This is a genomic window from Streptomyces sp. NPDC046379, assembly GCF_055587785.1.
This window is the reverse complement of the sequence record NZ_JBVJFP010000005.1, coordinates 228,439-284,672: the sequence shown is the minus strand read 5'-3', so window position 1 is coordinate 284,672 and position 56,234 is coordinate 228,439. Positions and strand designations below refer to the sequence as shown.

Here is a 56,234-nt window from a genome sequence, read left to right as displayed (position 1 = left end):
GCTGGGGTGTGTTGTTGACCGGTCCCAGCCGGGTGTCCGGATCGAGGCCGGGACCGACGGCGACGGTCCTGGCCCGCTCGGCGAGGGCTTCGACGACCCGGGCGTGGAGCCGGGCCGGGGCGTAGACGCGCTTGACCGCCATGCAGACCTGCCCGCAGTTGCGGAAGGCGGCCCAGAACAGCCGGTCCGCGATCCGGTCCACCTCCACGTCGTCCAGCAGGACGGCGGCGTCGTTGCCGCCCAGTTCCAGGGTCACCCGGGCGAGCGAGGCCGCCGCCGCCTCGGCGACGGCCCGCCCGGTGGGCGCCGAGCCGGTGAAGGTGACGTGGCGGATGCCGGGGTGGGAGGCGAGGCGGGCGCCGAGCGGTTCGCGGCCGGTGACGACGGTCAGCACGTCCTCGGGCAGGACGGTGGCGAGGACGGAGCCGAGCAGCCGGGTGGCGAGCGGGGTGAAGGGGGACGGTTTGAGGACCACGGTGTTGCCCGCCGCGAGCGCGGGCACGAACTTCGCCGCCGCGAGCTGGAGGGGGAAGTTCCACGGCACGATCGCGGCGACGGGTCCGAGGGATCGCCAGCGGAGCTCGCTGTCCACGGGCCGGCCGTCGGTGATGCGCCGGGTCCTGGGGGCCAGGTCGGCGAAGTAGCGCAGGCGGGCCGCCGTACGGGCGATCTCCGCATGGGACTCGGCCAGTGGTTTGCCCTGTTCCCTGGTGAGCAGCCGGGCGAGGTCGTCGGCGGCCGCCTCCACGGCGCCGGCCGCCGCGTGCAGAGCGGTGGTGCGGGCGGCGGGATCGGCGCGCCAGCCGTGCCAGGCCCGGCGGGACCGGTCGACGACGGCGTCCAGTGCGTCCGGCTGCTGGTCGGGGACCTCGTCGAAGACCTCCCCGGTGGCCGGATCGACGACGGCGAGACGTGCGGCTCGGCGTCCGGGGACGCGGCCGGGCGCGAAGGTCGGCATGCCGGCGGTCAGCTCACGGCGGTGACGCCGGCCGCGTGCTCCCGGGCCTGCCGGTCCATTTCCGCCCGGAAGGCGGCCACCAGGTGCGGCCGGATCCGTCCCGCGTTGCGGTCGCCGCCCTCGCAGACCGCTCCGCGGACCCCGACGATGTCCGTTCCGATGCGGGTCAGCGGGCCGAGGTCGGCCTGCTCGACACTGCCCGCGAGGGCGGCGAGCAGGCCGGCGGCGTGGGCCAGCCGGACGAACTCGGCGCAGGCGTCCGGCGGCACGTGGTCGAACAGCCGCGTCCCGTCCTTGATCGCGGTGTCGAGCATGGCGGCGTCGGCACCGGAGCGGGCGGCGATGTCGGGCAGGGCCAGCGGGTTGACGCAGCCGATCCGGCGGGCGTCGGCGTAGCCGGAGGCGACGACGAGCGCTTCGGGGCGGTGGTCCTTCACCGCCCGGACGACCGCCCGCATGACGTCGATGCCCTGGTCGGGCGTCGTGCATCCGTAGAGGCCGACCTTGATGTACGTGGCGCCGGAGACGACCGCGCCGAGCGCGGCCTGTGCCACCGTACCCGGCTTGTACGGGACGTCCCCCACGGTCGCGGACACCGGCTTGTCCGCCGGTACCGCGTCGCGGATCTCCCGGATGACCCAGGGGAAGTTCGCGCCGAGAGAGCCCTCGTCAGGCTTCTTGACGTCGACGATGTCGAGATGCTCCGCCGACTTCGCACAGTCGAGAGCCTCCTCGACGCCGTCCGGGGAGATGAGAAGCAACATCGCGAACTCCTTCCACCGCCAGTCCGTCCGGCCGAGGGACAGGAGACCGCGGATCACCCGGCTCATGTGCGGTGCGCTCATCATTTCCCTCACCCTCGGAAACCGGGAGGGCGCACAGAGTGCCCATTGATGCTCGCGTCCACGCCTGCGCGCCGTGCATAGCGGATCAAACCGGCCGCACGCGCAGCACATGCCCTCCTAGGCGCCGGCGCAGGGACCGTGAAGCGCCCCTCCGGGAAGATTTCCCTGTGCAGGGGCACCGAGGATGCGGTGTGCCGAGGTCCGACGGTTTGAGCCAAGCCCTTCCGCTGGACGACGGCCCCCTCCAGTCCTCGCCGTCCGGTGCGCAAGGACAGGATGACGACGACCAGAGCGAGGTGGTGACAACTGGTCCTTCGCGCAGGTGCCATGTGCTCGTGACGGTTGGGACCGCGGCCCTCACCCACCAGCCCCGGCGAAGGGAACCTGGGCCGGGGAGGCGGCCGGCTGCCCGAACGGGTGCTGCCACAGCCCTTGCGCCTGGAGCTTCGGCAGGACGCCCTCGCCGAACCAGTACGCCTCCTCCAAGTGCGGATATCCGGAGAGCACGAACTCCTCGATGCCCAGGGCGGCGTACTCCTTGATCCGCTCGGCGACCTCCTCGTGGCTGCCGACCAGGGCGGTGCCCGCGCCGCCGCGTACCAGACCGATGCCCGCCCACAGGTTGGGGTGGATCTCCAGGCGGGTGCGGGTTCCCCCGCTCGAGCGGCGTCGGGAGTCAAGGAGGCTGCCGCCGCCGTGCAGGGCGAGCATGCGCTGCTGTCCCTCGGACTCGCTGCGGGCGAGCCCTGCCTGGACCGACTTCACCGTCTCCGGATCGAAGCCGTCGAGCAGCCGGTTCGCCTCGGCCCAGGCCTGCGCGGAGGTGTCCCGGGTGATGACGTGCAGACGGATGCCGAAGCGGAGGGTGCGGCCCTCCTTCGCTGCCAGCGACCGGATCCAGGCGATCTTCTCGGCGACGGCGGCGGGTGGTTCGCCCCAGGTGAGGTACACGTCGACGTACCGGGCGGCGACCTCTCCCGCCGCGGACGAGGAGCCGCCGAAGTACACCTCGGGCACCGGGTCGGGCAGCCGGGCCAGTCTGGCGTCCGCCACGCGCAGATGTTCACCGTCCAGGTCGACGCTCTCGCCTTTCCACAGTCCCCGTACGATCTGGAGGAATTCGCCGGTGCGGCGGTACCGGGCGTCCTTGTCGAGGAAGTCGCCGTAGGCGCGCTGCTCGTGGCTCTCCCCTCCTGTGACGACGTTGAGCAGGAGCCGTCCGCCGGTCTGCCGCTGGAAGGTGGACGCCATCTGCGCGGCGAGCGTCGGTGAGACGAATCCGGGGCGGAAGGCGACGAGGAACTTCAGCCGCTCGGTGTTCTGGCTGACCATCGCGGTGGTCAGCCACGCGTCCTCGCACCATGCGCCGGTGGGCGTGAGCGCGCCGACGAAGCCCAGGTCCTCGGCGGCGTGGGCGATCTGGCTGAGGTAGGCGACCGTGGGCGGCCGGTCCCGGCCGGTCTCGGTGGCGGGGGTGCCGTGGCCGCCGCCGACGACGTGGCGGCTGTCGCCGTTGGTCGGCAGGAACCAGTGGAAGGTGAGGGACACTCGGGGCTCCGATCCGGGGTGTGCGTCGGCGTTCGTCACAGGAGGCCGTGGCGGGGCGGCCTGGTGCCGCCCAGGACGTAACGGCCGATGTGCTGGACCTTCCAGCGGGCGGGGTCGTGCAGGGAGTGAGTGCGGGCGTCGCGCCAATACCGGTGGAGATTCAGAGAGCTGGCCGCGGAACGGGTTCCGGACACCTCGAACAGCGCGCTCGCCACCTCCACCGCCGTCTGGGCGGCATGCACCTTTGCCGCGGCGACCGCGATGGACGCCTCTGCAGCCGAGTCGTCCGTGAGGTGGGCCTGCGCCCCGTCCACCACTCGCGCGGCCTCGCGCAGAAGGGCCTCGGACGCCCGCACCTGAAGGGCGAGTTCACCGAACCGCTGGATCAGCAGCGGATCCTCCGCAGCCGTGTCGACATCGCTCTCGAACCAGGGACGGCTCTTGGTGCGCACGAACTCCGCGGCCTCGGCGAGCGCTCCCGCGGCGATTCCGGCGTCAATGGCGGCGTGCAGCAACTGCGCTACGGCACCGTGCAGCTGAGGCCCTCGAAAGGTCAGGTGGTGGGGCAGCACCCGGTTCGCGGGCACCGGGACGCCCGCCAGACGGACGGTGCCGCTGGCCGTCGTACGCTGCCCCAGGCCTTCCCAGTCGTCGATCACCGTGAGGCCTGGGGCGCCGGAGTGCACGTACGCCACATGCAGGTTGTCGTCCTCGGCGCGGGCCAGGACCGGGATCCAGTCGGCGAAGAGGGCTCCCGTGGAGTAGTGCTTGAGTCCGTTGAGGACGTACGAGCCGTCCGGCCGGGGTTCCAGACGGGTGCGAATGTCCTGGACGTGTTTCGTACCCGCCTCCGACTGGGCGTTGCCGAAGCGGCGGCCGGCGAGCAGCTCGGCGTAGAAGAACTTCTGCTGCTCCTCGGTTCCCTGGCGGCGAATCACGTTCACGTAGACGAAGTGGCTCTGCGGGATCTGAGCGAGACTGGCGTCGGCGCAGCCCAGAAGCCGGAAGATCTCCGCGAGCGTCTCTGCGCGGACGTCCGCACCACCGTGCTCCGCCGGCACGGTGACGGCGAGCAGCCCCGAGGCGGAGAGCCGGTCCAGCTCCTCACGGGGAAGCCGGCGTTCGGCGTCCCGGGCCGAGGCGCCCACCCGGAACTCGTCGGCCAGGGCGGACGCGACAGCGACGGCCTCGGCGTCGTCGGCGATGACGTGTGCGGTCATGGCTCAGCTCGCCGCGGCCAGGAGGGGCGTACGACCCAGCGCCAGCGAGAACTGGTCGACGACCTGGGTGAGGGCCTCGGCGGCGGCCGGTGCGACGGTGACCGAGCCGTCGTCGTGGGCGGTGATGTCCTTGTCGAGGGTGAACCAGCCCTGCACGATGTGCGCGGCGCCCATGGAGCTGAGGACCGGACGCAGCGCGTAGTCGATGGCGAGGACATGCGCGATGGAGCCGCCGGTGGCGAGAGGCAGGACCGTCTTTCCGGTGAGTGCGTACTGCGGGAGCAGGTCGAGGAGTGCTTTGAGGACTCCGGAGTACGACGCCTTGTAGACGGGTGTTCCTACGACGACGCCGTCGGCGCTCGCGAACAGCTCGGTGGCCTCGACGATCGCCGGGTGCCGGAAGTCCGCGCCGAGCAGGGCCTCGGCGGGGATGGTGCGAACGTCGAGCGGGACGATGTCGTGCCCCTGAGCGGTCAGTCGCTGGTCCAGGTGGCGCAGCAGGCGGTTGGTGCGGGAGGAGGCGGAAGGGCTGCCGGAGACGGACAGGACAGTGGCCATGGGTCCTCTTTCGGGGAGGAGGGAAGGGGGCGCCTCCGCCGGGGGGAGGCGCCCCCGGGGCGGTCAGGAGTACCAGGTGGGTTCGGGCAGTTCGCCCTCGAGGACCCAGCGGCCGACCTCGCGCCGCTTGTAGGCGACAGGGTCGTGGAGGGTGTGGGTGCGGACGTTGCGCCAGAAGCGGTCCAGGCCCTCGGCTGTGGCGGTGGCGCGGGCGCCGGTCACTTCGAAGATCCGATTGCCGATCTCCAGGGCGACGTCGGTGGCGCGGGCCTTCACGGCGGCCACGCGTACCTCGAAGTCGCCGCGGGTCTGCGCGGTGACCGCATCGGGGTCGTCGTGCAGCTTCTGCCCCTCGGCGGCGACGGCGTCGGCGAGGGCCTCCGCCGCCCAGAGCTTGGCGGTGAGGTCGCCGTAGACGTCGATGACGTACGGCTCGTCGACCGCCCGCTCATGACCGCCGTGCAGCCACGGACGGGATTTGGTGCGGGTGTAGGTGGCGGCCGTCTCCAGCGCGCCGCTCGCGATGCCGAGGTAGAAGCTGACGAAGACGAGCTGGATGGTGGGGACGTTGAGGGTGTTGTAGGTGCGCGGCTGGAATTCCTTGCCGACGTAGCCGAGCGCCGACGACCAGGGCGTGCGGACGCCGCCGATGGTGACGCTGCCGCTCTCGGTGAGCCGCTGGCCGATGTTGTCCCAGTCGTCGTGGAAGGTCAGGCCCTCGCTGTCGGACGGCACGATCGCGAAGACGTGCAGTTCGGTTCCCTCCAGGACGCCTTCGAGGACGGTGACGTCGGAGACCCTGCTGCCGGTGGAGAAGGTCTTGCGGCCGGTGAAGACCAGGTCGTCGCCGTCGTCGGTGACGACGACGTCGTTGTCGCGCGGGTTGACGGCCCCGCCGAAGAACCAGCGCTCCCGGGTGGCCTCGGCCTCTGTCCGCTCCCACTGTTCGCGGGTGCCGACCAGGCGGGCGGCCCAGAACCACAGGTAGTGGTAGCCGAGGAGCTGGCCGATGGAGCCGTCGGCCTTGGCGACCTCGCGGACGACCCGGTAGGCGGTGGTCCAGTCCTGGCCCGCGCCGCCGTGCTCGACGGGGCCGAGCAGGGTGACCAGGCCGGCGTCCTTCAGGAGCCGTACCTCGGCGTACGGGGTGGCGCCGGCGCGGTCGCGTTCGGCGGCGTCGGTGGCGAGGACGGCGGCGACCTCGGCCGCCCGGGCGATCCACTCCTCGACGGTGACGGGGGCGGGGCGGGTGGCCCAGTCGGCGGGCGTGACAGTGCTCATGCTGATGACCTCGTTCGGGATGCGGTGCGGTGGGAAGGAGGGGTTCAGGCGCGAGCCGGGACGGGGTCCGTCTCGCTGTCCGGCAGTTGGGCCTCCAGCTCGCGTACGAGCGGCAGCACGCGGCGGCCGAAGTACTCGACCTCCTCGTGGTAGTGGAGGAAGCCGAGGAGGAGGAGGTCGACGCCGAGCTTCTTGTAGGCGACGATCCGCTCGGCGATCTGCTCGGGCGTGCCGATGAGGCCCGTGCGGAAGCCGTCGTTGTACTGGACGAGGTCTTCGAAGGTCGAGTCCTGCCACATGCCCTTGCCATCGGCCGTGGACTGCCCCGCCTGCTTCACCGCGGCGCCGAAGCCCTGCACGGCCTCGCTGTCGGCACGGGCGACGATCTCGCGCAGCGTCTCGCGGGCCTCGGCCTCGGTGTCGCGAGCGATGAGGAAGCCGTTGAGTCCGAACTTCGGTGCCGTACGGCCGGCTTCGGCGGCGGACTTGCGTACGTCGGTGATCTGCTCGGTGACGCCGTCGAAGTCCTTGCCGTTGCTGAAGTACCAGTCGGAGACGCGACCGGCCATGGCGCGGGCGGCGCTGGAATTGCCCCCCTGGAAGATCTCCGGGTGCGGGCGCTCGGGGGTGTTGAGCGGCTTGGGCTTGAGGGAGAAGTCACGCAACCGGTAGAAGTCCCCGGCGAGTTCGGCGTGGTCCTCGGTCCAGATCTTCCGCAGGGCGCGGATGAACTCCTCCGAGCGTCGGTAGCGTTCGTCGTGCTCCAGCCAGGGCTCGCCGAGGGCGGTGAACTCGGCCTTGAACCAGCCGCTGACGACGTTGACGGCGAAGCGGCCGTTCGACAGGTGGTCGGCGGTGGCTCCGAGTTTGGCGAGCACACCCGGGTGCCACAGACCGGGATGGACGGCGGCGATGACCTTGAGCCGCTGCGTGGCGAGCAGCAGGGCGAGGCTGAAGCTGGTCGACTCGTGCTGGTACTCGGCGCCGTAGCTGGCCATGTAACGGACCTGGCTGAGGGCGTAGTCGAAGCCGTTGTTCTCGGCGAGGACGGCGAGTTCCCGGTTGTAGTCGTAGCCCCAGTCGGTGCGCTGCTCGATGGTGCTGGTGACCAGGCCGCCGCTGACGTTCGGCACCCAGTAGGCGAATCGGACGGGATCAGGTCCGGAAGATGCGGGCATGGAAACTCCAGGCGGGAGAATACTGCTGCGGGCAGGAAGAAGGAGCTCCTGGGGAATCAAGGGCACGCCGGAGCGTCGCTCCCGGAAGGTTCGTCACCGCTACGGATGGACGGAATCAGCCGGGATCAGAATGCGCAGCAGGAGATGGCGGACGGAGCCCGTGGGAGGGTTTCCCTCGGGTGCGCTCAGGCCCGACAGCGACAGCAGGAGCTGGAGACACGCGCGAGGTCGACGTGGCGTCGACGCGTGAGGTCCTGTCGCTTCATGTCTCCGATGGAACCAGCGGGAGTCCTGTCGGTCAAGAATTCCTCGCTGTGATTCCACATCCTGGGAGTCGTTGTTCACGAGGTTGTGACAGGGTTTCCCTTGAACGCCGCGCGGGACGGGCGGCAGTCTCCTGCCGTGCGTATCGAACAGCTGGAATACATCGCCGCCGTCACCCGGTTCGGTTCGCTGCGGCGCGCCGCCGAAGAACTCCATCTGTCCCAGCCGGCGCTCAGCGAGACCGTCCGCAATCTGGAGCGGGAGCTGGGCGTCGATCTGCTGGAGCGCAAGCGGTCCGGGGCGAAGATCAGCGACGAGGGCCGGGAGCTGCTGCCGCACATCATGACTGTGCTGGACGCAGTGGACCGGTTGCGCGGCGCGGCCGGCGACCAGCACCGCATCAGCCGCATGGTCCGGCTCGGCACGGTGAACACGGCCACTGTGCCGCTGGTCATCCCGACGGTGCGGGAGTTCCGGGCCGCGCACCCGGTCACCCAGGTCGAGATGGTCGGCGCGCAGCAGGCCGACATCCACCGCGGGCTGTTGGAGGGCGCCTTCGACCTGGGCCTGGTGAACTACCTGCGGGGCGACGACATGCCGCCCGGCTTCGAGACGACGGAGCTGCTGTGCGGCCGGCCCGTGGTGTGCGTGCGTCCGGACAGTCCACTGGCTGCCCTGGAGGCGGTGGACGCCGACAGCCTCCTGACCGAGCCGCTGGTCGTGATGCGGTCCGGCTATGTCATGCACCGTTTCGTGCACCGGCTGCTCCGCGGCCGTACACCGTCCTTCTCGTACTCCACCGACGGTGCGGAGATGGGCAAGCTGATGGTCGCCGAGGGCCTGGGGGCCACCGTGCTGCCGGACTTCAGCGTCGTCGGCGACCCGCTGGAGCGACGGGGCGTGATCACTGTGCGGCCCCTCGCGGGGGTGGCGACCGACGTACTGCTCGTCCTGCAGCGCCGCCATTCCGGCTCCGTTCCCCGGGCGGTCCGCGACCTGCACGAGCTGTTCGTGCGCAACGCCCGGGCGCACGGCGCCTCCGCACGACGGCTGACGCAGGGGTGATCCCCGGCTCATCGCCATGCGCGGTCTGCCCGGTGCCGGCGACACCACGCTCGCCCGTCTCCTGGCGGCCCGGATCGGTGCGGTCCGCACGGCCTCGAAGGGCTCACCCCCGACGGCGCCACTCCTCCGCGAGCAGCTCGTACGAACGCACCCGGTCGGCGTGGTCATGAGTGATCGTCGTGATGAGCAACTCGTCCGCACCGGTGGCCTCCTGCAGCTGCTCCAGCCGGTCGGCCACTTGGGCCGGTGAGCCGACGAACTGGGTGTCGATGCGGTCCTGCACGAGGGCCCGGTCCGCGTCGCTCCACGTGTGAGCACGCGCCTCCTGCGGCGTCGGGAACTCGATGGCGCCTTCGGCGGTGCGGATGCTGCGGACCCACGGGCCGTATCCGGTGGCGAGTTCCCGGGCGGTCGCGTCGTCGTCGGCGACGACGACGTCGGCGGAGACGCTGACGTACGGCTTGTCGAGGAACTCGGAGGGCTGGAAGAAGGAGCGGTAGCCTTCCACCGCCTCCAGCACCGTGGCGGGACTGACGTGGTAGTTCGCGGCGAAACGCAGACCGCGCGCCCCTGCCACCTCGGCGCTCCGGCCGCCGCTGCTGCCCAGGATCCACACCTGCACGTCGGCGCCCTCGCCCGGCACGACGTGCACCTCGATGCCCTCCGGGGAACGGTAGGTGCCGGCCAGCAGCGCGAGGATGTCGTGGATCTGCTCGGCGTAGTCCTGCGACTCGGCGCCCGGGAGCAGGAGCAGCTTGCGCTGCAACGCGACGCGGGGTGAGCCGAGCAGGTGCTCGAAGGAGAAGCGGGGCGGGATGAGCAGGCCGTTCGGGGCGCGGCCGTCGACGACCGGGGTGGCCGTCGGCACGGTCGCCTTCTCCCCGGGCGGGCGGCCGCCCGAGCGGCCCAGGCCCAGGTCGAGGCGGCCGGGGTGAAGGGCGTCGACCAGGCCGAACTCCTCGACCGTGGACAGGGCGGTGCGGTGTCCGAGCTGTACGGCCCCTGAGCCGAGCCGGATCGTGGAGGTCGCGGCGGCGGTCAGGGCGAGCACGACCGCCGGGGACGTACCCGCCACGCCCGGGTTGAGGTGGTGCTCGGCGAACCAGTACCGGGCGTAGCCGAGCCGCTCGGCCTGCTGGGCGAGGTCGATGGAGTTGCGCAGGGCGTCCGCGGCCGTCGACCCCGACGGGATCGGGACGAGGTCGAGGACGCCGAGGGGGATGTCAGACACGGGCGGACTCCTGGGTGAGCGGTGGTGCCGGAAACACGGGTCCCCATGCGAACGGCGGGTCCGGTATCTCGCGGCGCAGCACCGGTGCGACGTGGGACTGGAACAACTCGAGGGAGGCGCGGTGCCGGGCGTCCGTCAGCCCGCCGGCGTCGGCGTTCACATGCAGTACGGTGTGGCCGAACTGCTCGTGGTAGCGGTGCACCTTGTCGATGACCTGCTGCGGGCTGCCGATCAGGGCGGAGCTGCGGGCGACGAAGTCTTCCAGGGTCTCGAAGACGACGGGCAGTCCCGCCTGCTTGGAGAAGGCCAGATTGGCTTCGAAGACCGGCCGGTAGGCGGCCAGCGCCTCCTGAGAGGTCGGCGCCACGAGGATGCCCGCCGTGCCGGCGCCGATCGCGATGCCGGCCGGGTCGTGGCCGTAGTGCTCCCAGCGTTCGCGGTAGTGGCGGATCAACTCGGCATACGGCTCTATGGGGTGGGTGACGTTCGCGGAGAACAGCGGGTCGCCGTGGCGGGCGGCCAGGTCGACCGACTCCTTGCTGGTGGCGCTGCCGTGCCAGACACGGACGGGCTGCTGGAAGGGCCGGGGCCACACCTCGGCGTCCGTCAGCGGCGGGCGGAAGCGGGTCTGCGCGGTGACCTTGTCCTGGCGCCAGATCCGCCGGAACACCTCGTAGCTCTCGGCGTTGCGGTCCCACTGGTCCTCGGCCGTGACGTGGAACAGCTCGCGCTGGGCGGTGCCGTTGCCCTTGCCGATGATCAGGTCCAGTCGCCCCTCGGAAAGGTGGTCGAGGGTGGCGTAGTCCTCGTAGGCGCGCACCGGGTCGAGCAGACTCAGGGTCGTCACGGCGGTGAAGAGACGGATGTGTTTCGTCAGCGCGGCCACATGGCTCAGTACCACGGTCGGCGAGGAGGAGATGAACGGCCGCTCGTGCCGCTCTCCCACCCCGAAGCCGTCGAAGCCCAGCTCCTCGGCCAGCACCGCGTTGTCGAGGACCTCGCGGAAACGCTCATGGGTCGATCTCTGTACGCCGGTGACCGGGTCCGGGCGGTGCACGATCAGAGTGATGGCGAGGAACTTCACGACGCCACCCGCTCGCCGCGGACGCCGTCCGGGTGTGCCAGGCCCAGGTGGTCGCGCAAGGTCGTGCCCTCGTACTCCGTGCGGAACACGCCCCGCTCCTGCAGCAGCGGGACCACCTTGTCGGCGAATTCGTCCAGGCCGCCCGGGGTGATGTGCGGGACGAGGATGAAACCGTCGCTCGCGTCGGCCTGCACGAGGTCGTTGATGGTTTTCGCGATGGTGGCCGGGGAGCCGACGAAGTTCTGCCGGTTGCCGGTGTTGATGACCAGGTCGCGGATGGACCAGTTGTTGGACGCGGCGAGTTCGCGCCACTCGCGGGCGACGGCCAGCGGGTCCCGGTACATGCGGACCTGGGCGCGCCCCTTGGAGATGTGGTCGTCGCCGACGTCCGGGTCGATGTCGGGCAGCGGCCCTTCCGGGTCGTACGCCGACAGGTCCCGGTTCCAGACGAACTCCAGGTGCTTGAGTGCGGTGGCCCCGCTGACTTGCCGCCGGCGCACCTCGCGGGCCAGTTCCTCTGCCTCGGTGTCGGTGTCGGCGAGGGCGAACGTCGCGGCGGGCAGGATGAGCAGCTGGTCGCGGCGGCGGCCGTACTTGGCCAGGCGGGACTTCACGTCCGTGTAGAAGGCCTGGCCCGCCTCGAGGGTGCCGTGCCGGCTGAAGATGGCGTCCGCCTCGGCGGCGGCGAACTCGCGGCCCTCGTCGGAGTCGCCGGCCTGGAAGATGACCGGGCGGCCCTGCGGGGAGCGCGGCACGTTGAACTGCCCGTGGATGTCGAAGTGCCGTCCGGTGTGGACGAAGGCGCCGGCCTTGGCGTCCCGCAGGAAGACGCCGGTGGCCTGGTCGGCGAGGATCTCGTCGCCGTGCCAGGAGTCGAAGAGTTCGTTCGCCGTGGCCAGGAACTCCTTGGCGCGGGAGTAGCGCTCCTCCTGCGGCAGGAAGCCGCCGCGGCGGAAGTTCTCGCCGGTGAAGGCGTCCCAGGAGGTGACGACGTTCCAGGCGCAGCGGCCTCCGGAGAGGTGGTCGAGGCTTGCGAACTGGCGGGCGACCTCGTAGGGCTCGTTGAACGTGGAGTTGATGGTGCCGGTCAGGCCGAGGTGCTCGGTGACGGCGGCGAGCGCGGCGAGGACGGTGAAGGTGTCGGGGCGGCCGACGACGTCCAGGTCGTAGATCCTCCCGCCCTGTTCGCGCAGCCGCAGCCCTTCGGCGAGGAAGAGGAAGTCGAACTTGGCGCGTTCGGCGGTCCGCGCGAAGTGCGCGAAGGAACTGAACTCGATGTGGCTGCCGGCCCGTGGGTCGCTCCACACGGTGGTGTTGTTGACGCCGGGGAAGTGGGCGGCCAGGTGGATCTGCTTCAAGGGCTTGGTCACGGCTGTGCGGTTTCCTTCCGACGGCTCAGGCTGCCGCGTAACGGTTGGCGGGGCGGGCGAGACCCAGCAGGCCGCGCAGGGTGCCGGCCTCGTAGGCGCGGCGGAACACGCCCCGCCGCTGGAGTTCGGGGACCAGCGCCCGGGTGATCGCCGGGAGGTCGTGCCCGGCGACGGCGGGGCGCAGCCGGAAACCGGACAGGCCGGCACCGTGCCACTCCTGCAGGAGGTCGGCCAGTTGGACCGGTGTTCCGGTGAAGACCGGGGCGTCGCTCGTGTACGGCCGTCCCGCGAGCGCGTCGAGCCGATCCCGGCGTGCCCGCGCGGCGCCCGGGTCGTCGTCGAGGAGGACCACCAGGTCGCCGAAGACGTGCAGCGGGTCGGCAGCCCTCCCGGACGCGTTCTGCTCGGCATGGATCCGAGCCACGATCGCGCGGGCCTCGTCGGCGTCGTACGGCGTGACGTAGCCGATGTCGGCGGCGCGGGCCACGAGCCGGTACGGAACGGTGTCGTGGGCGAGCGCGCTGACGATCGGCTGGCCCTGCGGCGGGCGGGGTGTGATGGAGGGGCCCTTGACGCTGAAGTGCCCGCCCTCGAAGTCGATGTAGTGCAGCTTGTCGGCGTCGATGAAGCGGCCGGTGGCGGCGTCCCGGATCTCGGCGTCGTCCTCCCAGCTGTCCCACAGGCGGCGCACCACCTCCACGTAGTCGGCGGCCTCGTCGAAGAGATCGGCGACCAACTCCCGTGTGTCCGGGTGGTCGTAGGCCTCGATACGCGGGATCGTACGGCGGCCGAAGTGCGCGGCCTCGTTCGGGCGGGCGGTGATCTGCACCCGCACGCCGGCGCGGCCGGTGCTGACGTGGTCGAGGGTGGCGATCGCCTTGGAGATGTGGAACGGCTCCGTGTGGGTGGCGACCACCGTCGGCACCAAACCTATGTGCCGGGTCAGCGGTGCCACGCGGGAGGCGATGAGGACGGCGTCCAGACGACCGCGCACCTGGTCGGTGCGGTCGTCCGGGTCCAGGAAGTGGGACGACTGGAGGCCGAGGCCGTCCTCGATGGTCACGAAGTCGAGCAGCCCGCGCTCGGCCTCCGCGACCAGGTCCGCCCAGTACGCGGCGGTGAACAGGTCCCGGGGGCGGGCCACCGGCTCGCGCCAGGAGGCGGGATGCCAGCCGGTGCCGTCCAGGGCGACCGCAAGGTGCAGCAGTGAAGTAGGTCTTGAGGACACGGCGGAGGTGCCTTCCTGGAAGTTGGTGACGAGAACACCGGCCCTCGCGCGGAGCTGGGCCAGTCTGCGGCCTTCTTGAGGTCGAAGGCGGCCCGGGGCAGTCGTGTTGCGCACGAGGACGGTTGAGTTCGCGGAGCCCGTGCGTCTTCGCGCCCTGGACCGGCTACTTGCTGGTCCTGGGCAGGCCGGGCGGGTTGATCTCCGACTTGGTCACGGCCTCGTCGGACAGACCCCAGCGCTCCAGCACCTTCGCGTAGGTCCCGTTGTCGATGATGTGGTCGAGTGCGTCGGCGAGCGGCTCGACCAGGCCGCTGTCCTTCTTGGTGGTTGCGGCGATGAGGCCCTGGAGGGTGGCGCCGGCGCCGGAGTAGGTGCCGACGACCTCGGTCCTGCCGGTGGTGGCCGCGTGGTGGGCGGCGGTCGGGTTGGGGCCGAGGTACAGGTCGATGCGGCCGGACTGGAGGGCGAGGTAGGTGTCGCTGTCGTTCTGGTAGTACTTGATGTCCACCGGCTTCCGGCCGGCCTTCTCGTTCTCCTTGCTCCACTCGATGAGCAGCTTCTCCTGGTTGGTGCCGCTGCTCACGGCGACCGTCCTGCCCGCCACGTCCTCGGGGCCGGTGACCTTCAGGCCGCTGCCCTTCTTCGCCTCGAAGGCGAGGTTGTCCTCGCGGTAGGTGGCGAAGTCGTACTTCTCCTTGCGTTCCTCGGTGACGGTGATGTTGGTGAAGCCGACGTCGTACTTGGCGCTGTCGAGGCCGACGAAGATGTTCTCCCAGGAGACGGAGTTGATGTGCGGCTCGAGGCCGAGGACGTCGGCGACCAGGTGGGCGATGTCCGGCTCGACGCCGATGACGGTCTTGTTGTCGGTGGCGTAGAAGGTCAGCGGCGCGGCGGAGCCGGACGAGGCGACCAGTTCCAGGGTGCCTCTCTTGCGGATCCTTTCCGGGACCTCGGCGGCTATGGAGTCGACCTTGGCGGTGGTGATGCGGTTCTGGTCGGCGCTGAGGTTGATCTTCGTCTTGGCGCCCGACGTGTCCGCGACCTCGGTGGTGCCGCCGTCGGTGGGGTTGCTGCAGGCGGCGAGGACGAGGACGGTGGTGAGTCCGAGCGCGGCTGCGGTGGTGCGGCGGCGGGCGAGGGTGGTGGACACGGTCGTTCTCCTTGCGTGCGGAATGGGTGAGGGGCGGTCAGAGGACCTTGGAGAGGAAGGCGCGGGTGCGCTCGTGGTGCGGGTTGTCCAGGACCGCCGCGGGCGGCCCCTGTTCCACGACGACTCCGCCGTCCATGAACACCACGGTGTCGGCGACCTCGCGGGCGAAGCCGATCTCATGGGTCACGACGATCATGGTGGTGCCGGTCCCGGCCAAGTCCTTGATGACGTCGAGGACTTCACCGACGAGTTCCGGGTCCAGCGCCGAGGTGGGCTCGTCGAAGAGCAGCACCTTCGGTTCGAGGGCGAGCGCGCGGGCGATGGCGACGCGCTGCTGCTGGCCGCCGGAGAGCTGGCGCGGGTAGGCGTCGGCCTTGTCGGTGAGCCCGACCCGGTCGAGGAGCCGGCGGGCCGTCTCCTCCGCCTCCTTGCGCGGGCGGCGCAACGCCGAGACCGGGGCCTCGACGAGGTTCTCCAGCACGGTCAGATGCGGGAAGAGATTGAAGTTCTGGAAGACGAACCCGATGTGGGTGCGCTGTTTCAGAACATGCTTCTCCTTCAGCTCGTGCAGCCTGCTCCCGGCGCGGCGGTAGCCGATGAGCTCGCCGTCGATGCTGATCCAGCCGCTGTCGACCTTCTCCAGGTGGTTGATGGTGCGCAGCAGTGTGGACTTGCCGGAGCCGGACGGGCCGAGGATCACGGTGACCTCGCCGGTGCGGACCTTGAGGTCCACGCCGCGCAGCACCTCCAGCGGGCCGAAGCTCTTGTGGACGCCGTGGACGTCCACCATCACCTGACTCATCGGCTGTCTCCCAGGGGTCCAGGGGTCGTCAGAGGTACGACAGGCCGGCTGCGCTGGGCCGCCGCCGCGCGCAGGGTGAGCAGAAGGCGCCGGGCGCGCTGGAGCGGGGTGGGCGGCGGGGTGCGGTTGGCGCCTCGGGCGTAGCGGCGCTCCACGTAGTACTGGGCGACCGACAGCAAGGAGGTGAGGACGACGTACCAGGCGGTGGCGACCAGCAGCAGCGGGACCACGCGGCCGTTGCGGCCGTAGATGACCTGCACCTGGTAGAACAGCTCGCCGATGGACATGACGTAGACCACCGAGGTGCCCTTGAGCAGGCCGATGATCTCGTTGCCGGCCGTGGGCAGGATGGCGCGCATGGCCTGCGGCAGCACGATCCGGCGGATCTGCCGCAGCCGGGGTATGCCCAGGGCGGCGGCTGCCTCCAGCTGCCCGTTGTCGACCGAGATGACGCCGCCGCGGACGATCTCGGCGGCGTAGGCGGCCTGATGCAGCGTCAGCCCGATGATCGCGGCGCCGATGGTGCCGATGAGGCTGTTGCTGTCGACGGACCAGAACACCGGGCCGAAGGGGATGCCGACCCCCAGTTCCTCGTAGAGCGCGCTGAGGTTGAACCAGAACACCAGCTGGACGATCATCGGGATCGACCGGAAGACCCAGACGTATGTCCAGGCGACGGTCTGCAGCACCGGGCTGCGCGACAGCCGCATGAAGGCCAGCACGGTGCCGAGGAGGAAGCCCAGAACGGTGGCGTAGGCGGTGAGCTGGAGGGTGACCCACACTGCCTGGACGATCGTCTCGGACAGGACGTAGTCGCGGAAGACGTTCCACTCCCAGACGGGGTTGGTGGCCAGTCCGTGCACGAACTGGGCGACCAGCACGACCACGGCGACGGCCGCCGCCCACCGGCCGTAGTGGCGGGCGGGTACGACCTTGAGGGAGGCGGGGTCGTCCGAAGCGGGTGGGGCTTGGGGGCGGGTGCCCGGGGAGGCCGCGCCGGGCGGCGCGGCGTCGGTGGTGGATGCCATCGTGATGTTCCTGCTCAGCTCTTACGTGTGCTCGGGCGGGTTGATTCGCGATCTCTCGATCGCGGAGGCGGAGGTGCCCCACTTCTTGAGGATCCGGGCGTATGTGCCGTCCTTGATGAGCTCGTTGACGGCCGCCTGGAACGCCTTGGTGAGCGGGGAGCCCTTCTTGAAGGCGAAACCGACGTCGAGGCGGTGGTACTCGCCGAGGAAACTCGTCTGCGAGGCGGGTTGTGCCGCCTGGTGGCGCAGGCCGTTGATCGTCGACATGATCACGTCGATACGGCCCTGCTGCAGCGCGGTGAGCGTCGCCGCGTTCTCCGAGTAGACCTTCACGTCGTACGGCTTCTTGCCCGCCTCGGCGCACACCCCCTTCTGTGCGGTGAGGGTCGCCTCGAAGGTGGTGCCGGCACCGGTGCCGATGGTCAGCCCGCACAGCCGGGTGAGGTCGGTGACCTTCGACGTGAGCTCGGTGTTGCCCTTCTTCACCGCGAAGCCCTGGCCGTCGTTGATGTAGGTGACGAAGTCGATGGTCTTCAGGCGCTCGCTGGTGACGCCGAAGTTGCCGGTGCCGAAGTCGTACTTGCCACTGCCGAGGGCGGGCAGGATCGTCTCGAAGGACGCGTCCTGCCGCTCCAGCTTGACGCCGAGGACCTTGGCCACCGCGTCGGCGAGGTCGATGTCCTGCCCCGCGGGCGCCTTGTCCGTGCCGTTCGGGTAGTACGCGCCCGGCGGGAACCCGATCGAGCTTCCGACCCTCAGCGTGCCCGACGTGCGGACGTCGGCCGGCAGCAGGGCGGCGACGGAGTCCACCTTGCGTACGGCGGCTACCGGGTCGTCGGTCGGCGCGGGAGAGGCCTGAGCGCCCACCGTCGCCGTGCCGCCGGTGTCACCCGAGCCGCAGGCGATCAGCGCCAGCAGGGGAAGCAGGGCGAGGACGGCGGCGCTGTGCAGACGAGTCGTCAGGGTGCGGATGTTCACTGGTCGGGGGCCTTTCCCGTGCGTTCCCGGAGGGCGAGGTGCTTCTCGAAGGGCAGCGGGCCGATGGATTCCGGGTCGGCCTCGGTGTCGAAGAGCGGCGTGTAGCCGGTGGCCAGGTACAGGCCGCGGGCCTCCGGTTGGCGTGGGCCGGTGGTCAGGTAGATCCGCCGGTAGCCGCGGGCACTCGCCTCGCGCTCCAGCTCGGCGATCACGCGGCGGGCGAGGCCGCGGCGGCGGTGGGCGGAATGGGTCCAGATCCGCTTCAGTTCGGCGGTGGTCGCGTCGTAACGGCGGAAGGCGCCGCCCGCGACGGGCTCCCCGCCCTCCAGCAGCAGGAGGAGAACGCCTCCGTGGGGCGGGGTGAATTCCTCGTCGGGGTAGCGGGAGATCTCGGCGTGGGCGTCCTTGCCGTAGCGCGTGGAGTACTCGTGGCCGAGTTCGCGCAGCAGGGGCCTCACGCGCGGGTCGCCCACCGAGACCGGAACGACCGTCGCTTCCACGGCGGAGGTCATGCGTTCACCACCGCCGGAGTCCGTGCCTCGCGTGCGGTCCGCTCGGCGTCGCGTTCGGGGATCTCCTCGCGGACGAGAGGAACGATGTGCCGGCCGAAGTCGACGTCGCCCAGCAGGTCGAAGGTGGTGCCGGAGCGCGACATGGTTGCGCAGCCGTCGTTGGTCGCGGCGATACCGAGGAACGGCACGGGCATGGGCATGGCCTTTCTGGAGACGCGACGGCACGCGGGCACGACTGAGCTGCCGGGCGCGGAAGTCGCGGACGGTGACCGTCAGAAAGATGGGTCGATACGGGTGTGACGACGCCGGGCGTCGAAAGAGGCGGAGCTTCGGCAGCGTGCGCGAGGGCGGAACCAGGCCCGCGACGGAATCACCGAGGGAGGGAAGGGCCGGTCAGGCGGCCCGCTGCCGAGTCAGACGCAACACGCTGCGGACCACACCCGACCGAAGTCGATGTGGTGGCGCGAGACCAAGCGCTGCTGGGCAGTCATGCGGCCAATTGAGCAGCACATCCTGCTGTTCGTCAAGCAGCGCCCGGATGCCGGACATCGTCTCGCCCTGTCTGTGCCACGCGTTGTTGACACCTCTGTGCTGTGGGCGCATACGATCGACGACAGATCGGCTCCGCCCCGCGCGGCAGCCCTTCCGGCCGCGTTGAGGGACGCGGCGAATGTGACGACGCCCCAGGCCCCGGCCGCACCGTACCGCGTGGCGCCCATGCCGTCGCGCTCCCCTGCGAGTGCCACCGGGTGGTCACCCACGCCAGCCATTCCCTCCCCCCGGAGCGCCTCCCGATGGTCACGCCTTCCGATGTCACACCAGCCCCTGCCACGAAGCCCTCACAGCGAGCCGGCGGCCCGCGCCCCGACCTGCCGCGCATCGTGCCGCGCCGGCACGTCGGACGCTGGGCGACCGCCGCCGCGGCACTGCTCGTCTTCGTGCTGGTGCTCAATTCCGTCGCCCGCAACGACGCCTTCCAATGGGGCGTGGTGGGCCGGTACTTCACCACCGCCGCCGTGCTCGACGGGCTGCTGCTCACGCTATGGCTGACCGGTGCGGTGATGGTGCTGGGCTTTCTGTTCGGCACGGTGCTTGCTGTGATGCGGCTGTCGGCCAACCCGGTGCTGCGCACGCTGGGCTGGGGCTACGTTTGGATCTTCCGCTCCACACCACTGCTGGTGCAGCTGCTGTTCTGGTTCAACATCGGCGCTCTGTACCCGACACTCGGCCTCGGCATCCCGTTCGGCCCGGAGTTCGTCACCGTCAAAACGGTCAACCTGCTCGGCCCCACCCTCACCGCCGTCATCGGGCTGACCCTGCACGAGACCGCCTACGCCGCCGAGGTGGTGCGCGGCGGCATCCTGTCCGTCGACTCCGGCCAGAACGAAGCCGCCCAGGCGCTCGGCCTGAGCAGACGCCGCACCCTGCACCGGATCGTCATCCCGCAAGCGATGCGCTCCATCGTGCCGACCGCCGGGAACATGCTGATCGGCACCCTCAAGGGCACCAGCATCGTCAGCGTGCTGGCCGTGCACGACCTGCTGTACTCGGTGCAGCTGATCTACAACCAGACCTACCAGGTCATCCCGCTGCTGATGGTCGCCACGCTCTGGTACATCGCGGTCACCAGCGTACTCAGCGCAGGTCAGTACTACGTCGAGCGGTACTACGCGCGCGGCGACTCCCGCGCGCTGCCGCCCACGCCACTGCAACGGCTGCGCGGTCAGCTCTCCGCCGTGCGCACCCGGCTGAGTGCGGCGACGGCCGCCGATGCCCGCCCCGCGGTCGGCGGTGATCGATGAGCGGCCTCCTCCACGGCCGTCCCGGTGACTTCAGCGCGGGGCCGTCCCGGTGTTCGCCGGTTCCCCCTCCGGGAGGTCGCACCGGGCAGGGGCATGTGTGCCGTCCGTGCCCCGCAGCGTCACCGGCACACTGCCGGCGGCGCTCTCCGCGTACGCCACCGTGCAGACGAGCTGCCCTTCGGCGCGTTCGGTGAGCCCGTCGAGAGGCGCTGCCAGGTCGAGTTGCACCCTGCCGCCGGATGCCGTGATGCCCACCCGGGTGCTCGGGTCGGGCAGCGACGGCTCGTTGCCCATCCCCGCGCGCCTCTCCGGCGGGGTCGGCCCGCTCAGCAGCGCGGCGACCGTCTCTTCGGTGGAGGGCGGGGCGATCTCCTCCGCGCTGTCGGGCCCTTGCCGTCCACCTTCGAATCCGCCGCCGGCGACGATGCGGGACGACGGCATCAGCAGACCGTCCGGGGAGAGGAAGAACAAGAGCATCCTGACCTCACGGGCGGGAAGCACGTCGACCGTAGCGCCACCGCCCGCCCCGATGACGTCCGTCTCCTGGATGCCGCACGCGGTGAGCGGGAGCAGCGCCGTGAGCGCGGCGGCCGCACGCAGGCGTGCCCTCATGCCGTGGCCCCCTTCGTGGCGCCGGACGCGTGACCCGTTCGCGCCGTCGCCGCCTCCGTGCCGGATCCCTGTGCACCGTCGTCCGTGCCGGACCGTTCGGTGCCGCTGGGCCCGCCGAGCGGGATCTCGACCGTGAAGACGGCGCCGCCTCCCGGTCCGTTCCCGGCGCGCACGGTGCCGCCGTGCAGCCGGACGTTCTCCTGTGTGATCGCGAGGCCGAGACCGCTGCCCGCCGACCGGGTACGGGCCGCGTCGGCCTTGTAGAAGCGGTCGAAGACATGGGGCAGCACGTCCGGCCGTATGCCCGGCCCGCTGTCGGCGATCTCGACGACCAGCAGGCCGGTCCCGTCGGCGGCCGTCTTGCTGCCCAGGCGCACGGTGACCGGTTCGCTCCCGTGCCGCAGGGCGTTGCCGACGAGGTTGGCGATGACGACGTCGAACCGGCGCGGGTCCAGACGGGCCCGGATTCCATCGGGCAGCTCGGTGCGCACGCGGTCCTTCCAGTGCCGGTGCAGGAGGGTCTTGCGGATCGTCTCCGCGGCGTCGACCTCGTCGGTGTTCAGCTCGGCCGCGCGGGCGTCGAAGCGCGAGATCTCCATCAGGTCCTCCACCAGCACCGCCAGCTTGCCGGTTTCCGCGCTGATCAGCCGTACGGCCCGCGCAGTGTCCGGGTCGAGGCCGTCCGCGTCCTCGTCGAGGACCTCGGTGACGGCGAGCATCCCGGCGAGCGGGGTGCGCAGTTCGTGCGAGACGTCGGAGGCGAACCGGCGGGCACGGGCCTCGGCATGCTGCAGTTCGTCGACCGACCTCTCCAGCTCCGCCGCCGACTCGTTGAACGTGCGGGCCAGATCGGCCAGTTCATCCCTACCGGAAACCTTGATCCGGGCGTCGAGGCGGCCGCTGCCCATGGAGCGGGCGGCCTTGCGCAGTTCGCGGACCGGACGCAGCACGCTGCGCGCGGCGATCAGCGCGGGCACGAGGGCGATGGCGAGACCGGGCAGGGCGCCGTCGCGGGCGGCGGTGACCAGGGCGCCGACACTGGCCTGCTCGTTGCTCATCCGCATCACGGCGAAGAGGACCAGCCCGGTGGGCATACTGCCGCTCGCGCCGGTCCTCGTCAGGACGGGTACCGCGATCGTGAGGTAAGGGACACCGTCCTTCACCACCCTTTCGAAGCTGCTGTGCGACGTCGTCAGGGCGGTGCGGCGCAGTTCGGGCGTGATGACGGAGGAGGTGGGGCTGGTGCCCGAGGAGACCCTCAGCGAGCCGTACTCGGCGAAGACGATCCACGGTTGCGGCTTCGCCTTGCTCGCGATGACGTACAGCAGTTCGCGCAGCACCTCCGGATCGACGGGCAACGAGGGCGCGAGCGTCCCCACCTGTTCGCGGAAGGAGGCGACCGCGGTGTCCTGGGCGCTGACGAGGACGGCGCTGCGCGCCTCGCGGTAGGTCAGGGCCGCGGTCGTCCCCGCGCTGACGGCGGCGACCAGCAGGAACGCCAGGACGAGTCGCGTGCGCAGCCCGAAGGGGGCGATCCGGCGCAGGCGGGTGCGGGCGGCGGTCACAGGGGTCCGAAACGGTAGCCGAAGCCCCGCAGGGTCTGTATGTAGCGAGGGCTGCCGGGGATGTCCTCGATCTTGTTACGCAGCCTGCGGACACAGGCGTCGACGAGGCGGGCGTCGCCGTGGTAGCTGTGCTCCCAGACGTGCTCGAGCAGTTGCTGCCGGCTGAACACCTGCTCCGGCGCCGCGGTCAGGTGGAGCAGCAGCTTCATCTCGGAAGGGGCCAGGGCGAGGCGTTCACCGGACTTGGCGACGGTGAGGCCGGCGCGGTCCACGGCGAGGTCTCCGTGGAACTCGACGGCGGGCCGGCCACTGCCCGGGACCTCCATCCTGCGCAGCACGGCCCGGATGCGGGCATCGATCACCTCGGTGCGGGCCGGCTTGACGATGTAGTCGTCGGCGCCGGCCTCGAGACCGATGACGACGTCGAAGTCGTCGCCGCGGGCAGTGAGCATGATGATGGGCAGCTGGCTGTCCTCCCGTACCCGTCGGCAGACCTGGACCCCGTTCATGCCGGGCAGCATCAGGTCCAGCAGGAGCAGGTCGGGCTGGAACTCACGGAGTGCGGCCAGGCCGGCCTCTCCGGTGGCGGCCGTGCGGACCTCGTGGCCGCGGCGGCGCAGTCCCAGCTCGACGCCCTCGCGCACGGAGGGGTCGTCTTCGATCAGGAGCACGCGGGGCATGTGCGGGGTATCCCTGGGGTCGGAAACGGGCGTTCGGGAAGGATCACGGTGTCGGAGGCCCTCACGGTTCCGGGAATCTCACGACCTGCGGCGGAGCCTGGCGGTCGCGCCGGTGACGAGGGCGTCGACCTCGGCGAGGCGCAGGGGACGGGCGAGCACGGCGAAGACGGCAACGATCACCAGTACGCCTGCTCCGGCGGCGACGGCCGGCCCGGCGGAAAGCGACCAGCGGGCGGCGCCGAGGCCGAGCAGGGTGGCGGGCGCGGCCGCGGCAAGCAGTCTGGCCTGGGAGGCGACGGTGGCGGAACGCCACGGCCGAGGACTGTGCCGACGGGCGGTCGGCGGGCCCGCGTCGGCGTTGCGGGGCGTCAGCCGGCGATGCAGCACCAGGGCGGTGACGGCCCAGCCGGCGAACAGCGCCAGTGAGTAGGCCCCCGCCATGCCGGTCACGGCCCAGCGCGCCGGCAGCAGTTGGTACGCCGTCCACGACAGGCCCGCGTTGAGGCCGGCGATCACCAGGTTCAGCAGGAAGGGGGTGCGCGTGTCGGACAGCGCGTAGAAGGAGCGGGACAGCACGTACTGGCCGGAAAAGGCGATCAGTCCGGGGGCGAAGGCCATCAGGACGCCCGCGAGCACGGCGACGTCCTCCGGGCCGGTCCTGCCGTGCTGGAAGACCAGCGCCGTCGCCGGGTGCGCCAGGGCGAACAGCGCGCACGAGGCGGGCACGATGACGGCTCCGCTCGTGCGCAGCGCGTACCCCGTGTCCCGGCGGACCGCCGCCGTGTCGCCGTCGGCCGCCGACCGGCTCATCCGCGGCATCAGAGCCGTCACCAGGGAGACCGTGACGATGCCGTGCGGCACCATCCACAGTGTGTAGGCGTTGTTGTAGGCGCTGAAGCCCGCTCCCTCGATGTGCTCGGCGGCGGCGCGGGCGCCGGCGGAGGTCGCGAGCCTGGTGGTGACCCAGTAGACGGCCTGGTTGCTGAGCACCAGCAGCACCAGCCAGCCCGCGGAGCGCAGCGGACGGGTCAGACCGCTGCCGCGCCAGTCGAACCGGGGCCGGTAGCGGAAACCGGCGGCCCGCAGCGACGGCAGCAGCGCGAGCGCCTGGGCGACGATGCCGGCCGTGGTGCCCCACCCGAGCAGTGCCCGCTCCCCCGCGGTGAGCGTCCCGCCCGCGCCGGTCGCCAGATAGAGGCCGAACACCGCTATGACCACGACGTTGTTCAGGGCCGGCGTCCACATCATCGCGCCGAAGCGGCCCCGCGCGTTGAGCACCTGCCCCAGCAGCGTGAACAGGCCGAGGAAGAAGATCTGGGGCAGGCAGTACCGGGCGAACGCGACCGTCGTCGCGTGCTGGTGCGGCGGGTAGTCCGAATAGAACCCGACGATCGCCGGCGCCGCCCACACCGCTGCCCCCGTCAGCACGAGCAGTGCCGGCACGCACACCGTCAGCAGCCGGTCGGTGTAGGCCGCACCCCCGTCCGCGTGGTCTTTGGCGGCCCTGACCAGTTCCGGCACGAAGACGGCGTTGAGCGCCCCGCCGAGCAGCAGGATGTAGACGATGGTCGGAACCGAGTTGCCCACCGCGTAGCCGTCGGCGACGATCCCGACGCCGAGCGCCGCGGCGACGACCGCGGACCGCAGGAACCCGGTGGCGCGGGAGACGACCGACCCGGCGGCCATGATGGCGCCGCTGCGCAGCGTGGACGCCGGCTCCCCTTTCGGCCCGGCCGCGGCGATCACGCTCATCGGCGCGCCATATAGGTCTGGAACGCGCGGTACAGCGCGTGGTTGGCCGTGCCGTCCATCGGTCTCTCCCACTCCCCCAGGGTCTCGACGACCTCGCCCCCGGTGCCGAGCTTCCAGCGCAGCAGCCCGTACGGACGGTCGCCGGGGTCGAGGGTGGAGGGTACCCCGCGCATGTCGTAGACGTCGGCGCCCAGGGCGTGGGCGTCGAGCAGCATGCGCCACTGCAGCAGGTTGGAGGGCCGGACCTCGCGGCGGTGGTCGGCGGAGGCGCCGGTCTGGTACCAGATCCGGCGGCCGACGCGGATCATGGTGTGGGCGGCGAGGATCTCACCGTCGTGGCGGGCCAGGTAGAGCTGCATGCGGCCCGGCTCCTCGGCGTTGAGGGCCGCGTACTGCCGCTCGTAGTACTGCAGGGACCGTCCGAGGCGGAACCCGTCGCGCTCCTCGGTGATGCGCAGCAGCCGGTAGAACTCCGGCAGGTCGGCCGCGCTGCCGACGACCACCTCGACGCCCGACCTCTGCGCCCGGCGGACGTTGCGCCGCCATTCCTGGTTGAGTCCGGACCACAGGTCGTCCTGCGTGCGTCCGGTGAGCGGTATGCGGAAGACGTGGCGCGGCTGCGCGTCTCCGTCGTCCTCGCCGCCGCACCGGTTCCAGCCGCGGGCCCGCAGCCGCTCGGCGACGGTGGTGCCCAGCGGGTCCACTTCGGTCGCGAGCACGTCGGCGAGCCTGCGGCCCGGTCCGGTCGCCGCCTTGAGGCGCGCCGCGCTCCAGCGGCGGTACACGGGCGAAGGGCCGATCCGTACGGCGAACACCCCCGAGGCGCGCAGATGTCTCAGCAGCGGGCCGAGCCAGCCGTCGATGCCCGGGTCGGCCCAGTCGGCGACCGGTCCCTCCGGCAGGTAGGCGAAGTACTTGCGGGTGCCCGGCAGTTGCCGCAGCAGGACGAGAGCGACCCCGGACAGCCGGCCGGCCTGCGGATCGGGCCCCCAGCCGACCGTCCGGGCCTGCCAGCCGTCCTTGACCTGCGCCCATGACGGGCACTGCAGGAACCCGGCGCCCAGGTGCGAGCCCGCGTCGGAGGAGAGAAACGAACGGTAGGTCTCGGCGGTGATGGGCCCCAGCGGCGTTTCCTGGCCGGGGGCGGCCGTCACGAGCATCGCTGACACGGTGTGAGCCTCTCTGTGGGAATGCAGAGGATGCTCACAGCGGTCCGTGACCGCTGTGAGCGGCCTGTGTGACCGGACCATGACCGTTGCTCTGCAGTCGCCGTCACATGGCCCGCATCACCGCTCACCTGCGTGTTCTCGGCCCTAGAGTCGCCGTATTCCACCCCGACCACCATGGACGGAGGCTCCGTTGAGCCAGATACGTGTGCACATCGCGGCGGTGGCGGTGCTGCTGGCGCCGCTCGCCGCCTGCTCCGCCGGCGCGGGACCGAGTGATGCGGCGGAGGACGCCGAGGGCGGCGGCGCCCGGGCCGCGAAGGACCGTCCCGCGACGGTGGCGGTGGCGCCGAAGGGCGACGGTGTACGGGCCGGCGGCACGGTGCGGGTCACCGCGGCCGGCGGCACGCTCACGTCGGTCAGGGTGACCGACGACGAGGGCCGTGAACTCGTCGGCAGGATGGCCGCCGACGGCACGAGGTGGGTCTCGAAGCGCAAGGCGGTCCCCGGCGCCTCGTACACGGTCACCGCCGTGACCACGACGAAGGCCGGCACGAAGAGCACCACCACGTCCGCGTTCACCACGGCCGAGGCCGACAAGGTCAACAAGGTGGACTGGCGCCCCGGCGCGAACACGACCGTCGGCATCGCCCAGCCGGTCTCCCTCGTCTTCGACAATCCGGTCACCGACAAGGCGGCTGTCGAACGGCAGTTGAAGCTCACCACCTCGAACGGCACCGAAGGCTCCTGGGCCTGGCTGGAGGACCACTCCGGCCGCGACCGGATCGATTGGCGCCCCAGGCAGTACTGGAAGCCCGGCACGAAGGTCACCCTCGAAGCCGAACTGAACGGCACCGACTCCGGCGACGGCGGCTGGTTCGTCCGTGACTACACCACCCGCTTCACCGTGGGGACGGGTCAGATCGTCAAGGTCGACCTCGACGGCAAGCAGCTCACCCTGGAGCGGGACGGAAAGGCGGTCCGCACGATCCCGGTCTCCGGCGGGACCCCCGGCGGCGACAAGCGCTCCTGGCGGGGCACGGCGGTGCTGATGTCCAAGGAGGGCACGATCAACATGAACTCCGAGACGGTCGGGCTCGGCGACGCCTACGACAAGATGGTCGACAAGTCGATGCGGCTGACCTGGTCCGGTATGTACGCGCACGCCGCGCCGTGGAACGACAGGTGGTTCGGCAAGGCCAACATGAGCTCCGGATGCATCGGCATGAGCGACGCGAACGCCGCCTGGTTCTACGACCAGGTCCGCCCGGGCGACCCGTTCGAGATCAAGGGCAAGGACACCAAGGGCGTCGTCGCACCGGGCAACGGCTTCGGCGCCTGGAACGTTCCGTGGGCCGAGTGGCGGGCGAAGAGCGCGCTCAGCTGACGGCCGCCCGGCCGGACGATTCGCCCGGCCGTCACCTCCCGGTCGGCACCCCGGCAGGGGCGCCGGCGGCCGTTCCCGGCCCTGGCCCGTCCGCAGCCGGTTCACCGTCGGCGCCGGCTGAACTCCTGCACCGTCCGCTTCCTGCTCGGCGTCCCCGCCTCCGAACATCGTGGCCGGCCGCCGCCCGTTCCCGGCTCGACCCCCTACGTCTGCCCTGACAGCCGACGCGGCGGCGTTTCCCGGAGGCGGACGCCGGCGTGGACGACCCCCGTCGCCGGCGCTCGACGCCCCGAGGACGCTGGGACCACCGATGGTGGACAGGCATTCCCGGCCCGGCCTGCCGAGCCCGCACCGCCTTTTGAATCCATGATGGAAATGATTACCATATGCGTCAACTCGGGGAGGTGGGCAGCCTTGCGCGAAACGTCGACCACACAGCTGCCGGCGCCGTTGCGCACGACACGCCAGCGGAAGGCCGTCATGAGCGCCCTGCATCAGCAGGCCGGCTTCACCTCCGCCCAGGAGTTGCACGAGGCGATGGAGGCCGACGGCATCACCATCGGTCTGACCACGGTGTACCGGACCCTGCATGCCCTGGACCGCTCCGGACAGGTCGACGTCGTACGCGAGAGGAGCGGAGAACGGCTCTACCGGCCGCGACCCGCCGACGGGCACCGCCACTACCTCGTCTGCCGCGACTGCGGCCTGAGCACGGAGGTGGAGGCGGACCCGGTCGAGCGATGGGCCGAGAAGGTGGCCGAGGTCATGGGTTTCGCCGAAGTCGAGCACACGCTCGAACTCAGTGGCGTGTGCGACCGGTGCCACTCGACCAGGAACACCGCACCGGCCCCCGGAGACCGGCGCGCCTGAGCCAACCCCGCCCCGACGGGCAGGCCGGTTCCCAGCCCGGCCGTCACCCGCCGCGGCGGCCGCCCGGAGCGCCGTACCTGTGCCTCTGCTCAGCGTGGTCTTCGCGGTCGTCCCGGCCGAGGGCGCGAGCGCGGTCGCCCTCGGCGGCTCCCTTCCCGTCGGCCCGCACGTCACGACGGTCTCGTTGACCGTCTCCGGATCGCCAGTCCGTCGGTGGCTACCGGGACCGGCGCCGCGCGGCACGCCGGACCTCCATGACGCTCGCGTGCCCCCTCCGCCAAGGCAGCACTGATCGCCCGCCGACGGAAGGGCCGGCCTACCCCTGCCCGAGGGCCCTTGTCGGCGTCCCGTGCTCAGGAGGGGGCGGTGAGCACGCGGTTGAGCGCGCTGTCGGGGCGGCCCGTCAGGTCCTCCCAGGTTCCCTCTTCCGTGACGCGGCCCTGCTCCAGGACGGCGATGCGGTCGGCACGGCGGATGGTGGCCGGCCGGTGGGCGATGACGATCGTGGTGCGGCCCTCCTCGCGCAGCGCGGCGGCGAGCTGGGCGTCGCCGGTGTTGTCCAGGTGGGCGGTGGACTCGTCGAGGACGAGGACACGCGGGCGGACCAGCAGCGCGCGCGCGAGGGCGATGCGGGCCCGCTGCCCTCCCGAGAGGGTTGCGCCGCGTTCCCCTACGAGGGTGTCCATCGCGGCGATCCGGTCGACGCCGCACCGGCGCGCTGTCGTGGCGAGCAGGTCGTCGTCCGCTTCGGGCGCGGCGAGCCGCAGGTTCTCGGCGAGCGTGCCGTGGAAGAGGGGGGTCTCCTGCCCCACGAGGACCACCGCCCGCCGCAGTTCGGGGTCGCTCACCTCCCGGATGTCCACGGGGTCGCCGTGGGCGGGCACCAGCTGGACCGCTCCCTGGGAGGGGTCCCAGAACCGGGCCAGCAGGTGGGCGCAGGTCGACTTGCCGGCTCCCGAGACACCGACCAGGGCGAGTGTCCGCCCCGCAGGGACGGTCAGGTCGACGCCGTCCAGCACGGGCTGTCCGCCGTAGTCGAACCGCACGCCGTGCAGCCGGACGCCCAACGGACCGGGTGGCAGGGAACGGGGCGCCGCGGGCGGCGGGGCGAGGGCGGGAGCCTTGACGGCCGCGCCGACGCGGGCCGCCGCGGCGCGCAGTGCCACCGCCTGGCTCAGGGCGCGGGCCGACTCCGCGACCGGACCGAGGACGGACAGGGCCAGGGCCATCGCCGCCGGGGCCCATGCACCGGGCAGCCGTCCGGAGGTCACGGACTGCGCCGCCGCGGTGACCACCCCGAGGACGGCGGCCACGATGAGCAGGTCGCGGACCGATGCGGCGATCGCCTCCCAGGTGGCCTCGGCGCGCTGGGCGTCGCCCACCTGCCGGCCCCGCTCCGCCAGCGTGCGGCGGCGTTCCGCGAGCCGGCCGAAGGCGAGCAGTTCGCGCAGTCCGTCGACGGTCTCCACCGTGTCGGCCGACAGCCTCGCCGCGGCCGTCCTGGTGCGGCCGCCGAGGGCCGCGCGCCCGCGCGCGTCGGCGAAGGGCGCCGCGACGAGCAGGGCCGCGACCGGGAGTACGGCCACCAGCAGCCACGGTTCCACCGCTGCGAGGACCAGGGAGCCGCCGGTGAAGATCGTCGCCGACGCCAGCAATTGGGCGGTGGTGTGGGCGTAGAAGAATTCCAGCGCTTCCACGTCGGCCATGGCGGTGGCGGCGAGGTCGCCGCTGCGCCGGCCCGCGATGCGGGCGGGCGCGCTGCGGGCGAGTCCGTCGAAGACGCGTACCCGCAGTACCGCCAGCACCCGGTAGGCCAGGTCGTGCGAGAGGTCCATCTCCCGCCAGGTCGTCACGGCGCGGGCGACGACCAGGGCGACGAGTGCGGTGACGGTGGCGGCCGAAGGGGCTCGCCCTCCGATGACGGCGGTACCCACGGTGTGCGCGGCCAGGGTCACCAGCGCGACGAGGGACCCCTGTTCGAGGAGGGCGGCGGCGCAGGTGCGTGCCGTCATGGCCCGGTGTGCGGCGAGGGCGGGGACGAGGGCCCGCAGTGCGCCTCGTGCGGGCACGTCCGCTTCGGCAGGGGCAGTGGTGGTGGCGGTGCTCATGCGGCGAGTTCTCCTCGGTGGGCGCGGCCGGCGTCGACGAGCCGCGCGTAGACGCCGCCGGCCGCGACCAGGCCGGCGTGCTCGCCGACGGCGTCCACCCGTCCTTCGTCGAGGACGACGATGCGGTCGGCGTGCCGGACGGCGGCCAGCCGGTGGGCGACCACCAGGACGGTCCGGCCGCTCGCGGCGTTCATCAGTTCCCGGAGGATGTCCGCTTCGCGGCGCTCGTCGACCGCGCTGGTGGCCTCGTCGAGGACCAGCACCGGCGCATCCGCGAGCAGGGCGCGCGCGAGGGCGAGACGCTGGCGCTGACCGCCCGAGAGGGTGGCGCCGCGCTCACCGAGGACGGTGGCGTAGCCGTCCGGGAGGGCGGCTATCTCGTCATGGACTCCGGCGACGCGCGCCGCCCGGGTCAGGTCGTCGTCCGTGGCGCCGGGCCGGGCCAGACGCAGGTTGTCGGCGATGCTGGCATGGAAGAGGTACGTCTCCTGCGAGACGACGGCGATGTTCTGCCGCAGCGAGTCGAGGGTGTACTCGGCCGTGGGGCGCCCGTCGAGCGTGATCCTGCCCTCCTGCGGGTCGTGGTGGCGCAGGAGCAGGGCCAGCAGTGTGGATTTGCCCGCGCCGGAAGGGCCGACGATCGCCGTCGTCCGTCCCGCCTGCGCGCTGAAGGAGACGCCGTCGAGGGCCGGCGCCCGTGTGCCGTCGTAGGTGAACCGGACGTTGTCGAAGCGCACTTCCGGCGGGTTGGTCCAATGGGCGGGGGCTTCGCCCGTGTCGGGGACGGCCGGCTCGGCGGTGCGCAGGGCCGCGAGGCCGTCCGCGGCCGACGCGCCCAGATATCCGGCGTGCCATTCGCGGGCCAGGTCGCGCACCGGCCGGAAGCACTCGGAGGCCAGCAGCAGCACCAGATAGGTGCCGGTCGCCGTGGTGGATCCGGTGACGGCCGACCAGCACGCCACGAGCGCGGCGGCGACGGTGCCGCCCTGGATGGCGAGGTCGGTGATGGCGGTGTCGACCAGGGACACCCTCAGTTTGGCGACGGTCGCCCGGTGCAGCGCGGCGGACCGTTCCTCCAGGCGTGCGCGGGTGCGCCCGACGGCGCCGGCGGCACGCAGGGCGGGCATGCCCTGGAGCGCCTCCAGGTAATCGGCGCCGAGCCCTTCGTAGGTGTCCCAGTGCTCCTTGCCGCGGGCGGCCAGGAGCCGGTCCCAGGCCCGCGGGCCGGCCAGGGCCAGCAGCAGGGCGGGGACGAGGCCGAGAAGTGCCCACGGTTCGACCACGGCCAGGGCGGCCAGTACCAGGGGCGGCACGGTGAGGGTGATCAGCAGCTGGGGCAGGTAGCGGGAGACGTAGGCGTCGACGCCCTCCACCCCGTCGACGAGGGTGGTGCGGACGGCTCCGGCCCTCGCGGTGGTCAGGTGGGCGGGCCCCAGCCGGCCCAGGTGGGCGAGGAGTTCGTCCCGCAGGGCCACCCTGACCCGGGCCCCGGCACGGGTGGCGGTGCGCCGCTGCCACAGGGCGAGCCCGGCGCGGACGACGACGACGGCGAGCACCGCGGCCAGCAGCCACGGAAGCCGGCCGGTGTCCCCGCGGGCCAGGTGGGCGAGCGCGAGGGCCAGCAGTGCGGCCTGCGCCAGGTGGGTCAGGGTCACGGCGCCCTGCAGGAAGGTGGACGCGAGCAGGGGGCGCCGGGCGGCCCTGGCGGCGCGGCGCAGCTCGGGGTGGACGATCATGTGGTGTTCTCCTCGTCGGCGTGGCGGGCGCCGAGGGCCAGTCCGTGGACGATCCAGTCCCGGCCCGGGGCGGCGCCGAGGGCGGCGCCGAGGTCCGCCTGCTGCCACGAGCCGACGGGTCGGGCAGCCAGCCCGTGGCGCAGGGCGGTGACATGGGCCAGGTGGACGGCGAAGCCGGCCCGCAGGTGGGCGCGGCGGATGTGCGCGGCGTCGGCGTCCGCGGGGCAGCCGTGGGCGAGCAGGACGGCGCCCGCGTCCGCGATCCACGCCTGGCCGGCGGCCCAGGCCGCGAGGGTCGGGCGGGCCTCCCCCGCCGCGTGCCGCCGCAGGGTCGTGCCGTCGGCGGACAGCGCCATCAAGGCGGGTCGCGGCGGGCCCACCGCGGCGCACCAGCGCAGGTCGCCGTCGCCCGGCCGTGCGGTGGTCGCGAGGACCTTCCGCGGCGCGCCGGCGACCGCCCGTTCCGCAGCGGTGAGGACCGCCAGCAGCGCGTCCTGGGAGGGCGTGCCCGGCAGAGGCGGTGGGGTACTGCGGCGTGCCAGCAGTTCGGCGGGGGTGGCCGGGCCGCCCGGCGGGTCCGGGACGCGGGCGCCGCCGTCCGGGTGCGCCCGGCCCCGCCCGCCCTCCTGGTGCGCCGGGCCGCCGCGCCCGCCGGGCGGCGGGACGTGCACGGCGGCCAGTGGGCTCTCGGCGAGACCGTCCAGCCGTACCTCGGGCGCGTCGGTGCCCAGCGCGCGGGCCGCGAGGAACAGGGCCGCGGCGGCGTGCCCGGTGTCCAGCAGCAGCAGTGGCCAGGCTCGGTGGCCGTAGTGGGAGACCGTGCGCCGTGCGGTGACGGAGAGTTCGGCGGTCACGCCGGGCGGTGTGCCCTCGGGTTGCCGGCCGAGGCGGTGGACGCGGTGGCGCAGCGGGTCGTAGCCGTAGTGGCCGGGCGGCAGGGAGCAGCCCGGGCCCACGTGCAGTTCGGCGTCCACCGGGTGCAGTGCACCGGCGGAGGACACGGGCCTGAGGCGTCCGGAGTCGTCCGCCGCGGACAGCGAGTAGCGCAGCAGGGCCCCCACGTCGAGGCCGGCCGGGCCGGCCGGCGGGAGGGGGCGGGGCGGTCCGGGCCAGGCCCTGACCGCTCCTCCGGCGGGTGTGTCGGGTCCGGGTGGCTCGGCAGAGCGTGCGCGAGCGAGGGCGGCGACGAGGTCCACCGGGCGGTCCTTGCGGAGGTCTTCCACGGGTGCGGCCCTCACATGTGCGGCGGAGGCGCCAGCGTGAAGTCCTCCGGCGCGCTCGGCGGGCTCGTGCGCCACCCCCGGGCGACGGCGGCGTCGGCGAGGCGCGGGCAGCCGAAGTAGCCGAAGGCGGCGGGGGCGTTGGGCAGCAGTCCGGAGACGAGCACCCGGGCGACGCGCAGGGGCGTCTCGGCCACGTCCTCCGTGGTGAGGTCGAAGGTCATGACCCGGTGGCCGCCCGCGTGCAGCGTGCTGTCCAGCCGCTGCCGGCTGCCGCGTTCGACCTCGTCGAGGGACACGGTCCCGAGCGCCGGCTCGGTGAACCGCCTGGCCTCGGCTGCCATCCTCTCGTCCAGCCACACCTGCACATGGGCGCCCAGGTCCCTCACGTGCTCGAACTGCTCGCCGCACGCGTCGAGATAGCGGCCGTCGGCCCGGTGGTCCAGGTACAGCCCGCGGGCGAGCAGCCCGGCCTCCACGGCCCGGAACACCCAGCCGTCAGGGTCGGTCAGGCCCTGGGTGAAGACCCAGGTGTGGACGGCTTCCAGGACGGCCTTGCGGGCGGCCTCGGCCGGGTCGTACTTGCAGGCGAACCCGGCCGCGTACAGACCGAGGCGCGGGTCGTGCACGAGCGCGGCCATGCAGGGGGCGAATTCCGAGTGCATCTCGACGATGTGGACGTCGAACGCGGAACCGGCGAGGTCGTCGGCGAGGCCGGGCACGCTCGCCGGGTCGATGCCGCGGGCCGGGCCGTCCAGATGCCACCACAGTTCCAGGGCGTCGCGTTCGACGATCTCCAGCAGGCCGCGTTCGACGGCGTCGTCGAAGCCCTGTCCGGTGGCGATCCCGGCGTAGTTGAGGTGGTGGGTGCGGGGCAGCTCGCGCAGTTCGCCCTGGCGCCAGTTGAGGTGGGTGAGCGCGACGGGCGCCCAGACGTCCGCCGTCCGTCCGCCGGGCAGCAGTTCGGTGCCGCGCGTCCACAGGGCCGGGGTGTCGGGGGTGAGGGGGCGGTAGGGGAACTTCTCCCGGGCGTACTGCCAGTCGGCGTACGCGGGCAGGTCCCTGGGGCCGTAGAGTCGCAGGCCCTTGTCGGCCAGTTCGGCGGCGGTGGCCCGCACGGGGGCGTCGGGGTGGCCGGGCGGCGGGACGCGGTTGCCGCAGTACCGTTCCACCCCCTCGGCTATCGCGGCGACACGGGCTTGGCCGGGGTCGCCGAAGGTGGTGCCGAGGGAGACCCGGTCGGCGGGCCACAGGCCGTGTCTGCGGGCGTCGGATATCTCGGCCGTGAGCGCGGTGTAGCGGGGCGGGGCGCCCGCGGGGTGCCCGACGGGCTCGACCTTGCGGACGATGCCGCAGACGGGGTCGACGAGTGCTTCCAGTGGCAGCGTCGTCATCTCAGGATCTCCTGCGCGGGGTCGACTGGGGTGGGGCGGGACGGGAGCACGGGCAGGCTCAGCACCACGCTGTCGGGATCGATCTCGCGCCGGGAGGCGTGCAGTCGGTCGGCCGTCACCGGGTCCTGTCCGGTGTGCGGGTTGCGGGCGTGGGCCGGGAAGTGGTGCCCGGCGATCTCCAGGCGCAGCCGGGTGCCGGCGCCCAGCCGACGTGCGATCCGGCCGAGGGCGACGGTGAACGCAACCTGGCGGCCTGCCGGTTCGTCGCGCCGGACGATTCCGACGGCGAGTCCGTCGGCGGCCCCTTCCGGTGTGAGGGCGACGAGCCGGGCGGCCCAGTCCGCGGACGGCGTGTGGGCCGTGGCCCGCAGGTGCACGCTCACAGGGCCGACCACGTCGAGCGGACGCGGGAGCGGCGGGGTGACGAGCAGGCAGCGGTCGGGCGGGCCGTCGGCGGGGACGGTCAGATCGTCGGAGCGGACGGGCCGGCCGGGATCGGCGGTGAACGCGGCCCCGAGCAGCAGCCGCGGCCGTCGGGTGCGCGGCTCGCCCTCCGTGCCGGCGGGCAGCCACAGATCGGCCCCGCCCAGCGCTTGTGCGCCACGGTGGCCGGGGGCCAGTTCGCCGGCCAGGGCGCGGCGGGTCCAGCGCACGTACAGCTCGCCCAGGTTCACCCGGTGGGCCGGGCCGGCGTCGGGGCCGGGTGTGGAAACGAGGCCGTGGCCCCAGGGGCCCAGCAGCAGCCGTGCCGAGGGTCCGCCCCAGGCGTGCCACAGTGCGACAGTGTCCTCGGTGAAGTGGTCGCGGTGGCCGCCCACCGCGAGCAGGGGCACGACGGCGTGCGCCGCCCGCGCGATCAGGCGTCCGCGGTCGCGGTGCCGCCACAGGCCCGCCCAGGAGGGCAGCGCGCGGCCCAGCCGTTCGGGGAGGCCGGTGAGCGGCAGGCAGGTGAGGAGGCCCGGGTCGGCCGTGAGGGCCTTGTCCAGCGCGCTCTCGTCCGAGTCCGGCCGGTCGCCGTGGGCGGCCCACCATCCGGCGCGGGACAGCAGCCGCTCCACGCCGGACGCCTCGCGCGCCGTCTCCGCGGGCCCCAGGGCGGGTACGGCCGCGAGAACGGCGTCGGGCCGGGCGTCCTCGGACGCGTCGAGGGCGAGGACGAGGGCGCAGTGCGCCGCGTAGGAGGCGCCGACGGCCACCAGCCGGCCGTCGCTCCACGGCTGCCGGCGGATCCAGCGGACGGCCGCCGAGCCGTCGGCGGCTTCGTTGGCGTAGGGGCGCCACTGCCCCGGTGACGCGAACCGGCCGCGCACGTCCTGGACGACGGCGGCGAATCCGCGGCGGGCCCAGGCGTGCGCCTCGGCCCGGTGCCGGGTCCTGTCGTAGGGGGTGCGCACCAGGACGGCCGGGAAGGGGCCGTCGCCGGCCGGAAGGAACACGTCGGTGGCGAGTTCCTCCACGGTCGTGTCGAACGCTGTCATCCGTCCTTCTCCGGCATCGCTGCGACGTCGGGCACCGGGAGGACGGGGTGCTCGGTGACCGTCAGCGTGCGCAGGTCCACGCGGCGGAGCCGGCGGCGGGCCGGGAGGCCGGCCGGGTCCGGGGCGCCGGTGGCCCACCGGCCGAGATCGTCGGCGAGCAGCGCCGCGAGCAGCGTGGCGGCGGGCAGGGCGAGCCGGACCGGCGCGCCGGAGGTACGAGGTCCGCGCCAGTACGCGGCCAGTTCGCGGTGGGCGGGCGTGGCGGCGAGCCGGCGGGACCGGATGTGTGCCGAGGTGACGTCTCCGGGAGCGGCGGCCACCGGCTCGACGTACGCCTGCCAGCCCTCGCGGTGGCAGCGCAGCCACGCGACGCCGTGGTCGGGCAGGGTGTCGGCGGCGTCCCACAACCGGTACGGCACGGGGCCGTCGAGGCACCACACGACCGCGCAGGGGTTTCCGTCGAGCAGGTCCTCGACGGGAACCGGTGCTCGGCCCGGGGCGGTGACGGCCTCGGTGGTGAGAGGCCGGGCGCCCAGGGCGGTCAGCTGCGCGGCGAGCGGTTCGGTCAGTACCGGGTCGCCGAGGACGCGGATGGTGCGGCGGGCGGCGGGCCACCGCGAGTCCTGCGGTTCTCGCGCCAGATAGCCCGCCTCCTCGAACGCCCGCACCACACGGTCGAGTTCCTCGTCCGACGAGCCCGTTGTCGCGCCGGTGAGCCGGGAGAGCAGGGCGTCCTCGTCGACGCCTGCTGTCCTGACGCTGAGGAACTCTCCTTCCTGGGTCCGGACGGCGAGCCCCCGCCCGGGCGCGGCGACGACCTCGACACCGGGGACGAGTCGGCTGCGGGACACGGTGATCTCCTGACGAAAGGTGGGTGGATGGGCGTGGGCCCGCCCGGAAGGCAACGGGCGGGCCCACGGTCGAGGGTGCCGGTCCTCGCTTACTCCTCGTTGTCGTCGAAGGGGTTCTCGACGAGGGCGTTGGAGTGGGAGGCCGAGGCGTGGGCCAGCTGGCCCTGGTCGGCGATCGGCGTGAAGATCTGCTCGTTGTCCATGAACTCTCCTCGTGTACCTGGGCGTTGCGGCGTTCGGGTGAGCGCCGCGGACGCCACATTAATGAATGCGATTTTCATATTCAAGATCTGGAAGAGGGTGATCCGGGTAACACACCGGCCAGCCCCCCTCGGGGTCCCGGCCGACTCGTCCCGCCACCTTCAGCACGTCCGCCAGCAACCCGGGGGTCACCACCTCGCCCGGTGCTCCGTCGGCCACCACACGGCCGTCGCGCAGGGCGACGACGCGTTCGGCGAACCGGGCCGCGTGGGCCAGGTCGTGCAGCACCATCACCACGGTGAGCCCGCGTTCCCGGCGCAGTCGGACCACCGTCTGCAGCACGTCGAGCTGGTGGTGCAGATCCAGGTAGGTGGTCGGCTCGTCGAGCAGCAGGACGCGCGTGTCCTGGGCGAGCGCCATCGCGAGCCGGACCCGCTGCCGCTCGCCTCCGGACAGCGCGTCGACGTCACGGTCGGCCCACTCCTCCACCCCGACGTCCCGTAGCGCCCGGTGCACGACGGGGTCGTCGCCCTCGCGCAGCATGCCCAGCGGTCCGCGCGCCGCGTACCGCCCCTGGCGGACGAGATGACGCACCGTCATCCCCGGAACGGCCGGAGCGGACTGGTGCAGCAGGGCCACCCTCCGGGCCGTGGCCCGCCGGGACAGCCGGGCGAGGTCGTCCCCTCCGAGGCGAACGCGCCCTTCGTCAGGTTGCAGCAGCCCGGCGGCCAGCCGCAGCAGGGTCGACTTGCCGCAGCCGTTCAGCCCGATGAGGGCGGTCAGTTCGCCCGGTTGGACGGTCAGGTCGACGCCCCGCAGCACAGGTCGCCCGGGATAGCCGAAGTGGACCCCCTCGACGTGGATCCCCACGGACTCGGTCATGCTCTGTCCTCGATTCGACGTCAGAACGAACGGCTCGGCGTGCGGCGCACGACGACCAGCAGCAACGCGGCGCCGAGACAGGCGGTGAGCGCCCCGACCGGCAGCGTGAGCCGTCCGGCGTCCAGCGCCCCCGCCAGCAGCCGCGAGGACAGCTGCGCCGCCGCGTCCGCCCCGCACACCACCACCGCGCCCACCAGGGCGGTGCCGGGCAGGCTCACCCGCAGGTCCGCACCGAAGACGGCCACGGCCAGATGCGGAACGAGCAGTCCCACGAAGCCCAGCGCCCCGACGGCGGCCACCGCGCCCGCCGTCAGCGCCACCGCGCACAGCAGGGCCAGGCTCCGGGCAGGGCGGGCCGAGAGGCCGGCGGCCAGGGCGATGTCGTCCCCGCAGCGCAGCAGGGTCAACGGCCCGGCCAGCAGCCAGGCCGCGACCCCCCACACGAGGGCCCACGGCCACAGCAGGTGCCAGTGCTGCCACACCCGGCCCTCCGTGGTGCCCACCAGCCACTGGACGACGCTGCCGAGTTCACCCGGCTCCACGAGGAGCACCATGGCGGTGAGTCCGCCGAGCACCGCCGACACCAGCACCCCGTGCACGGCGGTCTGCGCGGGGTCACCGCGCCCGCGGCCGGCGAGCAGCCACAGCAGCGCGGCTCCGGCGCACCCGCCCGCGCACGCGGCGAGGACCACGGACAGGGGCGAGTCCCACCCGGCCAGTCCCAGGGCGGTCGCGGTGACGGCTCCGAGCACCGCCCCCGGGGTCACGCCCGTCACCTCCGGCCCGGCGAGGGGATTGCGCAGGGCGGACTGCAGGACCAGCCCCGCGACGGCGAGACAGGCGCCGGCGACGAGAGCCACCAGCAGCCTGGGCAGGCGCAGTTGGAACAGGATGTGGCGCTCCGTCGCGTCACCGCCGCCGTTCATGACGTCCCAGGCCGCGCCCGGGGACATGCCGCGCCCGGCCACCAGTTCCACACCGGCGCACACGAGGGCCAGTGCCGCGAGTGCCGTGAATCGCCGGGTCACCGTACGTCCTCCGATCCGGTCGCCCTGGAAGGGGGCGGGCAGGCATCCCCGGTGCCGACGCGCCCGGGCGCGTCCGCGCCGACGTCGCCCTGCGCCCCGGCACGAGGGATGTCGTCCGCGGCGCCGGAAGCCGTCCTCCTCGGTCCGGGCAACGGCTCGCGCACCGCGGCCGAGGCGGCCGGCCGGCGCCGGACCGCTCGGCCGCGACCGCCCGACCGCATCAGCGCGACCCCGGCCGGCACCCCCAGCAGGGCCGTCCACGCACCGGCCGGTGTCTCCACCGGCGCCAGCGCCAGCCGGGCCGGGAGGTCGGCGACGACCACGGCGACCGCGCCCCAGGCGGCGGACCACGGAAGCCAGCGCGCCGCCCCGGCCGCGGGGTCGAACGACCGCGCCAGGTGCGGGGCGAGGAAGCCCACCCACGCGACCGGCCCGCACACGGCCGTCACCGGGGCGATCAGCACCACCGCGATGGCCAGCGCCGCCAACCGGGCGCGCTGCGCGCGCACGCCCAGCGCCTCGGCGTCCTCGTCGCCCAGCCGCATCACCGACAGCACCGGCACGCACAGCAGGAGTGCGGGGGCCGCGACGAGCAGCCACGGCCACAGACCCGCGACGTCGTCCCACGTCCGGGCGGACAGGGAGCCGAGCAGGTAGCGGTAGATGAGCTGGAGGTCCAACTGGTCGGCCATGACCATCATCACCAGCAGCGCAGCCTGCAGGGCGGCCGCCACCGCGGCGCCGGTCAGCAGTACGGCGGACGGACTGCGGCCGAGCCCGGCGGCCAGGAGCGTGAGCCCGCCGCCGAGCGCGGCCCCGCCGATGGCCAGCATCGGATGGACGACGGCGGGCAGTGACAGGCTCAGTACCAGCGGCGCGGCCACCCCCAGAGCGGCGCCCGACGACACGCCCAGCATCTCCGGCACCGCCAGGGGATTGCGCAGCGCCTCCTGGAGTACCAGCCCGGCCGCACCCAGACAGGCTCCGGCGAGGAGCGCGAGCACCAGTCGCGGCACGCGCAGTTCGGTGACGACGATCCCGGCGAGCGTGGTGTCCCCCTCCAGCACCGCGGCGACCAGCCGGTGCGGTGGGACGTAGGGGGTGCCGAGGCTGAGCGCGCAGACCGAGCAGACGGCCAGCAGGACGACCACCAGGAGCGGCTGCCACCTCCGCGCGACGCGCGACGCCCGCTGTCCGCCCGCCGCGACGGGCTGCGTGTGGGGCGTCCTCACCGCAGGGCGGCCGTGGCCTCGTCGAGGACGATGCCGAGTGAGCGGGTGCCGCGGCCCTTGGCCCACACCTCCGAGTTCACCTCGTGGACGTCGCCGTTCTTCACCGCCGGGATCTTGCCCCAGAGGGGGTTCTCGGCGAGCTTCTCCGACAGCTTGCCGTCCGCGTCGCCGAAGCTCAGCGTCTCGACGAACAGCACGTCGACGTCCTGGGCAAGGATCTCTTCGAGGCTGTAAGTGCCCTGCACGCCACGGGACTTCCACGGGTATTCGGCGATCTTGGGGAAGAGGCTGGCGGCCACGTCGGTCTCCGGGGTCGCGACGCCGAAGTTCTCGTCACTGCCGTAGATGATGAGAGCGGTCTTGTCGCTGGGAGCCTTCTCGGCTGCGGCGAGCTTGGTCCGGAAGGTCTTCTCGGCCTTCTCGCCCTCGGCGGTGCGCCCGGTGAGCGCGGCAAGGTCGCGCAGGTACCCCACGCTGTCCTGCCACGTCTCGGGCTGCATGGCCCAGAACGTCGTGGCGCCCTTGAGGGCCGGGGCGAGCTTGCCGTGCGTGTCCCCCAGGCCGATCACGAGGTCGGGCTTGTGGGAGAGGATCGCCTCCACCTCCGGGGCGATGAATCCGCCGGGGATGACGTCGACCTCCTTGGCCCTGCCCTCCCCCAGGAAGTCCGGGTGGGCGAGCAACGCGCTGTTGGTGGCGGTCGGGACGATGCCCAGCTCGGTCAGGATGTCGTCGCAGAGCGCGAACAGGCAGACGATCCGCTCGGGCTCCTTCTTCAGGGAGACCTTGACGCCGTTGGTGTCGGTCAACTCCGTGGAGGCCTTGATGGGTTCGACGGTGACGTCCGTCTTCGCCGTCGGCTCGGCCTTGTCGTTCGCGGGTTCTTCGGACGACGAGCCGCAGCCGGCCAGAACGGAACCCACCACCACTGCGGTGATCCAGCCACGGACGAATCTCGACGGTGCGCGCAGCATCGATGCCCTCGCTCTTTCTCGGATATCGGGAACGCACCGAAGATACATGATAATCGTTTTCATCAGAACCGGTCTCTGGAGGAACCCATGCCCGCTGACACACCCGTTCTCTTCGTATCCGACCATGTGGACGGATACGTCCATGTACTGACCGTGCCGGACGGAGCCGTCGTGGGAAGCCTGACCGGTCGTCATCTCTCCGAGCACGCCGGGTTCCTGGCGCTGCCGGGCGGACGGGTGGCCTGCGTCGACGACCGGCGAGGGGAACTGCTGGTACTCGATCCGTTCGCCGACGAGCTCGTCGAACGCGCGGTCCCGGTCGCCGTGCCGGCCGAGCACCTCGCCTGCGACCCGTCCGGTCGCCGGCTGGCCGTCACCACCGGCCTGGGCGAGAACCCCGCACCGTGGTCGGACCTGCTGACCGTCCTCGACCTGGCCACCGGGGACACGGCGAGGGTGCGCACCCGCGTCGGCGAACCGGGCGTGACGGTGCTGGGCGGCGACGATCCGCTGGTCGTGCTCCGGCACCGAGAGCCCGGGGAGCTGGCCGTCCACCGGTTCGCCGACCTCCTCGCGGCTCCGCCCGGCTGCCCTCCGGTCACACCGCACGCGGTCCTGCCGCTGCCGGACGACGGACACGGGGACGCGCAGGCGCCCGGCACGGGAGACGTGTTCGCGGCCACGGGCGAGGGAGTGCACCGGGCCCGGAGGAAAGGCGACGCACTCGCCGCCGAGGCGGTGGTCCCCTGGGAGTCGCCCGCCCGCGGCTGGTACCTCCGGCTCGACACCCGCCGGCGCGCGCTGTGGAGCACGCTGCGCGGCGGCGACCCGGACCCGCTGCGCTGGCCGGAGTGGACCAACCAGGCGTGGCGGCACGACCTGGAGACGGGCCGCACGGTGCACACGGAACTCGGCCCCGGGCTCGTCTTCCGGCTGGCCCTCGCCCGGCGCCACACCGCCTTCACCCGCATCCACCCCGACGGCGACGAACTGATCCTCCTGAGCATCGACGGCACCGTCCGCCGGGTTCCCCTGCCGGCCATGGAGGGCGCTCCGCGTCGCGGCGGCACCCCCTGGGAGGGCGTCCAGCGCCGGGCGGTTGCCGCCTCACCGGGCTCCGACTGGATCGCCGTCAGCCGGGGCGGCCACGGCGAGGTGCACCTCGTCGACGCGGAAACGGGGCACGAGGTGACCCGGCTGCGGCCGGGTACTCCACTGCACCACGGCGGCCACATGACACTGCGCAGCCGCGACGACGGCGCCGACGGCGATCCCGTGGGCCGGTGACGACGGGTTCGGGCCGGCACGGTCCGGACGTCCGGGTCAGCCGGCCTGCGACGAACGCCGGGAGGGACCGGCGCGTCTCGCGGCGCGGCCGGCGCACCGGCGGTGGATCAGGTCGCCGCCCGCCGACCACGACAGCAGGCGCATGCACCTCCGCGGCACGGTGCTCTCGCCGCGAGCAGGCGCGACGAGACCACCCGGCACCCTGCGTGACGACCGGCGTGATCACCTGCCCGCCACGGGCATGCGGCCGTTCTGCCAGGTGGGTTCGCCGACCGCGCGGCCGGCTACGCCGTTCTCACGGTGTTCGGGCGCCCGGCCGACCGCCTGGGCGGCGACGAGTTCGCCGTCGTGCTGGAACCGCCCGCCGTCCGCCGCGTGCAGCGGGCCGATGGATGCGGCGACGTCGACGGCGCGGCCGTCGTCGAGGACGACAGGGGTATGCAGCATCCGCACCGGTGCGGCGGCTGTCACTTCCCGGCCGCGCCGGGCTTGCCGCTCATGGATTCCCGGTAGGCATCCGCACAGGTGGGTGAGTCCTTGATCAGGTCGTCGCAGAACGCGGCGACGTCGGTGCCGATGAGTTCCACAACTCCCTTGCCCGCGGCGACGCCCTCCTCGAAGAAGTCGACGACGCCGGAGAGGAGGGACCCGTCGGACAGGCTCACCGGTCCGACCTTGAACAGGTACTTCTGCATCTCCTTGTAAACGATCCGGTAGTCCGGCGGGAGTGCCTTGACCCGGGCCACGTGCGCCCGCCACCGGTGCTTGCCCTCGACGATGTCCTTGATGCCCACGTCAGCCTCCCAGCCGGCTCAGTTCTCTCGCGACGTTCCTGTTCAACTGCTCGCGCCACCGGTCGCGATGAGTCCGGGCCCCTTCTTCACCGGCAAGCGCGGCGCAGAAGCCTCGGACGTCCTCGCCGAGCACCTCGCGGACGCTCTGGCCGTCGGCCGCCGCCACTTCGAGCAACCCCAGGGCGGCGTCGAGCATCGGCATCAGGTTGCGGCCGGTGAAGTCCCCGTGGGGAAAAGGTGGGCGATGATCTGTCCCCACGCCGCCCGGTAGTCGTCCGGCAGGGCCTCGGCCCGGGCTTCGAACGCCTTCCATCCCCTGGTGAGATCGCTGCCGGTGACCTTCTCCCAGAAGTTCATCTCCCGCCCTCCTTGAGCCTGTCGATGCGTGATGAGAGGTAGTGCCATTTCGCCCAGAACTTCGCGAGTTCCTCGCGTCCGGCGTCGTTGAGCACGTAGAACTTGCGCGGCGGACCGACCCCGGACGGCCGCTTCGTCACCTGGACGAGCCCGTTCCTCTCCAGCCGCAGCAAGATGGTGTACACCGTCCCCTCGATGACATCGGTGAAGCCGAGCTCGTTCAGCCGACGGGTGATGGCGTACCCATAGGTCTCCTCCCTGTCGATGATTTCGAGCACGCACCCTTCGAGCGTGCCCTTCAACATCTCCGTCAGGTCGTCCATCGCGGGCGCTCCTCAGCCCTGGGCCGGTACTACGTGATACCGGGTACCGCTATACGGTATCACCGAGTAGCGGGGCGGCAACGTCTCCGGTGGGCGCAACCCCGGAACCGATCGTTCGGCGAGGCACCCGGCTCACGACGGCGCTGCCTGCCGCGGACGAGGGAACGCCGCTACCGCCACATCAACCGCGTCTCCTCGCGACCGTCGCCGACGGGTGGACCGGGCTTCCCTCGGACGGTAGGCGCCGCTGCCGACTTGCGGAGTCGGGACACTCGGTCCCCTCCGATGCGACGAGCAGCCGAGGGCGGCCGGCCAACGGCCGCATCCGGCTAGGCTGAGCAGCGATCAACCGCACGGGCGGGCAAGCAGAGGACAGCGGATGCCATGACGAGCGCAGAAGGCAAACCCACGACGGGAACGGGGCGTCCCACCTCGCGAGACGTTGCCCGGCTCGCCGGCGTGTCGCACACCGCCGTCTCGTTCGTCTTCAATGGCCGTGCCGAGGGCAACCTCTCCCCCGCCACCCAGGAACGCATCCGGCTGGCCGCCGCTCAGCTCGGCTACCGACCCGACCCTGTCGCCCGCGGCCTGCGCCGCCGCCGTACGGCCGTGATCGGACTGGTCACCGACGAGATCGCGTCCTCCCCGTTCGCGGGCCGACTGCTGCGCGGCGCGATGGAGACGGCCTGGGCGAGCGAGCACCTCGTGCTCACCATCGACTCCGGCGGCGACCCCGCCAAGGAGGACGCGGCCGTCGCCGAACTCCTGGACCGGCGGGTGGACGGCATCATCTACGCCGCCATGTGGTTGCGCCGGGTCCGCGTCCCCGAAGGGCTGCACCGCACCCACTCCGTCCTCGCCAACTGCCTGCCCGAGGACGACTCCCTGCCCGCCGTCATCCCCGCCGAACGGGCCGGAGGCCGTACTGCGGCCCGGCTGCTGCTCGACCACGGGCACCGCAGGATCGCCTGCATAGGAGGAATGGACGACATCGCGTCCGCCGAGCGGCTGCGCGGCTTCCGCGAGACACTGCGCGCCGAAGGGATCACCGTCCCCAAGGAGTGGGTGCTGCGCACCGGTGGTGAGATCGTCGGCGGCTACGACGGAGCCATGCGGCTGCTCGACGGAGCAGAACCGGCCCGCCGTCCCACTGCCGTCTTCTGCTACAACGACCGGGTCGCGGCGGGCGTTCTGCACGCCGCGACCCGGCTCGGCGTCGCCGTTCCCGCCGGGCTGTCGGTGATCGGTTACGACGACCAGGAGCACATGGCCGCCTTCCTCACGCCGCCCCTGACCACGGTCGCCCTCCCGCACCGTGAGATGGGCGAGTCCGCCGCCCGCCTGCTCCTGGACGCCATCGCCGGCCGCACCCCGTCGGCCACGGTCCGCCGCCTGACCTGCCAGGCGGTGATGCGGTCGTCGGTGGGCCCGGTCCCGACCGCGTGACGACGCAGTGGCCGCCGCGGGGCCGGGGGGCGGTGTCGTTGCGGGGAGGAAGAACGGGACGCGTTCCTCTGGCCGCGGGTGGCGCCGGGGACGTGGGACCCGTGGCGGTGGGCGTGACGACGGTGCCCGGTACTCAGTTCAGGGTCGGTCCGACCAGCTCCCACGCCGTGACGGTGGCCTCGGCGCCCGTGACGGTCAGTTCGGGCGCGTCGCCCGGGCGTCGGTAGACCCTCTCGGTCACCGTGGCCCGGTCGTCCGCGAACACCTCGTACAGCGAACCGTCCACGAGGACGCGGACGTGCAGCTCCGCACCGCGCGGGATCCGCACCTCCACCGGCGCGGGCCGCCCGGCCCGCCGTACGGTCAGGGTGCCCGCTGCGGGGTCGATCCGAAGCGTCAGCCCCTCCCCCAGGCGGACCGTGGTGAGCGTGCGGGCGGTGACCGTCAGGTCGTAGGCGTCCGGCAGCCGTGCGCCCGTGCCCGGCACGGTGACGAACGGTTCCGGCGCCCGCAGCCTGTCCAGCTCCGGCGCCGGCAGCACCCGCAGGGTGCCGTCGGCGTGGACGTCGACGACGCGCGGCACGGTGAGCACACCGGCCCAGTCGGCCCGCTCGGCCCGGCCGGGCCCGCGGGACTCCCAGGACCAGCCCCACATCAGTGCCCGCTCCGGCTCCTGCAGGACGGCGGGCGCGTAGAAGTCACGGCCGTGGTCCAGGGGGCCGCCGGTGCGCGGGGTGAACCGCAGCCCGTGTCGCGACGAGGATTCGAGACTGCCCGTCAGGTAGCCGGTCGCACACGGGTCGCCGTCCCACAGCGACACCATCAGCACCCAGTCCTCTCCGGGAGCCGCCAGCAGCTGTGGGCACTCCCAGCCGACGGCCTTGTCGCCGAACGCGTCCACGGCCACCGGGTCGGCACCGTCCAGGAGCACACCCGCGAATCGCCACCGCGTCAGGTCGTCGCAGTCGTACAGCAGGATCGAGGGCGTGCCGTCGGCGTGGCCCGCGCCGACGAGGGCCCAGCGGCGGCCGGCGTGCCGGAAGACGAACGGGTCGCGGAACATCACCACCTCCAGGTCGGCCGGCGGGCCCGGCACCACGGGCACGGGCAGCGGCTTCCACTCGGTCAGCGCCGGATCGTCGGGGTCGGCCGCGCGGGCCAGGCAGACGGTGCCGAGGCCGGTGTGGTGGTGGTCGATTCCCGTGTACACCGCTGTCGGGACCCCGTCGTCGTCGACCACGCAGCCGGACCAGCAGCCCGCCTCGTCGGGTCCGCCGGGCGTCGGGGTGAGCGCGATCGGATGGTGCTGCCAGCGGGCCAGGTCCGGACTGGACGCGTGGCCCCAGTGGATGTCGGCATGCACCGGCGCGCCCGGATTGTGCTGGTAGAAGAGGTGGTAGCGGTCACCCCAGCGGAACGGGCCGTTCGGGTCGTTGATCCAGTTGGCGGGCGGACGGACCCGGTAGCGCGGCGCGTTGCTGTCGGGGCTCAACGGTTGACTCCTGCGGAGGTGATGCCCTCGCGGAGAGGGCGCTGGCCGACGACGAACACGGCGACGGCGGGGATCATGGACAGCACCACACCGGCGAGCACCACCGAGACGGAGCCGGTGCCGAGGTTGCCCTGGAGGGAGACCAGCCCGAGCGGCAGGGTGTAGTTCTGGCCGGAGGTCTCCAGGATCAGCGGGCGGAAGAACTCGTTCCAGTGGTAGTTGAAGGCCAGTACGCCGACGATGGCGAGACCGGGTGCAGCGAGCGGCGCGTACACCGAGCGGAACACCCGCCACGGGCCCGCTCCGTCGAGCATCGCCGCCTCGCCCAGGTCCTTCGGCATGCCCAGGAAGTACTGGCGCATCAGGAACGTGCCGAACGCGGTCGGGAACGCCGGAATGATCAGGCCGAGCAGGGTGTCGGTCAGCCCCATCGACTTCAGCACCAGGAACACCGGCACGATGGTGACCTGCAACGGCACCATCATGGTCGCCAGGACCAGGGCGAACAGCGGCTTCTTGAACCGGAACTCCAGGCGGGCGAAGGCGTATCCGGCGAGCCCCGCGGTGATCATCTGGCCGACCGCGATCAGCGCCGTCACCAGCGTCGAGTTCAGGGCGAGCAGCCAGACGTCGATCTGCGCGAACACCCCGCGGTAGGCCTCGGCGGTCGGCTCCGAGGGAATGATCGCCGGCGGCAGGTCGAAGGACTCCGCGGGAGTGCGCAGCGAGGTGGAGACGGTCCAGATCACCGGGCCGAGGGTGAGCAGGGCGCAGACGGCCAGGCCGGCGATGCGCGCCCACGGCGCGAGGGAGTGACGCACCGTGCCGGTGGTCAGGGTCGTGTGGCTCATGGGACTCACCGGCTCACTGGTAGTGGACGAAACGCCGGCTGAGCCGGAACTGGAGGGCGGTCACCGCCATGACCAGGACGAACAGCAGCACCCCCACCGCGGACGCGGTGCCGAAGCGCAGCTGCTCGAAGGCGGTCTCGTAGATGACCATCACGACGGTGCGGGTGGAGTCGCCGGGACCGCCGTCGGTCAGCACGTACGGCTGCTCGAAGACTTGGAGCGCGTTGATGATGCCGACCACGGACGCCACCAGCAGCGTCGGCGACAGCAGCGGCAGGGTGACGTGCAGGTGCTTGCGGGGTCCGGTGGCGCCGTCCAGGGCGGCGGCCTCGTGGACCTCCTTCGGGATGTTGTTGAGCCCGCCGACGAACAGCAGGAAGGAGAACCCGAACTGCTGCCAGACGTAGACCAGGATCACCGCGGCCATCGCCCCGTTCTCCGAGGTCAGCCAGGGCACCGGGGCGATCCCGACCAGCCCGAGCAGCCAGTTCACCAGCCCGAAATCCTGGTTGAACAGGTACTTCATCACCACGGAGATGGACGCCGCGGACAGTACCAGGGGGAAGAAGAACGCCGACCGGAACACCGACCGCAGCCACACCGGCATCCGCCCGTTCACCACGATCGCCAGCACGAGCGCGATCAGCAGTTGCAGCGCGACCGCCAGCACCATGAACAGCAGCGTGTTGCGGAAGGAGACCAGCACGGTCGAGTCGCCGAAGACCTCGCGGTAGTTGGCCGCCCCGGCGAAGCGCGGATCGTCGATGACGTTCCAGTGGAAGAGGCTCAGCACCACCGAGCCGACGATCGGGACGACCGTGAAGACGACGATGCCGACGATCGTCGGCGCCAGGAACAGGGCGGCCAGCAGCCGCGTGCCGCGCTCCCGCGCGGAAGGTCGGACCGCGGCGGGCGGCCGGAGCGCCGACTGCGACCGGACCGGGGGGATCTTCCGGGTGTTCGTCATACGTCACGCTCCATGGCCTTCTCCAGATCGCCCTGGAGCCGGCGCAGCGCCGGACGCACCGCGCGCGGGGAGGACAAGGCGGTGCCGGTGTGCTTCAGCAGCACCTGTTCGACCTCGGCCACCTGCGGTGGCGCCGGGATCGGCCCCGTGTCGGGGAACCGGTCGAGGGTGTCGTAGAAGACCCGCCAGTGGTCGGGGCCGGTCTCCCGGTAGCGGCCCGCGGTCAGCATCGAGCGGCGCGCCGGGGTGGTCTGGTTGGTGGTGAACAGCCGGGTGAGCGTGTCCTTGCGGGCGGCGTACTTGATGAACTCCCACGCCTCCTCCTGCCGGTCGGAGGTGCGCAGCAGCGCGTAGCCCGCCGCTCCGAACTGGTGGCGCTGGGTGCGCCAGCGCGGGAAGTACTGCACGTCGTAGCCGTCGGCGGGCATCCCCGCCTGGTGCAGGCCGCCCGCCCAGAAGCCGCCCGCGGGCGTCACCCCGACCCGGCCCGTGGAGAACACGCCGACCAGGTTCTGCCCGTTGCCGCCCTCGGGGCGGGTGCACAGGCCCTCTTCGATGAGGGAGGCCAGATACTCGTACGTCTCCTCGAACCGGGCGCCGGTCGCCTGCGGGGTGGTCCAGCGGAAGCCGCCGCCGCGCCCTTGGCGCTGGTCGGCCGGGTAGAAGGCGTCCCACAGCCAGTCTCCGCCGGGCGCCTTGGACTCGGCCAGCAGGTTGGTGCCGCCGGCGAAGAGCCAGGGCACCACCCCGCCCCAGAGCCGGTTGGTCCAGAAGTACGGCGTGAAGTGGGAGTCGCTCGCCTTCTTCATCCGGCGCAGCAGCGCGGTGAAGTCCTCCCGGGTCCAGTCGGGCGGCGGATGGTCTGCACCGGCCCGTCGCAGCACCTGCCGGTTGAGGTACATGTCGGCCGCGTTGAACTCCACGGGCAGCTGGTACAGGCTGCCCTCGTACATCATCGACTCCACCAGTGAGGGGTGGACGTCGGCGAAGTACTCCCGCAGCTCGTCGGCGTCCCGCCGGACCCAGCGGTCCAGGGGCGCCCCGAGCCGCTGCGCGAACAGCTGCACGCCCTCCGTCGCGACGTAGACCAGGTCGGGGGCCGTGCCCGCGGCGATCTGGGTGAGGATCTTGGCGAAGAAGTCCGACCAGTCGACGGCCTGCACCGCGTTGATCCGGAGCTTGATGTCGGGGTGGCGCTCGGCGAAGCCCTCGGTCAGGGTGCGCACGGCGGCCGGGCCGTAGGCGGGGCCCAGAGTGGCGACGACGAGGGAGTCGTCGTCGCGGCCGGGGATGTCGGCCGCGGTGAGCCGGTCCCAGGAGGCGGCGGTGCCGGCCAGCGCGGCGGCCGCCGCGCCGTAGGCGCCGTACCGCAGCAGGCTGCGGCGGGTGTGCAAGTCGGTCATCGGGCGTGCCTAACGCGTGTTAGTCATGGGTTGGTGCCGACGATGATGGGAACCGCGCAGCAGCCCTGTCAAGACATGCGAGACCCTTGACCTTTAACGAGTTAGGTCTACAGTCCTGGTTCAACATGAGCCGCCGTTCCGAGCCGCCGCTTGCCGGGCTCGCTCGAACGAAAGGAACGATGCGTGATGCGTGGACTGTCCAGACGAGCACTCTTCGCCGGGTCCGCCGCGGGCGCCGGCGCCGCACTCCTGCCCACGTCGGGTCCCGCCGCGGCGGGACCCCGGGCCGCCGCCCCGACCTGCGCCAGCTATCGGCCGGCGTACCACTTCACCGTCCCCGACCAGTGGAAGAACGACCCGCAGCGCCCGGTCTGGATCGACGGTGAGTACCACTACTACTACCTGTACAACCCGGACTACTTCGCCGGCGGCACCACGACAGGAACCGCCTGGCGCCTGGTCACCAGCACCGACCTGGTCCGCTTCACCGACCGCGGCATCGCCGTCCCGAAGGACACCACGCCCAACGGGGACGTCTGGTCGGGCTCGGCGGTCGTGGACACGCGCAACACGGCGGGCTTCGGCGCCGGCGCGGTCATCGTGCTCGCGACCATGGAACCGGCGGGCGGTGCACAGGCCCAGTACCTGTACTACTCCACCGACGGCGGCCGCACCTTCCGTCCTCACGGCACCGGCCCGGTCCTGCCCAATCCCGGCGCCCGCGACTTCCGCGACCCGAAGGTGATCCGCGACGAACAGCGCAACCGGTGGGTGATGGCGCTCGCCGAGAACAACAAGGTGGGCTTCTACCACTCGACGGACCTCAAGAGGTGGACGTACGCCGGCGGCTTCATCAAGGACGGCATCGGCGTGCTGGAGTGCCCCGACCTGTTCCGGATCATCGCCGAGGACGGCACCGCGAAGTGGGTGCTCGGGGTGAGCGCCAACGGCAAGGGCGCCGGGCTGCCCAACACCTACGCCTACTGGACCGGCGCCTTCGACGGCAGCGCCTTCGCCCCCGACACGTCGGACCCGCAGTGGCTCGACCACGGCTGGGACTGGTACGGCGCCGTCACCTTCGAGAAACGGACCACCAGCGGCACCCTCGACGAGCGCGCCCGCTACGCCATCGGCTGGCTGAACAACTGGGACTACGCCAACACCACGCCCACCATCGACACCGACGGCTTCAACGGCACCGACTCCATCGTCCGCGAGGTCACGCTCAAGCGCGCCGCCACCGGCGCCTACCACCTCGTCTCACGCCCGATCGCCGCCCTGGACCGCTACGTCTCACGCACACTGAGCCTGGGCGACCTCGCGGTCGAGGGCACCCGTGTACTCGACTACCGCGGCACCGCATACGAGGTGACCTGCGAGATCACCTGGGAGCAGCTCACCGGCGCAGGTCTCCAACTGCGCCGCTCCAACGACGGCGGCCGCCATGTCGACGCGGGGGTGTACCGCGACTACGCCTTCCTCAACCGCAGGTCCACCGTCAACCCGGACGCCTCGGGGCGCTGGCAGGAGAGCAAGAGCCCGTTCGATCCGTCGGCGCGACGGGTGCGCCTGAGAGTGCTGGTGGACCGTACATCGGTGGAGATGTTCGTGGACGACGGCCGTTATGTGCACACCTCGCAGGCATTCCCGTACCTCATCGACGACCGGCTCGCGCTGTTCACCATCGACGGCCGGGCGGTGTTCCGCAACACGGTGATACGGGAGTTCACCGTCTGAGGCTCCTCGCCCCTGCACGGGGGCACGGTTGCGGGGACCAATGGGCCCAGTTCGTCGTCCGGCCTCCCCGGCGGCGCCGGACGACGTTCCCGGCCCGGGACCGGCGTCCGCATGGTCCCGTGCCGACCGCCCCTCCGGCCGTCTCTCATCCGGGCGCACAGTCATGCGGGGCCAGCGTGGTGGAAGCCGTCGCCGCCCGGTTCCGGAACACGGGTCGGGGAGGCGGGGTGAGCGCGGATGTCCTGAACCCCCGGCGGACCCGGGCCGGGGTGAGCCGGTCGGAGGTGGTGGATTTCTCCCAGGGCCGGCGGAACCCCTCGGCAACAGGCCGGGCGAGCCGGAGCCGGGTGTGAGCGACGACCAGGACCCAGGTCCAGCGGTCCGCCGCCTGGAGAGTACGGAGCTTCGGAGTGGTCCGGCCCAGGGTCTGCCACCGGATCAACGTGCCCTCGCCCGAAAGGGCGAGGACACCGTCTCGTCGGAGGGGGCCGGCGGGTTCTGTCGCCGGTGCTCGCCGGGTTCGTGTCACGCCGGATGCGCTCCCCCCTCTGACCGGCTTCGGGGCCTTCTTCGACGGCCCGCGCAATGTCCTCTCTCGCGCTCGACATCTATGAGCCCCAGGCCCGCCGACCCGACCTCGCCCATCCCCACTCCGCCGGGGAACACCCGCAACTGCTGTGGGACCTCCACCCCGGGGGGTGTGTCCACGCCGTCCCCCGTCACCTTCCTGGCCGCTGACCAGTCTCACACCTGTGGCCGAGGCCGTTCGTTCGCGACGTCAGTCGGCGACTATGCCGCGGGCGCCGAGGACGCTCCGCAACTCAGGGCCCAGGAACTCGGAGCCGAGGACGCGCCGAAGGTTCGGAAGCAGCACGAGGTCGTCGAGGGAAGAGACGTCGAACAAGTCGTCCTCGCCGTCCCAGACCGGGGCGCACTCTTGGTACACCTGGTTACCGCCGTCCATGCACAGTTCCTCGACGCCGGCCAGGAGGTCGTCGCTGATCTCCAGTGATGCGAAGTGGCTGCGTGCCTCGGGCACGACCTGGTACGCCAGGCCGTGTTGGTGCGCGTACTGCCAGGGGTCGTCGCCGAGCCCCTTCTCCTTGAGGAGATCGGCGAGGCGAAACCGAGGCGTGAGCGTCTCGTCGATGTACATCAGCTGCTCGACGACGATGAGCTTGAAGTTGAAGTCCGTGAACGTGGCCATGCGCACAACCTAGACGGCGCCACTGACAGGACGCCTGCAGCTCCCGGTCCACAAGCCTCCGCGGCCGTCCCGACTCCCCTTCGAGGAGGTCTGCGCCGTGCTCTCGCCCAAGCGCCGCTGGATGCGGCAGGTCCTGCGACGGGAGTGAGCGGCCGGGTATGCGGGGACGGAGGGCGAGTGACCGTCGGCGGCCCGCCGAAGCCGTGAACTCAGGCGGCCGGGGCGCCGGTTGGGTGACACGTGAGGAGGGGGCCCGAGTTCGGTGGCCGAACCCAGCAGCGCGCACCGCCCCCGGCGACCGCGGCAACGTGTCCGCCGACCGCGCCCGGCGGCTGCTGTTCGGATTATCACCCAGGCCGGTACCGATCGACCGGTGTGTCGTTGAGGAGGGTGGACGTCCCCGGCCGCGGGCCGGGGAGGAGGTGTCGCCGCCCGCCGTACCGCGGAACCGCAGCGGCGGCGCGGTCGAAGGGGAGGTCGGCACGTGTTCGGGGACCAGGCTGCGTTCGATTCGACCGAGTTGCGTGAATCCTACGAGCTGTGCGCGGCCGAGACCAGGCAGTTCCTGGCGCCGCTGTGGAAGGCCGCCGGGGTGCTGCCCGCCGCGGTCCGTCCCCACATCCTGGCCGTGCACGGTTTCATGGTGCGGACCGATCGCCTCGCCGACGAGCATGGAGCACAGGCAGACCGCGAGGAGCGGGTCGCCCGGTGGCGTTCCGAGACCCTGAGGGAACTGCGTGCGGGGCGCAGTGAGCACCCGCTGCGGCGGGCTTTCGTGGACACAGTGCTGCGGTGGGGGCTGGACCGCGCGGTGATCGGGGAATTCCTCGACGCGATCGGAACCGACTGTGCCTCCCCGCCCGCTTTCGAGACGTTCGCCGAACAACGACGCTACCTGCGGGGAGTAGCAGGAACGGTCTTCGAGATGTGGACTCCCCTGCTGGAGCCGAGAGGGGCGGAGGTGTCTTCGCTGACCTCCGTGCTGGGCGAGGTGTGTCAGCTGGTGGACATCTTCGAGGACCTGCCGGATGACCTCGCTGCCGGCCGGTGCTACTTGCCGCGCGCCGACCTGCGACAGCTGGGGCTGGAGATCAGCGATCTTGTGCGCGGTGAGCGGCACCAGGTGCTGGACGAGCTGGTGAGCATCCAGCTCGGCCGCTGGCGTGATCTGCTGGAGCAGGCGGTGCCGGTGGCCGAGCTGGTGGCCCCCGAATACCGGCCGTTCCTGCACGCCCTGCTCCTGGGCGCACAGCTGCAGTTCGACGAGGTCACGCTCCGGCAGGCCCGGGTCTTCACTGAGGGCGTCGAACCGCTTGTGTCGGCCGATGGAGCGGCTCGCCGTCCCGCGTGGCCGCACGCCGGCGCGGTGCCGGACCATATCGCGGTGATCATGGATGGTAACCGGCGGTGGGCCGCACGGCAGGGCCTGCCGGTTTCCCGGGGCTATCAGACGGGCGAGTGGGCCGCGATGCGCCTGGTCAACGCCGCCCTGCGGCTGGGAGTGCGGCATCTGAGCATCTACGCGTTCTCCACCGAGAACTGGGACCGTTCCCAGGAGGAGCTGGCCGTCTTGTTCGATACGCTGGGTCACGGGATCGCCCAGGGGATCGAGTGGCTGCACGAACTGGGTGTGCGGGTGCGCTGGTGCGGGCGGCGCGACCGCATCGAGCCGTCGCTCGCCTCCTCCTTGGAACTGGCGGAGAGCATGACGTCGAACAACGACGTCCTGTCGCTGACCGTCTGCGTCGACTACGGCGGGCGGGAGGAGCTGACCGAAGCCGCCCGCGCGCTGATGGCCGAGGCGGTCGCAGGAAGGATCCGGCCGGAGGACATCGGCCCCGCCGACGTGGCCCGGAACCTGTACGTGCCCGGCCTTCCCGACGTCGATCTGCTGATCCGCACCTCCGGTGAGCAGCGAATCAGCAACTTCCTGCCGTGGCATCTCGCCTATGCCGAGCTGGTCTTCGATCCCAACCCCTGGCCCGAGTTCGGGCTGGAGCAGTTGCGGAAGGCCGTCACCACGTACGCCGGCCGCCAGCGCCGCTTCGGCGGCGGCCTTCCCGGTCCCACCCGCCCGGTGGAGCCGGCCCCTGCCTCCTGAGCTCGGGGCCGGCCCTCACTTCACGGCTTCGGCGGCGTGTACACGCCTTCGGCAGTCACATACGCCAGCACCGTGTCGGCGTCGAACACAGGAGCGCCGAAAGTAGCGGTGTACACCTCCAGCAGCTCGGGGGTGGGGCGCAGCGGCACCTCGCCGATGCGGACCGTCAGCGGCTGCCCCACGGGCGCCCCGTCGGTGGTCAGCAGGCCCTCGGCCAGACCGCACCGGAACACCGAGCGGTGCCCGATCTCGACGCCGTTGACCGTGCACTTCCCGGACGCGACCCCGTCCCGCAGGACGCTCTCGGGGTTGACGATCCGGAAGCCGCCGGTCGGCGTGCGGACCTCGATCCCACCGTCCAGGACACCGCTGCCCCTGGCCTCCGACAGGCGCCTGAGCGAGGGATCGCCCTTGCCGGACCCCACGGGGAACCGCACGGCCGACCCCCGGGAGTCCGTGACCAGCCGGGCCGGAGCCACGGCTTCGACGACGGCCCCCAACCGGTCCAGCTCCGCCTGGACCTGCCCGGTCCAGCGGACTTCGGCCCAACCGTCGGTGACCGTTCCCCACTTGTCGTCCGCAGCTGCGGACGCTGTTCCGGTGAACTGGGCCAACAGGGACGCTGCTGCGGCGGCGCCCAGGACTGTTCGTCGCGTCGTAGTCATCGCTCTACGGACCACCCTTTCCGGGCCGCAGGGTGCGACCCAGGAGGATCATCCGACTGTCGAGATATCCAGGCTGCGAAACAGCCTCAAACCACCCGAAAGCGTGGTAGGGCCGCGCCCTGGTGTACCCGGCCTTGCAGAAGTGGCGTTCGGGAAGCGGGCGGCGGAGCGTGATGATCGCGGCTAGTGGTGCGACCGGGAAGGTTCACCGTGGGTGTCGAGCGTCGGAGCGTGTCGCTCGATGTGTTGGTCCGTAGGCTCGGTCGCCATGGAGACAACGACGTCCTTCGTCCATCACCTCGGGGTCTTCGCTTCGGACTTCGAGGCCAGCGAACGGTTTTACACCTCCGCGCTGGAAGCTCTGGG

General features: G+C 72.1%; 52 protein-coding genes and 2 pseudogenes (2 of these 54 only partly in view). 9 read left to right on the top strand and 45 right to left on the bottom strand.

Going from position 1 to position 56,234, the window contains the following annotated elements; translation table 11 throughout:
- From ACZ6KF_RS12110 to ACZ6KF_RS12075, 8 genes are all read right to left on the bottom strand, one after another.
- On the bottom strand, window positions 1-958 hold the 5' portion of the coding sequence (locus ACZ6KF_RS12110; RefSeq protein WP_469238388.1) for an aldehyde dehydrogenase family protein. 446 nt of this gene lie to the left of the window's left edge; only the first 958 of its 1,404 coding nucleotides appear in the window; it begins with the start codon at window positions 956-958; its stop codon lies beyond the left edge, outside the window.
- 8 nt (window positions 959-966) lie between these two features.
- The gene (locus tag ACZ6KF_RS12105; protein WP_356628144.1) at window positions 967-1,722 is read right to left on the bottom strand and encodes a (5-formylfuran-3-yl)methyl phosphate synthase; all 756 of its coding nucleotides are present in this window, start codon (window positions 1,720-1,722) and stop codon (window positions 967-969) included.
- Between the two features lie 438 nt (window positions 1,723-2,160).
- Window positions 2,161-3,351 (bottom strand): LLM class flavin-dependent oxidoreductase, encoded by a 1,191-nt coding sequence (locus ACZ6KF_RS12100; protein ID WP_469238386.1) that lies wholly within the window; start codon window positions 3,349-3,351, stop codon window positions 2,161-2,163.
- 35 nt (window positions 3,352-3,386) lie between these two features.
- A complete protein-coding gene (locus tag ACZ6KF_RS12095) occupies window positions 3,387-4,571 on the bottom strand; it encodes an SfnB family sulfur acquisition oxidoreductase (protein ID WP_356628060.1) in 1,185 nt (394 codons plus the stop codon).
- Window positions 4,572-4,574: 3 nt separating this feature from the next.
- A complete protein-coding gene (gene ssuE, locus ACZ6KF_RS12090) occupies window positions 4,575-5,129 on the bottom strand; it encodes an NADPH-dependent FMN reductase (protein ID WP_356628061.1) in 555 nt (184 codons plus the stop codon).
- A 63-nt stretch (window positions 5,130-5,192) separates the two neighbouring features.
- Complete coding sequence (locus ACZ6KF_RS12085; RefSeq protein WP_469157650.1) at window positions 5,193-6,410, bottom strand: acyl-CoA dehydrogenase family protein; 1,218 nt, start codon at window positions 6,408-6,410, stop codon at window positions 5,193-5,195.
- 44 nt (window positions 6,411-6,454) lie between these two features.
- Window positions 6,455-7,588: a dimethylsulfone monooxygenase SfnG gene (sfnG, locus tag ACZ6KF_RS12080; protein WP_469238383.1), complete on the bottom strand. Its 1,134-nt coding sequence runs from the start codon at window positions 7,586-7,588 to the stop codon at window positions 6,455-6,457.
- A gap of 185 nt (window positions 7,589-7,773) precedes the next feature.
- Entirely contained in the window at window positions 7,774-7,854 is an 81-nt protein-coding gene (locus ACZ6KF_RS12075; protein WP_358839838.1) for a putative leader peptide, read from the bottom strand.
- A 136-nt stretch (window positions 7,855-7,990) separates the two neighbouring features.
- Here ACZ6KF_RS12075 and ACZ6KF_RS12070 point away from each other — a divergent pair, with 136 nt between their 5' ends.
- Entirely contained in the window at window positions 7,991-8,917 is a 927-nt protein-coding gene (locus ACZ6KF_RS12070; protein ID WP_356628065.1) for a LysR family transcriptional regulator, read from the top strand.
- 103 nt (window positions 8,918-9,020) lie between these two features.
- Here ACZ6KF_RS12070 and ACZ6KF_RS12065 read toward each other — a convergent pair whose 3' ends face one another.
- From ACZ6KF_RS12065 to ACZ6KF_RS12020, 10 genes are all read right to left on the bottom strand, one after another.
- Window positions 9,021-10,148, bottom strand: a complete 1,128-nt coding sequence (locus tag ACZ6KF_RS12065) for an LLM class flavin-dependent oxidoreductase (RefSeq protein ID WP_469157652.1) — start codon at window positions 10,146-10,148, stop codon at window positions 9,021-9,023.
- Window positions 10,141-11,232, bottom strand: coding sequence for an LLM class flavin-dependent oxidoreductase (locus tag ACZ6KF_RS12060; protein ID WP_356628067.1), 1,092 nt, complete (start codon window positions 11,230-11,232; stop codon window positions 10,141-10,143). The genes ACZ6KF_RS12065 and ACZ6KF_RS12060 overlap by 8 nt, the downstream gene beginning before the upstream one ends.
- Window positions 11,229-12,602: an NtaA/DmoA family FMN-dependent monooxygenase gene (locus tag ACZ6KF_RS12055; RefSeq protein WP_356628068.1), complete on the bottom strand. Its 1,374-nt coding sequence runs from the start codon at window positions 12,600-12,602 to the stop codon at window positions 11,229-11,231. Before ACZ6KF_RS12055 ends, ACZ6KF_RS12060 begins: the two co-directional genes overlap by 4 nt.
- A 25-nt stretch (window positions 12,603-12,627) precedes the next feature.
- Complete coding sequence (locus ACZ6KF_RS12050) at window positions 12,628-13,830, bottom strand: LLM class flavin-dependent oxidoreductase (RefSeq protein ID WP_356628069.1); 1,203 nt, start codon at window positions 13,828-13,830, stop codon at window positions 12,628-12,630.
- A 163-nt stretch (window positions 13,831-13,993) separates the two neighbouring features.
- Entirely contained in the window at window positions 13,994-14,980 is a 987-nt protein-coding gene (locus tag ACZ6KF_RS12045; RefSeq protein WP_469238381.1) for an ABC transporter substrate-binding protein, read from the bottom strand.
- 37 nt (window positions 14,981-15,017) lie between these two features.
- Entirely contained in the window at window positions 15,018-15,782 is a 765-nt protein-coding gene (locus ACZ6KF_RS12040) for an amino acid ABC transporter ATP-binding protein (RefSeq protein ID WP_469174758.1), read from the bottom strand.
- Entirely contained in the window at window positions 15,779-16,810 is a 1,032-nt protein-coding gene (locus ACZ6KF_RS12035; RefSeq protein WP_469157656.1) for an amino acid ABC transporter permease, read from the bottom strand. Before ACZ6KF_RS12035 ends, ACZ6KF_RS12040 begins: the two co-directional genes overlap by 4 nt.
- A gap of 21 nt (window positions 16,811-16,831) precedes the next feature.
- Window positions 16,832-17,788: an ABC transporter substrate-binding protein gene (locus tag ACZ6KF_RS12030; protein ID WP_469174760.1), complete on the bottom strand. Its 957-nt coding sequence runs from the start codon at window positions 17,786-17,788 to the stop codon at window positions 16,832-16,834.
- Entirely contained in the window at window positions 17,785-18,300 is a 516-nt protein-coding gene (locus ACZ6KF_RS12025) for a GNAT family N-acetyltransferase (RefSeq protein ID WP_356628072.1), read from the bottom strand. The genes ACZ6KF_RS12030 and ACZ6KF_RS12025 overlap by 4 nt, the downstream gene beginning before the upstream one ends.
- Window positions 18,297-18,494 carry a hypothetical protein gene (locus ACZ6KF_RS12020; protein ID WP_469238379.1) on the bottom strand — a complete coding sequence of 66 codons (198 nt, stop codon included), beginning with the start codon at window positions 18,492-18,494 and terminating at the stop codon, window positions 18,297-18,299. Before ACZ6KF_RS12020 ends, ACZ6KF_RS12025 begins: the two co-directional genes overlap by 4 nt.
- A 600-nt stretch (window positions 18,495-19,094) precedes the next feature.
- On the opposite strand from ACZ6KF_RS12020, the gene ACZ6KF_RS12015 reads away from it, so the two are divergent.
- Window positions 19,095-20,102, top strand: a complete 1,008-nt coding sequence (locus ACZ6KF_RS12015) for an amino acid ABC transporter permease (RefSeq protein ID WP_469174764.1) — start codon at window positions 19,095-19,097, stop codon at window positions 20,100-20,102.
- Window positions 20,103-20,132: 30 nt separating this feature from the next.
- On the opposite strand, the gene ACZ6KF_RS12010 is transcribed toward ACZ6KF_RS12015, so the two are convergent.
- From ACZ6KF_RS12010 to ACZ6KF_RS11990, 5 genes are all read right to left on the bottom strand, one after another.
- Window positions 20,133-20,714, bottom strand: coding sequence for a hypothetical protein (locus ACZ6KF_RS12010; RefSeq protein WP_469238377.1), 582 nt, complete (start codon window positions 20,712-20,714; stop codon window positions 20,133-20,135).
- Window positions 20,711-22,279: an ATP-binding protein gene (locus tag ACZ6KF_RS12005; protein ID WP_469238374.1), complete on the bottom strand. Its 1,569-nt coding sequence runs from the start codon at window positions 22,277-22,279 to the stop codon at window positions 20,711-20,713. Before ACZ6KF_RS12005 ends, ACZ6KF_RS12010 begins: the two co-directional genes overlap by 4 nt.
- Window positions 22,276-22,959, bottom strand: coding sequence for a response regulator (locus tag ACZ6KF_RS12000; protein ID WP_469238372.1), 684 nt, complete (start codon window positions 22,957-22,959; stop codon window positions 22,276-22,278). Before ACZ6KF_RS12000 ends, ACZ6KF_RS12005 begins: the two co-directional genes overlap by 4 nt.
- A gap of 78 nt (window positions 22,960-23,037) precedes the next feature.
- Entirely contained in the window at window positions 23,038-24,711 is a 1,674-nt protein-coding gene (gene murJ, locus ACZ6KF_RS11995) for a murein biosynthesis integral membrane protein MurJ (protein ID WP_469238370.1), read from the bottom strand.
- Entirely contained in the window at window positions 24,708-25,871 is a 1,164-nt protein-coding gene (locus ACZ6KF_RS11990) for a lipid II:glycine glycyltransferase FemX (protein ID WP_469238434.1), read from the bottom strand. Before ACZ6KF_RS11990 ends, murJ begins: the two co-directional genes overlap by 4 nt.
- 199 nt (window positions 25,872-26,070) lie before the next feature.
- Here ACZ6KF_RS11990 and ACZ6KF_RS11985 point away from each other — a divergent pair, with 199 nt between their 5' ends.
- Window positions 26,071-27,264 (top strand): L,D-transpeptidase, encoded by a 1,194-nt coding sequence (locus ACZ6KF_RS11985; protein WP_469157663.1) that lies wholly within the window; start codon window positions 26,071-26,073, stop codon window positions 27,262-27,264.
- Window positions 27,265-27,630: 366 nt separating this feature from the next.
- A complete protein-coding gene (locus ACZ6KF_RS11980; RefSeq protein ID WP_469238368.1) occupies window positions 27,631-28,134 on the top strand; it encodes a Fur family transcriptional regulator in 504 nt (167 codons plus the stop codon).
- 353 nt (window positions 28,135-28,487) lie between these two features.
- On the opposite strand, the gene ACZ6KF_RS11975 is transcribed toward ACZ6KF_RS11980, so the two are convergent.
- From ACZ6KF_RS11975 to ACZ6KF_RS11925, 11 genes are all read right to left on the bottom strand, one after another.
- The gene (locus tag ACZ6KF_RS11975; protein ID WP_356628079.1) at window positions 28,488-30,242 is read right to left on the bottom strand and encodes an ABC transporter ATP-binding protein; all 1,755 of its coding nucleotides are present in this window, start codon (window positions 30,240-30,242) and stop codon (window positions 28,488-28,490) included.
- Window positions 30,239-31,978 carry an ABC transporter ATP-binding protein/permease gene (locus ACZ6KF_RS11970; protein WP_469174775.1) on the bottom strand — a complete coding sequence of 580 codons (1,740 nt, stop codon included), beginning with the start codon at window positions 31,976-31,978 and terminating at the stop codon, window positions 30,239-30,241. The genes ACZ6KF_RS11975 and ACZ6KF_RS11970 overlap by 4 nt, the downstream gene beginning before the upstream one ends.
- Window positions 31,975-33,201, bottom strand: a complete 1,227-nt coding sequence (locus ACZ6KF_RS11965; protein ID WP_469238365.1) for a nitroreductase family protein — start codon at window positions 33,199-33,201, stop codon at window positions 31,975-31,977. Before ACZ6KF_RS11965 ends, ACZ6KF_RS11970 begins: the two co-directional genes overlap by 4 nt.
- A gap of 11 nt (window positions 33,202-33,212) precedes the next feature.
- On the bottom strand, window positions 33,213-34,592 hold the full coding sequence (locus ACZ6KF_RS11960) for a YcaO-like family protein (RefSeq protein WP_469238363.1): 1,380 nt from the start codon (window positions 34,590-34,592) through the stop codon (window positions 33,213-33,215).
- Window positions 34,589-36,070 carry a CocE/NonD family hydrolase gene (locus ACZ6KF_RS11955; RefSeq protein ID WP_469238361.1) on the bottom strand — a complete coding sequence of 494 codons (1,482 nt, stop codon included), beginning with the start codon at window positions 36,068-36,070 and terminating at the stop codon, window positions 34,589-34,591. Before ACZ6KF_RS11955 ends, ACZ6KF_RS11960 begins: the two co-directional genes overlap by 4 nt.
- Window positions 36,067-36,921, bottom strand: coding sequence for a hypothetical protein (locus tag ACZ6KF_RS11950; protein ID WP_469238359.1), 855 nt, complete (start codon window positions 36,919-36,921; stop codon window positions 36,067-36,069). Before ACZ6KF_RS11950 ends, ACZ6KF_RS11955 begins: the two co-directional genes overlap by 4 nt.
- Before the next feature lie 89 nt (window positions 36,922-37,010).
- Window positions 37,011-37,124 carry a streptamidine family RiPP gene (gene amiA, locus ACZ6KF_RS11945; protein WP_240797855.1) on the bottom strand — a complete coding sequence of 38 codons (114 nt, stop codon included), beginning with the start codon at window positions 37,122-37,124 and terminating at the stop codon, window positions 37,011-37,013.
- A 58-nt stretch (window positions 37,125-37,182) separates the two neighbouring features.
- Entirely contained in the window at window positions 37,183-38,004 is an 822-nt protein-coding gene (locus tag ACZ6KF_RS11940) for an ABC transporter ATP-binding protein (RefSeq protein ID WP_356628085.1), read from the bottom strand.
- Window positions 38,005-38,024: 20 nt separating this feature from the next.
- Complete coding sequence (locus ACZ6KF_RS11935; protein ID WP_356628086.1) at window positions 38,025-39,032, bottom strand: FecCD family ABC transporter permease; 1,008 nt, start codon at window positions 39,030-39,032, stop codon at window positions 38,025-38,027.
- On the bottom strand, window positions 39,029-40,183 hold the full coding sequence (locus ACZ6KF_RS11930) for a FecCD family ABC transporter permease (protein ID WP_469238433.1): 1,155 nt from the start codon (window positions 40,181-40,183) through the stop codon (window positions 39,029-39,031). The genes ACZ6KF_RS11935 and ACZ6KF_RS11930 overlap by 4 nt, the downstream gene beginning before the upstream one ends.
- 77 nt (window positions 40,184-40,260) lie before the next feature.
- A complete protein-coding gene (locus ACZ6KF_RS11925; protein WP_356628087.1) occupies window positions 40,261-41,238 on the bottom strand; it encodes an ABC transporter substrate-binding protein in 978 nt (325 codons plus the stop codon).
- Window positions 41,239-41,325: 87 nt separating this feature from the next.
- Between ACZ6KF_RS11925 and ACZ6KF_RS11920 the strand changes: the two genes are divergently transcribed.
- Window positions 41,326-42,525, top strand: coding sequence for a YncE family protein (locus ACZ6KF_RS11920; protein ID WP_469238356.1), 1,200 nt, complete (start codon window positions 41,326-41,328; stop codon window positions 42,523-42,525).
- 222 nt (window positions 42,526-42,747) lie between these two features.
- Here ACZ6KF_RS11920 and ACZ6KF_RS11915 read toward each other — a convergent pair whose 3' ends face one another.
- From ACZ6KF_RS11915 to ACZ6KF_RS11900, 4 genes and pseudogenes are all read right to left on the bottom strand, one after another.
- Complete coding sequence (locus ACZ6KF_RS11915; protein WP_469238354.1) at window positions 42,748-42,972, bottom strand: hypothetical protein; 225 nt, start codon at window positions 42,970-42,972, stop codon at window positions 42,748-42,750.
- A 20-nt stretch (window positions 42,973-42,992) separates the two neighbouring features.
- Window positions 42,993-43,319: a DUF1048 domain-containing protein gene (locus tag ACZ6KF_RS11910; protein ID WP_356628089.1), complete on the bottom strand. Its 327-nt coding sequence runs from the start codon at window positions 43,317-43,319 to the stop codon at window positions 42,993-42,995.
- Between the two features lies 1 nt (window position 43,320).
- Window positions 43,321-43,676: pseudogene (locus ACZ6KF_RS11905) on the bottom strand (DUF1048 domain-containing protein).
- Complete coding sequence (locus tag ACZ6KF_RS11900; protein WP_356628091.1) at window positions 43,673-43,999, bottom strand: PadR family transcriptional regulator; 327 nt, start codon at window positions 43,997-43,999, stop codon at window positions 43,673-43,675. Before ACZ6KF_RS11900 ends, ACZ6KF_RS11905 begins: the two are co-directional and overlap by 4 nt.
- 384 nt (window positions 44,000-44,383) lie before the next feature.
- Between ACZ6KF_RS11900 and ACZ6KF_RS11895 the strand changes: the two genes are divergently transcribed.
- Window positions 44,384-45,445 carry a LacI family DNA-binding transcriptional regulator gene (locus ACZ6KF_RS11895; RefSeq protein ID WP_469174784.1) on the top strand — a complete coding sequence of 354 codons (1,062 nt, stop codon included), beginning with the start codon at window positions 44,384-44,386 and terminating at the stop codon, window positions 45,443-45,445.
- A 133-nt stretch (window positions 45,446-45,578) separates the two neighbouring features.
- Here ACZ6KF_RS11895 and ACZ6KF_RS11890 read toward each other — a convergent pair whose 3' ends face one another.
- The 4 genes from ACZ6KF_RS11890 to ACZ6KF_RS11875 are packed head-to-tail and all read right to left on the bottom strand — an operon-like array spanning window position 45,579 to window position 50,158.
- Window positions 45,579-46,937: a glycoside hydrolase family 32 protein gene (locus tag ACZ6KF_RS11890; protein ID WP_469238353.1), complete on the bottom strand. Its 1,359-nt coding sequence runs from the start codon at window positions 46,935-46,937 to the stop codon at window positions 45,579-45,581.
- Entirely contained in the window at window positions 46,934-47,788 is an 855-nt protein-coding gene (locus ACZ6KF_RS11885; RefSeq protein WP_356628094.1) for a carbohydrate ABC transporter permease, read from the bottom strand. The genes ACZ6KF_RS11890 and ACZ6KF_RS11885 overlap by 4 nt, the downstream gene beginning before the upstream one ends.
- Before the next feature lie 13 nt (window positions 47,789-47,801).
- A complete protein-coding gene (locus tag ACZ6KF_RS11880) occupies window positions 47,802-48,755 on the bottom strand; it encodes a carbohydrate ABC transporter permease (RefSeq protein WP_469238351.1) in 954 nt (317 codons plus the stop codon).
- Window positions 48,752-50,158, bottom strand: coding sequence for an extracellular solute-binding protein (locus ACZ6KF_RS11875; RefSeq protein ID WP_469238348.1), 1,407 nt, complete (start codon window positions 50,156-50,158; stop codon window positions 48,752-48,754). The genes ACZ6KF_RS11880 and ACZ6KF_RS11875 overlap by 4 nt, the downstream gene beginning before the upstream one ends.
- A gap of 186 nt (window positions 50,159-50,344) precedes the next feature.
- On the opposite strand from ACZ6KF_RS11875, the gene ACZ6KF_RS11870 reads away from it, so the two are divergent.
- Window positions 50,345-51,895, top strand: a complete 1,551-nt coding sequence (locus ACZ6KF_RS11870; RefSeq protein WP_356628097.1) for a glycoside hydrolase family 32 protein — start codon at window positions 50,345-50,347, stop codon at window positions 51,893-51,895.
- Window positions 51,896-52,080: 185 nt separating this feature from the next.
- Here the strand turns inward: ACZ6KF_RS11870 and ACZ6KF_RS11865 are convergent.
- Together ACZ6KF_RS11865 and ACZ6KF_RS11860 are read right to left on the bottom strand one after the other, a co-directional pair.
- Window positions 52,081-52,325: pseudogene (locus tag ACZ6KF_RS11865) on the bottom strand (NF041680 family putative transposase); the annotation flags it as partial.
- 348 nt (window positions 52,326-52,673) lie between these two features.
- Window positions 52,674-53,102: a DUF6892 domain-containing protein gene (locus ACZ6KF_RS11860; protein WP_469238346.1), complete on the bottom strand. Its 429-nt coding sequence runs from the start codon at window positions 53,100-53,102 to the stop codon at window positions 52,674-52,676.
- Between the two features lie 484 nt (window positions 53,103-53,586).
- On the opposite strand from ACZ6KF_RS11860, the gene uppS reads away from it, so the two are divergent.
- Complete coding sequence (gene uppS / locus ACZ6KF_RS11855; protein WP_469238344.1) at window positions 53,587-55,203, top strand: polyprenyl diphosphate synthase; 1,617 nt, start codon at window positions 53,587-53,589, stop codon at window positions 55,201-55,203.
- Between the two features lie 20 nt (window positions 55,204-55,223).
- On the opposite strand, the gene ACZ6KF_RS11850 is transcribed toward uppS, so the two are convergent.
- A complete protein-coding gene (locus ACZ6KF_RS11850; protein WP_356628100.1) occupies window positions 55,224-55,868 on the bottom strand; it encodes a hypothetical protein in 645 nt (214 codons plus the stop codon).
- 268 nt (window positions 55,869-56,136) lie between these two features.
- Between ACZ6KF_RS11850 and ACZ6KF_RS11845 the strand changes: the two genes are divergently transcribed.
- A protein-coding gene (locus ACZ6KF_RS11845) for a VOC family protein (RefSeq protein WP_356628101.1) crosses the window boundary here: on the top strand, window positions 56,137-56,234 show its beginning. 289 nt of this gene lie beyond the right edge of the window; the window shows 98 of its 387 coding nt (coding positions 1-98); the start codon lies at window positions 56,137-56,139; the stop codon falls past the right edge of the window.

Coding starts and splice junctions, on each gene's coding strand:
- ACZ6KF_RS11940 (WP_356628085.1), bottom strand. CDS start 38,004: ATGACCGAGTCCGTGGGGATCCACGTCGAGGGGGTCCACTTCGGCTAT.
- ACZ6KF_RS11955 (WP_469238361.1), bottom strand. CDS start 36,070: ATGACAGCGTTCGACACGACCGTGGAGGAACTCGCCACCGACGTGTTC.
- ACZ6KF_RS11920 (WP_469238356.1), top strand. CDS start 41,326: ATGCCCGCTGACACACCCGTTCTCTTCGTATCCGACCATGTGGACGGA.
- ACZ6KF_RS11895 (WP_469174784.1), top strand. CDS start 44,384: ATGACGAGCGCAGAAGGCAAACCCACGACGGGAACGGGGCGTCCCACC.
- ACZ6KF_RS11870 (WP_356628097.1), top strand. CDS start 50,345: ATGCGTGGACTGTCCAGACGAGCACTCTTCGCCGGGTCCGCCGCGGGC.
- ACZ6KF_RS11850 (WP_356628100.1), bottom strand. CDS start 55,868: ATGACTACGACGCGACGAACAGTCCTGGGCGCCGCCGCAGCAGCGTCC.
- ACZ6KF_RS11990 (WP_469238434.1), bottom strand. CDS start 25,871: ATGCTCGTGACGGCCGCCCCCGGCCAGGAAACGCCGCTGGGGCCCATC.
- ACZ6KF_RS11880 (WP_469238351.1), bottom strand. CDS start 48,755: ATGACGAACACCCGGAAGATCCCCCCGGTCCGGTCGCAGTCGGCGCTC.
- ACZ6KF_RS11860 (WP_469238346.1), bottom strand. CDS start 53,102: ATGGCCACGTTCACGGACTTCAACTTCAAGCTCATCGTCGTCGAGCAG.
- ACZ6KF_RS11925 (WP_356628087.1), bottom strand. CDS start 41,238: ATGCTGCGCGCACCGTCGAGATTCGTCCGTGGCTGGATCACCGCAGTG.
- ACZ6KF_RS12025 (WP_356628072.1), bottom strand. CDS start 18,300: ATGACCTCCGCCGTGGAAGCGACGGTCGTTCCGGTCTCGGTGGGCGAC.
- ACZ6KF_RS12035 (WP_469157656.1), bottom strand. CDS start 16,810: ATGGCATCCACCACCGACGCCGCGCCGCCCGGCGCGGCCTCCCCGGGC.
- ACZ6KF_RS12075 (WP_358839838.1), bottom strand. CDS start 7,854: ATGAAGCGACAGGACCTCACGCGTCGACGCCACGTCGACCTCGCGCGT.
- ACZ6KF_RS11975 (WP_356628079.1), bottom strand. CDS start 30,242: ATGAGCACCGCCACCACCACTGCCCCTGCCGAAGCGGACGTGCCCGCA.
- ACZ6KF_RS12020 (WP_469238379.1), bottom strand. CDS start 18,494: ATGCCCGTGCCGTTCCTCGGTATCGCCGCGACCAACGACGGCTGCGCA.
- ACZ6KF_RS11900 (WP_356628091.1), bottom strand. CDS start 43,999: ATGGACGACCTGACGGAGATGTTGAAGGGCACGCTCGAAGGGTGCGTG.
- ACZ6KF_RS12010 (WP_469238377.1), bottom strand. CDS start 20,714: ATGAGGGCACGCCTGCGTGCGGCCGCCGCGCTCACGGCGCTGCTCCCG.
- ACZ6KF_RS11960 (WP_469238363.1), bottom strand. CDS start 34,592: ATGACGACGCTGCCACTGGAAGCACTCGTCGACCCCGTCTGCGGCATC.
- ACZ6KF_RS12085 (WP_469157650.1), bottom strand. CDS start 6,410: ATGAGCACTGTCACGCCCGCCGACTGGGCCACCCGCCCCGCCCCCGTC.
- amiA (WP_240797855.1), bottom strand. CDS start 37,124: ATGGACAACGAGCAGATCTTCACGCCGATCGCCGACCAGGGCCAGCTG.
- ACZ6KF_RS12095 (WP_356628060.1), bottom strand. CDS start 4,571: ATGACCGCACACGTCATCGCCGACGACGCCGAGGCCGTCGCTGTCGCG.
- ACZ6KF_RS11970 (WP_469174775.1), bottom strand. CDS start 31,978: ATGATCGTCCACCCCGAGCTGCGCCGCGCCGCCAGGGCCGCCCGGCGC.
- sfnG (WP_469238383.1), bottom strand. CDS start 7,588: ATGCCCGCATCTTCCGGACCTGATCCCGTCCGATTCGCCTACTGGGTG.
- ACZ6KF_RS11915 (WP_469238354.1), bottom strand. CDS start 42,972: ATGCTGCATACCCCTGTCGTCCTCGACGACGGCCGCGCCGTCGACGTC.
- ACZ6KF_RS12040 (WP_469174758.1), bottom strand. CDS start 15,782: ATGAGTCAGGTGATGGTGGACGTCCACGGCGTCCACAAGAGCTTCGGC.
- ACZ6KF_RS12000 (WP_469238372.1), bottom strand. CDS start 22,959: ATGCCCCGCGTGCTCCTGATCGAAGACGACCCCTCCGTGCGCGAGGGC.
- ACZ6KF_RS11885 (WP_356628094.1), bottom strand. CDS start 47,788: ATGAGCCACACGACCCTGACCACCGGCACGGTGCGTCACTCCCTCGCG.
- ssuE (WP_356628061.1), bottom strand. CDS start 5,129: ATGGCCACTGTCCTGTCCGTCTCCGGCAGCCCTTCCGCCTCCTCCCGC.
- ACZ6KF_RS12105 (WP_356628144.1), bottom strand. CDS start 1,722: ATGTTGCTTCTCATCTCCCCGGACGGCGTCGAGGAGGCTCTCGACTGT.
- murJ (WP_469238370.1), bottom strand. CDS start 24,711: ATGAGCGTGATCGCCGCGGCCGGGCCGAAAGGGGAGCCGGCGTCCACG.
- ACZ6KF_RS12015 (WP_469174764.1), top strand. CDS start 19,095: ATGGTCACGCCTTCCGATGTCACACCAGCCCCTGCCACGAAGCCCTCA.
- ACZ6KF_RS11980 (WP_469238368.1), top strand. CDS start 27,631: ATGATGGAAATGATTACCATATGCGTCAACTCGGGGAGGTGGGCAGCC.
- ACZ6KF_RS11875 (WP_469238348.1), bottom strand. CDS start 50,158: ATGACCGACTTGCACACCCGCCGCAGCCTGCTGCGGTACGGCGCCTAC.